The 48,920-nt window shown below is 39.0% G+C and carries 40 protein-coding genes; 11 read left to right on the plus strand and 29 right to left on the minus strand.

All coding sequences use genetic code 11. The annotated features are described in order from the left end of the window. Positions 1 to 8: 8 nt before the first annotated feature. The 6 genes from FY049_RS11640 to glnK form a co-directional block, all read right to left on the minus strand. Positions 9 to 668 carry a riboflavin synthase gene (locus FY049_RS11640; protein WP_004725291.1) on the minus strand — a complete coding sequence of 220 codons (660 nt, stop codon included), beginning with the start codon at positions 666 to 668 and terminating at the stop codon, positions 9 to 11. Between the two features lie 91 nt (positions 669 to 759). Next, positions 760 to 2,064: a DNA adenine methylase gene (locus tag FY049_RS11645; RefSeq protein WP_004725289.1), complete on the minus strand. Its 1,305-nt coding sequence runs from the start codon at positions 2,062 to 2,064 to the stop codon at positions 760 to 762. After that, positions 2,061 to 3,173 carry a bifunctional diaminohydroxyphosphoribosylaminopyrimidine deaminase/5-amino-6-(5-phosphoribosylamino)uracil reductase RibD gene (gene ribD, locus FY049_RS11650; protein ID WP_446083745.1) on the minus strand — a complete coding sequence of 371 codons (1,113 nt, stop codon included), beginning with the start codon at positions 3,171 to 3,173 and terminating at the stop codon, positions 2,061 to 2,063. The genes FY049_RS11645 and ribD overlap by 4 nt, the downstream gene beginning before the upstream one ends. A 33-nt stretch (positions 3,174 to 3,206) precedes the next feature. Then, positions 3,207 to 3,671, minus strand: coding sequence for a transcriptional regulator NrdR (nrdR, locus tag FY049_RS11655; protein ID WP_004725286.1), 465 nt, complete (start codon positions 3,669 to 3,671; stop codon positions 3,207 to 3,209). 144 nt (positions 3,672 to 3,815) lie between these two features. Further along, a complete protein-coding gene (locus FY049_RS11660) occupies positions 3,816 to 5,219 on the minus strand; it encodes an ammonium transporter (protein ID WP_446083746.1) in 1,404 nt (467 codons plus the stop codon). Positions 5,220 to 5,286: 67 nt separating this feature from the next. Next, positions 5,287 to 5,625, minus strand: coding sequence for a P-II family nitrogen regulator (gene glnK / locus FY049_RS11665; protein WP_004725283.1), 339 nt, complete (start codon positions 5,623 to 5,625; stop codon positions 5,287 to 5,289). A gap of 291 nt (positions 5,626 to 5,916) precedes the next feature. Between glnK and FY049_RS11670 the strand changes: the two genes are divergently transcribed. The 3 genes from FY049_RS11670 to FY049_RS11680 all read left to right on the plus strand — a co-directional run bounded on the left by FY049_RS11670 (position 5,917) and on the right by FY049_RS11680 (position 8,246). Continuing rightward, complete coding sequence (locus FY049_RS11670; protein WP_004725282.1) at positions 5,917 to 6,144, plus strand: accessory factor UbiK family protein; 228 nt, start codon at positions 5,917 to 5,919, stop codon at positions 6,142 to 6,144. A gap of 71 nt (positions 6,145 to 6,215) precedes the next feature. Next, on the plus strand, positions 6,216 to 7,703 hold the full coding sequence (locus tag FY049_RS11675) for a YifB family Mg chelatase-like AAA ATPase (protein WP_335955854.1): 1,488 nt from the start codon (positions 6,216 to 6,218) through the stop codon (positions 7,701 to 7,703). A 33-nt stretch (positions 7,704 to 7,736) separates the two neighbouring features. Beyond that, positions 7,737 to 8,246 (plus strand): GNAT family N-acetyltransferase, encoded by a 510-nt coding sequence (locus FY049_RS11680; RefSeq protein ID WP_446083747.1) that lies wholly within the window; start codon positions 7,737 to 7,739, stop codon positions 8,244 to 8,246. A 65-nt stretch (positions 8,247 to 8,311) separates the two neighbouring features. Here FY049_RS11680 and FY049_RS11685 read toward each other — a convergent pair whose 3' ends face one another. Together FY049_RS11685 and FY049_RS11690 are read right to left on the minus strand one after the other, a co-directional pair. Next, entirely contained in the window at positions 8,312 to 9,082 is a 771-nt protein-coding gene (locus FY049_RS11685) for a TorF family putative porin (protein ID WP_056517593.1), read from the minus strand. 518 nt (positions 9,083 to 9,600) lie between these two features. Further along, entirely contained in the window at positions 9,601 to 10,371 is a 771-nt protein-coding gene (locus FY049_RS11690; protein ID WP_446083748.1) for a TorF family putative porin, read from the minus strand. A gap of 309 nt (positions 10,372 to 10,680) precedes the next feature. Here FY049_RS11690 and FY049_RS11695 point away from each other — a divergent pair, with 309 nt between their 5' ends. Beyond that, positions 10,681 to 12,006 (plus strand): OprD family outer membrane porin, encoded by a 1,326-nt coding sequence (locus FY049_RS11695; protein WP_056517603.1) that lies wholly within the window; start codon positions 10,681 to 10,683, stop codon positions 12,004 to 12,006. 102 nt (positions 12,007 to 12,108) lie between these two features. Here FY049_RS11695 and ppa read toward each other — a convergent pair whose 3' ends face one another. Then, positions 12,109 to 12,633: an inorganic diphosphatase gene (gene ppa / locus FY049_RS11700; RefSeq protein WP_004725270.1), complete on the minus strand. Its 525-nt coding sequence runs from the start codon at positions 12,631 to 12,633 to the stop codon at positions 12,109 to 12,111. A gap of 121 nt (positions 12,634 to 12,754) precedes the next feature. Further along, a complete protein-coding gene (locus tag FY049_RS11705; RefSeq protein ID WP_004725268.1) occupies positions 12,755 to 13,153 on the minus strand; it encodes an MAPEG family protein in 399 nt (132 codons plus the stop codon). Between the two features lie 67 nt (positions 13,154 to 13,220). Here FY049_RS11705 and FY049_RS11710 point away from each other — a divergent pair, with 67 nt between their 5' ends. Beyond that, positions 13,221 to 13,646, plus strand: a complete 426-nt coding sequence (locus tag FY049_RS11710) for a hypothetical protein (RefSeq protein ID WP_446083749.1) — start codon at positions 13,221 to 13,223, stop codon at positions 13,644 to 13,646. A gap of 91 nt (positions 13,647 to 13,737) precedes the next feature. Here the strand turns inward: FY049_RS11710 and FY049_RS11715 are convergent, their stop codons facing one another. The 8 genes from FY049_RS11715 to FY049_RS11750 form a co-directional block, all read right to left on the minus strand. Continuing rightward, positions 13,738 to 15,411 (minus strand): long-chain-fatty-acid--CoA ligase, encoded by a 1,674-nt coding sequence (locus FY049_RS11715; protein WP_004725264.1) that lies wholly within the window; start codon positions 15,409 to 15,411, stop codon positions 13,738 to 13,740. A 149-nt stretch (positions 15,412 to 15,560) separates the two neighbouring features. Further along, positions 15,561 to 17,780: a DNA topoisomerase IV subunit A gene (gene parC, locus FY049_RS11720; RefSeq protein ID WP_105713793.1), complete on the minus strand. Its 2,220-nt coding sequence runs from the start codon at positions 17,778 to 17,780 to the stop codon at positions 15,561 to 15,563. Positions 17,781 to 18,090: 310 nt separating this feature from the next. Beyond that, positions 18,091 to 18,378 carry a hypothetical protein gene (locus FY049_RS11725; protein WP_224964405.1) on the minus strand — a complete coding sequence of 96 codons (288 nt, stop codon included), beginning with the start codon at positions 18,376 to 18,378 and terminating at the stop codon, positions 18,091 to 18,093. Positions 18,379 to 18,979: 601 nt separating this feature from the next. Further along, on the minus strand, positions 18,980 to 20,299 hold the full coding sequence (gene niaP / locus FY049_RS11730; RefSeq protein WP_056517608.1) for a niacin transporter NiaP: 1,320 nt from the start codon (positions 20,297 to 20,299) through the stop codon (positions 18,980 to 18,982). A gap of 54 nt (positions 20,300 to 20,353) precedes the next feature. After that, complete coding sequence (locus tag FY049_RS11735; RefSeq protein ID WP_353163733.1) at positions 20,354 to 20,857, minus strand: GNAT family N-acetyltransferase; 504 nt, start codon at positions 20,855 to 20,857, stop codon at positions 20,354 to 20,356. A gap of 61 nt (positions 20,858 to 20,918) precedes the next feature. After that, a complete protein-coding gene (locus FY049_RS11740) occupies positions 20,919 to 21,563 on the minus strand; it encodes a trimeric intracellular cation channel family protein (RefSeq protein WP_004725253.1) in 645 nt (214 codons plus the stop codon). A gap of 61 nt (positions 21,564 to 21,624) precedes the next feature. Then, complete coding sequence (locus FY049_RS11745) at positions 21,625 to 22,092, minus strand: YchJ family protein (protein ID WP_446083750.1); 468 nt, start codon at positions 22,090 to 22,092, stop codon at positions 21,625 to 21,627. A gap of 182 nt (positions 22,093 to 22,274) precedes the next feature. Continuing rightward, the gene (locus tag FY049_RS11750) at positions 22,275 to 23,858 is read right to left on the minus strand and encodes a TerC family protein (protein ID WP_004816521.1); all 1,584 of its coding nucleotides are present in this window, start codon (positions 23,856 to 23,858) and stop codon (positions 22,275 to 22,277) included. Positions 23,859 to 24,231: 373 nt separating this feature from the next. Between FY049_RS11750 and FY049_RS11755 the strand changes: the two genes are divergently transcribed. Beyond that, a complete protein-coding gene (locus tag FY049_RS11755; RefSeq protein WP_004816519.1) occupies positions 24,232 to 24,864 on the plus strand; it encodes an LOG family protein in 633 nt (210 codons plus the stop codon). 112 nt (positions 24,865 to 24,976) lie between these two features. Here FY049_RS11755 and FY049_RS11760 read toward each other — a convergent pair whose 3' ends face one another. Both FY049_RS11760 and FY049_RS11765 read right to left on the minus strand, forming a co-directional pair. After that, complete coding sequence (locus FY049_RS11760; RefSeq protein ID WP_105713789.1) at positions 24,977 to 25,330, minus strand: GlpM family protein; 354 nt, start codon at positions 25,328 to 25,330, stop codon at positions 24,977 to 24,979. 100 nt (positions 25,331 to 25,430) lie between these two features. Further along, entirely contained in the window at positions 25,431 to 26,195 is a 765-nt protein-coding gene (locus FY049_RS11765; protein WP_446083751.1) for a hypothetical protein, read from the minus strand. 480 nt (positions 26,196 to 26,675) lie between these two features. Between FY049_RS11765 and uvrA the strand changes: the two genes are divergently transcribed. Both uvrA and FY049_RS11775 read left to right on the plus strand, forming a co-directional pair. Then, positions 26,676 to 29,507, plus strand: a complete 2,832-nt coding sequence (uvrA, locus tag FY049_RS11770) for an excinuclease ABC subunit UvrA (protein WP_446083752.1) — start codon at positions 26,676 to 26,678, stop codon at positions 29,505 to 29,507. A 254-nt stretch (positions 29,508 to 29,761) separates the two neighbouring features. Further along, complete coding sequence (locus FY049_RS11775; RefSeq protein WP_154130735.1) at positions 29,762 to 30,331, plus strand: hypothetical protein; 570 nt, start codon at positions 29,762 to 29,764, stop codon at positions 30,329 to 30,331. A 79-nt stretch (positions 30,332 to 30,410) separates the two neighbouring features. On the opposite strand, the gene FY049_RS11780 is transcribed toward FY049_RS11775, so the two are convergent. Both FY049_RS11780 and blaOXA read right to left on the minus strand, forming a co-directional pair. Continuing rightward, positions 30,411 to 32,123 (minus strand): GGDEF domain-containing protein, encoded by a 1,713-nt coding sequence (locus FY049_RS11780; RefSeq protein ID WP_004725238.1) that lies wholly within the window; start codon positions 32,121 to 32,123, stop codon positions 30,411 to 30,413. Between the two features lie 285 nt (positions 32,124 to 32,408). After that, positions 32,409 to 33,248, minus strand: coding sequence for an OXA-274 family carbapenem-hydrolyzing class D beta-lactamase (blaOXA, locus tag FY049_RS11785; RefSeq protein ID WP_105713786.1), 840 nt, complete (start codon positions 33,246 to 33,248; stop codon positions 32,409 to 32,411). 879 nt (positions 33,249 to 34,127) lie between these two features. Between blaOXA and omp33-36 the strand changes: the two genes are divergently transcribed. Further along, positions 34,128 to 35,012, plus strand: coding sequence for a porin Omp33-36 (gene omp33-36, locus FY049_RS11790; RefSeq protein ID WP_004725233.1), 885 nt, complete (start codon positions 34,128 to 34,130; stop codon positions 35,010 to 35,012). A 75-nt stretch (positions 35,013 to 35,087) separates the two neighbouring features. Here the strand turns inward: omp33-36 and FY049_RS11795 are convergent, their stop codons facing one another. The 4 genes from FY049_RS11795 to FY049_RS11810 all read right to left on the minus strand — a co-directional run bounded on the left by FY049_RS11795 (position 35,088) and on the right by FY049_RS11810 (position 40,171). Next, entirely contained in the window at positions 35,088 to 37,055 is a 1,968-nt protein-coding gene (locus FY049_RS11795) for a BCCT family transporter (protein ID WP_056517627.1), read from the minus strand. Between the two features lie 167 nt (positions 37,056 to 37,222). After that, on the minus strand, positions 37,223 to 37,903 hold the full coding sequence (locus tag FY049_RS11800; protein WP_004725230.1) for an ion channel: 681 nt from the start codon (positions 37,901 to 37,903) through the stop codon (positions 37,223 to 37,225). Between the two features lie 218 nt (positions 37,904 to 38,121). After that, positions 38,122 to 39,837 carry a cation acetate symporter gene (locus FY049_RS11805; protein WP_004725228.1) on the minus strand — a complete coding sequence of 572 codons (1,716 nt, stop codon included), beginning with the start codon at positions 39,835 to 39,837 and terminating at the stop codon, positions 38,122 to 38,124. A 1-nt stretch (position 39,838) separates the two neighbouring features. Beyond that, positions 39,839 to 40,171 (minus strand): DUF485 domain-containing protein, encoded by a 333-nt coding sequence (locus tag FY049_RS11810; RefSeq protein ID WP_004725226.1) that lies wholly within the window; start codon positions 40,169 to 40,171, stop codon positions 39,839 to 39,841. 185 nt (positions 40,172 to 40,356) lie between these two features. Between FY049_RS11810 and FY049_RS11815 the strand changes: the two genes are divergently transcribed. Together FY049_RS11815 and FY049_RS11820 are read left to right on the plus strand one after the other, a co-directional pair. Further along, positions 40,357 to 43,848, plus strand: a complete 3,492-nt coding sequence (locus FY049_RS11815) for a PAS domain-containing hybrid sensor histidine kinase/response regulator (RefSeq protein WP_105713782.1) — start codon at positions 40,357 to 40,359, stop codon at positions 43,846 to 43,848. Positions 43,849 to 44,289: 441 nt separating this feature from the next. Continuing rightward, positions 44,290 to 45,057, plus strand: a complete 768-nt coding sequence (locus FY049_RS11820; RefSeq protein ID WP_004725221.1) for a hypothetical protein — start codon at positions 44,290 to 44,292, stop codon at positions 45,055 to 45,057. A gap of 278 nt (positions 45,058 to 45,335) precedes the next feature. On the opposite strand, the gene FY049_RS11825 is transcribed toward FY049_RS11820, so the two are convergent. From FY049_RS11825 to FY049_RS11835, 3 genes are all read right to left on the minus strand, one after another. Next, entirely contained in the window at positions 45,336 to 46,580 is a 1,245-nt protein-coding gene (locus FY049_RS11825; RefSeq protein WP_224964409.1) for an esterase-like activity of phytase family protein, read from the minus strand. A gap of 246 nt (positions 46,581 to 46,826) precedes the next feature. Next, positions 46,827 to 47,222 carry a tautomerase family protein gene (locus tag FY049_RS11830; protein WP_224964410.1) on the minus strand — a complete coding sequence of 132 codons (396 nt, stop codon included), beginning with the start codon at positions 47,220 to 47,222 and terminating at the stop codon, positions 46,827 to 46,829. A gap of 138 nt (positions 47,223 to 47,360) precedes the next feature. Continuing rightward, entirely contained in the window at positions 47,361 to 48,503 is a 1,143-nt protein-coding gene (locus FY049_RS11835; RefSeq protein ID WP_224964411.1) for a PQQ-dependent sugar dehydrogenase, read from the minus strand. Between the last annotated feature and the right edge of the window lie 417 nt (positions 48,504 to 48,920).

The raw sequence follows: 48,920 nt of genomic DNA on the forward strand, positions 1-48,920 counted from the left end.
GTTTTTATTTATTTTAAAAAACCATTGGCTGCCAGAAATTCCATACTGAGTTTAGACTCTGCTTTTGGCTCAGCAGCTTTATCACCAAGTAACAATCTTTCTATATAACGTGCCAATACATCGACTTCTAAATTCACTTGAGAGCCCACTTTCCACGTTCCAATATTGGTCCGTTCAGCAGTATGTGGAATTAAATTTAAACTTAAGATATTTCCACGTAAATGATTGATGGTGAGGCTAATTCCATCTACAGTTACAGAACCTTTTTCAGCCAAATATTTAGCAATTTCAACAGGTGCAGTGACTTCGAAATACAGTGAGCGAGCATCTGAACGCACTACGGTGATTTCACCCACAGCATCGACATGTCCACTAACGATATGTCCACCGAAGCGTGTTGTTGGCAACATTGCTTTTTCTACATTGACCGCCTGCCCCGCTTTCCAACTTGCTAAAGTCGAACGATTTAAGCTTTCACGGGACACATCAGCAGCATACCAGTTTTCACCCCAGTCGATCACAGTTAAACAAATCCCATTGGTTGCAATAGAGTCGCCCAAATGTACATCAGACATATCCAAGTCTGTCTGAATACGTAAGCGCACATCACCGCCTACATTTTGTAAACTTTCGACTTTACCCAAACTTTCAATGATACCTGTGAACATAATTCTACCTACTGCTGCAGTGAGAGGAACTGATGAAGTTCAATCGTGTTTATTTTGCATTTGCCCATATTTTAAAGGCAAAGGTGCATTCTTACCATAAGGCCAGTTGCGTACTTACACCTGAGGTATCCACACCACCCAATTCTGCAAAATGATAGAGTTGACCCAACAGCTGACGCAATGGTGGTCCAGACTTAGCATGGGTATCGGTGATTACAATAAACTCAAGCACACGTGCGCGTTCAGACTGACGCTGTTTACTGACACGATAACGAGGCACATCCTGAGTCAATAAGGTGACTTTGCCACGTTTCAGATTGGCCGCCAATAAGTCTTTGGCCTCAATATTTCCATCGGTTGAGTAACTGGTGAGAATATAACGCGCATTAATCGTTTCCAACAAATTCTCATAAGCTTCTTGTGCATGCTTAGAAGAATTATACGGACTTGGACGTTCTTTACGCCACGCACGGTCAATCCCACTTTTAAAACCTTTGGTATCTGGTGTCGGTAAATCAACTTGATCCCACAGTGTTAACGAGTTGAGTACATGATAATTACTACTATAAGCATGTTGGTTATACGGTGGATCTAGATAAGCCACATCAACTTCAAAACCACTCATTTGATTTGCCAAGTGCTGTGCATCTACACACCACACCTCTGCCATTGGGGTTTTCTGCTTATTCTGCCCGACTTCACTAAAGCGGCTCGGTGTAAGCCATAATAAAGACTCAATCCGTTCCAACGCAGTTTGGGTTTTACCGCCCCAACCATGATGGAAGCTTTTAAATACACCGCTGGTATTACTGACAAAACTTGCTGAATAGAGCAAAGGTGCCAATAAGGCACTCATTTCTACATCGTCAATTGCACCCTGTGCTTGCCAAGTGGCAATTTGCTGACGAATTGCATCTATACGCATCCCATTACGGCGTTTAAAAAATAAACGGTCTCGTGCTGGGTCATAAATTTCATCATTCCGCGGACAAAGGTTATGCGTAACCCATCCTTTCACTTCAGGTAAACGGTTTAAATAATCGATGGCTTTTTGATACCCACCCAATTCTTTAAATGCAGGTGCATCTGTGCATGCCAAAATGGCATGATTTAATGCATGGCTATACGGCTCCCAATCATTGGCAATCACCCGATAGCCATTTTGACGTGCTAAACGTGAAACCACCCCACTGCCTGCAAAAAAATCGGCAAAAATCGGGGCGCGTTTACCCTTAGGATTCAAAGTACCTGTGATTTCAAGCGCTTCAAGAATCAGATGCAACAAACGACGTTTGTTTCCCAGATAGGGAACCAACTGATGAAAAAGATATTCATCTGTTGTACGCGCAGCATGACGACGTTTATGGTAAACCGATGATGTTGACTCTGGATTCATACTGACTCTTGTGAAGGGATAAGTCTTAAGCGAATGTCATCACCAAACTGATGAACATCTTGTAACTTAAAACGTAATTGTTGTGCCATCGTTTCAAATTCGGCATTGAACATGGCACGTGCTGATTGTCCTAAAAAGGTTGGCGCAACATAACTGATTAATTCATCCACCAGTTTTTCCTGCAAAAATGCAGTAGATAATGTCGCACCTGCCTCAACCAACACATCGTAAATTTGGAAATCTTTTAAAGTCGCAAGCAAATCTTTTAAAGATTGAACTTCTAATTGTACCACGCCCAGCTTGGCAAGTTCTTGACGAAATGGTCCCATGACCATCACTGTTTCAGGCGCGCTAAGAATTTGAGCATTGAGTGGCAAACGCCCTTGTCGGTCTAAAATCACCCACTTAGGCTGGACAATCGTTGCAATATCAATATCACCCAATGAACGCACATTTAATTGAGGGTCATCTGCCAAAATGGTATCGATCCCGGTAATCACTGCACCTGAAATAGCCCGCCAATGCTGAACATCTTGACGTGATTCAGCCCCAGTGATCCATTTAGACTCACCAGACGCCATTGCTGTACGGCCATCTAAACTTGACGCAACCTTTAAACGCACATAAGGCACACCCGTTGCCATTGCTTTTAAAAAGCCTTGATTGAGTTGAGCCGCTTGTTGCTCACAAACCCCTGTTTCAACCTCAATCCCTGCCTGGCGTAAAATATCAACGCCTTTTCCCGCCACCAAAGGATTTGGATCAGCACATGCAATAACAACTTTGCTGACACCCGCTTCAACCAAGCCTTTAGCACAAGGTGGTGTACGGCCATAATGCGCACAAGGTTCCAAAGTGACATACGCGGTTGCGCCCTTGGCAGACTCGCCTGCTTGACGCATGGCAAAAACTTCGGCGTGTGGCTGACCAGCTCTAGGATGAAAACCCTCTCCCACCCATTGCCCATCTTTTACAATGACACAACCGACGTTCGGGTTTGGTCGTGTGGAATATTGTCCAAGCTTCGCGAGCTCAATTGCTTTCTGCATCCAAACCTGATCTATGTTTACATAATCTTCGGGTTTAGAATTTGAATCAAACTCAGACATAAAATTCCTAATCAATAACGTTCAAAAATAAAATTAGTGGTCTTGCCCACGATCTTGCATTTGTTCAATTTGATGACGAAACGCATCAATATCTTGGAAATCTTGATACACCGACGCAAAACGCACATAAGCCACATGATCCAATGCAAACAACGATTTCATGACAATTTCACCAATGGTGCGTGAACGTACATCACGTTCACCGAGGCGGCGAATTTGCAATTGAATATCACTAATGACGGTTTCAATCTGTTCTTGAGTCACGGGTCTTTTTTGTAAGGCGTGCATTAAAGAACGTCGTAATTTTGCTTCGTCAAACGGTTCATTTTTACCATCTGACTTGGTCACGCGTGGCATGACCACTTCATAACTCTCAAATGTCGTAAAACGTTCGCCACAACTGATACATTCACGACGTCGACGAATCTGGCTACCTTCAGCGGCCAAACGAGAGTCGATTACTTTACTATCTGCAGCGTTGCAAAATGGACAATGCATAGTGGTTTTATTGAACAAAATTCATGATTTCATCTAGTGTAGCAAAAAAACCTGATTTTGTTGAGCCTTTCGCAAGATATGGAAAAAAAACAGCCCTTACGGACTGTTTTATACTATATATAGTTATTATTCTAATTAGATTGATTATTCGATACGTTCGCCATGTTGGCTTAAATCAAGCCCCATACGCTCATCATCAGATTCAACACGGATCCCAATCACAACATCGATAATTTTAAGTAGGATAAAGGTCACAACTGCTGAGTATGCGATTGTTGCTAACACACCTTCAACTTGTACCCATAATTGATGCATAACATCTGTCGGTGCTTTGTCGCCCATAATGAATGAACTGGCAAATACAGCTGTTAAAATCGCACCAACAATACCGCCTACACCGTGTAAACCAAATGCATCCAATGAGTCATCTGCTTTAAGGATACGTTTAAGACCAGAGATTCCCCAGAAGCACACCACACCACCGATTAAGCCCATGATCAACGCACCACTTACCGTCACAAAACCTGCTGCTGGCGTAATCACAACCAGACCAGCAACTGCACCCGATGCTGCACCCAATACTGAACCTTTACCACGAACAATTTTTTCAACCACTAACCAAGCAATTGCTGCCGCTGCGGCTGCGATTTGAGTTGTGACCAAAGCATACGCTGCTGAACCATTTGCACCTAAAGCAGAACCACCATTGAAACCAAACCAACCGACCCATACCAAGCTTGCACCCAATATAGTTAAAGTTAAGTTATGTGGTGCCATAGATTCTTTGCCTAAGCCCATACGTTTACCCAGTAAATACGCAGCAACTAGACCAGCAACACCCGAGTTAATATGAACAACAGTACCACCAGCAAAATCAAGCGCGCCATCATTCATTAACCAGCCACCACCCCATACCCAGTGTGCAATCGGTGCATAAACAATAATGACCCAAATCGTAATAAATGTGATCCAAGCACTGAATTTCATACGATCAGCCACAGAACCACTGATAATGGCAACGGTAATAATCGCAAAAGTCATTTGGAAAATAACGAAAAGAATTTCTGGAATTGTGCCACTCAGCGCATCTGTTGTAATTCCAGATAACATGATTTTATCGAAACCACCAATAAAAGCGTTACCAGAACCAAATGCAAGTGAATAACCAATGACCACCCATACGATGCTGACTACTGCTGCGGCAGTAAAGCTTTGCGCCATGGTGGCAAGCACATTTTTCTTACGAACCATACCGCCGTAGAATAATGCTAAACCGGGAATTGTCATCAGTAATACAAGTGCTGTAGATACAAGAATCCACGCTGTATCACCTGTATTTAAAGTTGGTTTTTCTGCCTCTGCTGGAGCAGCTGCGGCAGTCACCGTTTCAGGTGCAACGGTTGCCGATGTATCGGCGACTGTTGCAGTCACATCACTTGCCGTTGCAACAGCTGTAGATGCAGGCTCAGCTACGTTTTCTTCTGCCCACGCAACTGATCCGCCAAGAAGTGCGCCAGACAGGCTGAGCGCTAATAGCATTTTTTTCATTCGTATCCCCCAACCTAATTTTGTGAGTTATGTATTGATATACATAACCAGCAATCTTCGTGCCAAATTAAACAGCGTCTGGACCTGTTTCACCTGTACGAATACGAATTACTTGCTCTAAATTAGTCACGAAAATTTTTCCATCACCAATTTTGCCAGTGCTAGCAACACGTGTAATAGATTCAATCACTGAATCTACCATGTCATCACTGATTGCGATTTCGATTTTCACTTTAGGCAGAAAATCAACAACATACTCAGCGCCACGATAAAGTTCAGTATGCCCCTTTTGACGACCAAAACCTTTAACTTCAGTTACGGTAATCCCTTGAACGCCTATATCAGACAGTGCTTCACGCACGTCATCTAATTTAAACGGTTTTACAATTGCAGTTACGAGCTTCATATTGTTTTCCTTCGGCTTATTTCACCAGTAAGGTTTTATGTTCAATTTTCATGCCAATCTTATTAATGGTTGGGGTGATTAATTCAATCAACATGCATTGCCTTTATAACCTATTGTATATACTTAGGTGAAGTTGCAACTTTAAAAAACACATAATATTGCGTGTTTTTTTAGATTTCATTGCTAAATTATAGGAGACATCATGCTTTAAACATCGGATAAAAAATTACTTAAATAAAATGAATACGCGATGTTACACTAGGCAAAGAACATTACTCATTTGGATTCCTCATGATTGAAACATTATTACAAGCAATTTTGGAACAGGTCGATCAGCCTAAAAAAGACATAGAACATAATTTACGCGCCTTACTTAATGAAGCCATTTCTAAAATGGATATCGTTTCAAAAGACGAAATTGAACGCCAAAAGACTGCACTAAATAATGCCAATTTACGATTGACCGATTTACAAGAACAGGTCAAAGCACTTGAGGTTCTAATTCAGGATAAAAAATAAACTAAATTTGCACATTATTGGTGCAAAAAATATAATAATGATTAAAAATAAAGCACAAGTGGAAAACAACAATGTCTTTAGCAAAAATTTATACCCGAGGCTTGCTCGGGCTACATGCACCTTTAATTGAAGTTGAGGTCCATGTTAGTGCAGGGCTTCCTTCTTTAACAATTGTTGGCTTAGCTGAAGCTGCAGTTCGTGAAAGTAAAGATCGCGTTCGATCTGCCATCATTAACAGTGGTTATCAATTCCCAAGCAAACGCTTAACCATCAATCTCGCACCTGCGGATCTGCCCAAAGATGGCTCTCGTTTAGATCTGCCCATTGCACTTGGTATCTTGATTGCCACAGGGCAACTTCCCGAAAATGTCACAGATCATTTTGAGTTTATTGGTGAGTTGGCACTGGATGGGCACTTAAGGCCCAGCACAGGAACCTTAACCATTGCGATGGCATGTCAAATGGCCAAGCATCAATTGATGTTGCCACAGGAAAATGCCGCAGAAGCAGCGCAATTGCCTGAGTTTCAGGTGTTTGCTGCACAGCACTTAAAACAAGTCTGTGAGCATTTCTTAAACCTACAAAAAATTGATGTAACTGTTCGGCAAAAAGTACAGCAAAACAATGCCTACAAATTTGATTTGGCAGATGTCAAAGGACAATTACGCCCGCGGCGCGCTTTAGAAATTTCAGCAGCAGGTGGACATTCCCTTTTATTTAAAGGCCCGCCGGGTACAGGTAAAACCCTGTTAGCTTCTCGCTTACCGAGTATTTTGCCAGCCTTAAATCCACAAGAAAATCTTGAAGTTGCCAGTATTTATTCAATTGCCAAGACTAAACACCATTTTGGACAGCGCCCATTTCGCGCCCCGCACCATACCGCATCTGCAATCGCTCTTGTCGGTGGCGGTTCAAATCCAAAACCTGGAGAGATTACGCTGGCGCACTTAGGTGTATTATTTTTAGATGAATTGCCTGAGTTTGACAAAAAAGTGCTCGAAGTTTTAAGGCAACCACTTGAATCTAAAGAAATCATTATTTCTAGAGCATCGCGCCAAATTACATTTCCTGCAAACTTTCAATTGATTGCAGCAATGAATCCCTGCCCTTGTGGTTATGCATTTAACCAAGACAGTCGCTGCCAATGTTCTGCCGAAGCAATTAAACGGTATCAAAATCGAATTTCAGGTCCATTATTGGATCGTATTGATCTCCATATCGATGTGCCACCATTAAAAGCCCAAGAATTACAGGATCAAACGCCTGTCGAAGATTCAGCAACTGTGCGGGAACGGGTGATTGATGCGTGCGATTTTCAAATCCAAAGACAAGGCTATTTAAATCACAACTTATCGCCAAAAGACTTAGAAAAATATGTGATTTTAGATGAAACATCCAAGCAAATGCTCGAAATGGCACAACAACGTTTGAATTTATCTGCGCGGGCATATCATCGAATTTTACGTGTTTCAAGGACCATTGCAGATTTGGCTCAAAGTGAGCAAATCCAAAGTGCCCATTTAACCGAAGCCTTGTCATATCGGGGAACTCAATCTTAGAATCCAAGCTATGACGTATAGAAGATAAATAACATGCTAAATCTAACCCTACGCAACGAACATACAGACGATATTGAAAACATTTTCAATCTCACTCAACTGGCTTTTCTAAATGCAGCGCATACCGACCACACAGAACACTTCATCGTCAATGCACTCAGGGATGCAAATCAATTAACTATTTCGGTTGTTGCTGAATTGGATCGACAGATTATTGGACATGTTGCAATTTCACCTGTTGAAATTTCTTCTGGCGCACAATATTGGTATGGTTTAGGTCCAATTTCAGTTGCACCAGAATATCAACACCAAGGTGTTGGCAAAGCTTTAATCCAACACGCATTACAGCAGTTACAACAATTCAATGCCGCAGGATGTGTTGTGCTTGGAGATCCTGCTTATTATTCCAAATTTGGCTTTCAGCCTCATGACCGTTTGATCCTTGAAGGTGTGCCTGCTGAATATTTTCAAGCCCTTAGCTTTGACCAAAGCATTCCACAAGGTACCGTAAAATATCATCCAGCATTTGAAGTGAAAGCCTAATTTGATTTCAAAATCGCAAAAAATAAAGGTGACTCAAGGTCACCTTTATAGATTTTAATTTGCGCTTAGAAAGCTTTAGTTAAAGTAAACACTGCACCTGTTTCAACAGCTCGTTTTGCTACATTAGTTAAACCGTCTGTATCCGTATTTGTACCAATCGCAGCAAGTTCTGCTGTCAGACTTGGAATTGATTTTGGTACATAAGTTACGCCTACTTTCCAGTCCACATAATTATCATCGCCATTGAAGTTATATTTATCGTCATCTGTAACAACGGTATAACCGACATTCGCAACACCACCAAAACCTGTAGAACCAAATGGTACTGAATAGCCTGCATTCACATTCCAGCTACTCGCATCCGCGCCAGCATAATCATTGGTATAGTTAATATTGGTAAGAATGCTATCACCTTCCGTAAATGCATTTTTAAAGGTTAATTTACCGTACAGTTCTAACCAATTTAAATCACTTGCACTTGGGTAGTTATAATACCAAAGACCGACATCTAGAACTGGCTTGCTCGCAAAACCTTCAAGTGCTGTAGAATAACCAATATAAGGGTCAAGCTCTAAATGTGGATCTGGACCGCCAAAATTCACATTTGAACCAAATACACCCGCATACAAACCAGAAGAATGTGTCAATGCAAAAGTGGCTTGCACAGCTGGATCATTTTGAGCTTGAGTAACACCACGAAAACGGTAGTCACTCGTTAAAGCAGCACTGCCTGAAAAACTTAAACCTAATTGTGAAAGCGTCGTATCCTCCGCCATTGCTATTGTTGCTGTAGACGATAGAACTGCCAATGTTAGTGCTTTAGTTGAGAATTTCATCTTGAGTGCTCCCCCATCATATGATGTTTATTTGTTATGCTAAAATTTGATGAACTCCCTAAGCAATTAGCAATTGCCATGCCAAGATGAAACTCAAGCTGTTTATAAAACTCAGAAATATGTTGCAATCTATTTATAATCAATATATTAGAAGTAAAAAATTGTGGATAAATTTTTTTATTCTTCAGTTGTTGAACATATGCTATTTCAAGCATCACTTGATGGAACTGATTCATACTGACCTACTTTAAGCATGGTTTTAATGCAAAGTAGTATGAAAAATCTAAGCGTAAATTTTCTATAACGTGCTTTATTGTTGTCATAAAAAGCGTATAAATATTGCTTTAAGCTTTTCATGTAAGATGATTTTAATGGTGCATATTATTTTTGCTCAAAAAAAGCACACATTTTAAAAAATGCCTAAAAAAAGTGCATGTCCTATCTTCGGTCATACACTTCGATAAAATAGGTAAGTAAAATAACTCACTCATATTCATCTTAAAAACTATAAGTTAATCTTAAAAACTATAAGTCAAACCAAATACCAAATTATCCTTATAATCTTCACCTAAACGGTCTTTACCACCAATTACATAGTCTAATGAAGCTGAAACACCTGTATTGGCAATGACTTTACTGAGCCCCAAGCGCATTTCACTTAACGCAAAATCCTGTTCTGTCTGCACAATACTGTCATCATGATGACTGTTATATAAAGATGCACCAATAGAAGTGTTGAAAATAAAATCTTTAACCAAAGCATGACGATACGCGATGCTTAGATAAACATCACCCGCATTGGCAGAGGATGCATCGGCTAACATCACTGAAGCACCTGCGGTTAAATTTTTATAACTCAGCTCAGCGGATAGATCTGTATAGGTGGTTTTACGATGATCTGCTTGATCAGCATAAACAGTACCGCCTTTATGATAAACATATGCAGTGGTTTTTAAGTTATAGCTCCAATTTTGCGCAATTTCTTGAGCATAAGCCAAATAAAAATTATTTTCAAAACCATGATCTTGCGTATCATCTGCAGGGTTGTAGCTCAGTGTAGAACCCCAATACCCCACCGTGATGCCACTTTTATGTGCATAACTTAAACCGCCTTGCACAGCGACATCATCATTTTCAATTCCACCTCGATAGATGTACTTGGATACCAGTCCCACATTTCCAGAGATCATGCCATTTTTAACCAAGACATTTGCTTCTTCAGCAAATGCTGGGCACGACGTGATACAGATAGGCATTGCCCATAACAGTTTAGAAATAAGTGAGTTCATGATGACAAACGGGTGGGCGTATAAATAAAGGCGAATTTTACTGTGTTTTTAAATTTTTGGTAAAAAACATGGACATAAATTCAGCATATTTTTCAATTTATTTCATATTTCACATAAAATCAGCATTTTAACAATTCTTTAGAACTTTTTTTCATAAGAAAAGAAATTAATATTGTGTAAAACATTACAGAAATGTAATATTTTTAAGCAAAAGAGATTCCCTTTTTATAGATTAAATATACAATTCATCCACAATCTGTTCTGAATTCGATCAGTCAGTGCAATCTATTCTCGTTCACGAGGCAATTCATGTTGAATGCTCCAAAACTTACTTTAGCTGTATTAATTAACGCGGTTCTAATATCCCCTACATTTGCTAGCGAACAAAGTGATGCAAAAGGGTTCGTTGAAGATGCCAAAGGTTCTGTATTGTTTCGTACAGGTTATATTCTTCGTGATAAAAAACATGGTATTGACGATCAAAGCTCATTTGCACAAACTGCAATTGTTGACTTAGATTCTGGCTTCACTCAAGGTATCGTCGGTTTCGGTGTTGGTGTAGTTGGTGATGGTTCTTTTAAAATCGGTCCAAACACCCATGCTGGCAATAATATGATTGCACTCAAAAATAATGGTGCAAGAGACGCAAATGGACGAGTTGATCCATATGATCATTGGGCACGTGGTGGCGCAAACGTAAAAGCTCGTTTCTCAAATACGACTGTACGTTATGGTACGCAAGTTCTCGACTTACCTGTACTTGCAAGTAATACAACGCGTCTTGTTCCTGAATATTTTACAGGTACGTTATTAACCAGCCATGAAATTAAAAACTTAGAACTTGTTGCGGGTAAATTCACCAAAGACCAAATGTCTGATCAGATCAAGACTGATGGTAATAAATTAGATGATGCGATTGTTTGGGGTGCTAAATACAAATTTGATGACCAGCTTAGCGCGTCTTATTATGGTTTAGATTCTAAAAATGCGTTAGAACGTCATTATATCAATGCAAATTATAAATACCCATTGGCAAATCAAAGTTCTTTAACTTTTGATTTCAGTGGTTATCACACCAAGTTTGATAAAAATGCCAATACCTATTCTGCAACAGGTCCTGTTGATGCGGATTATGCAAATACAGGTAAAGCAGGCGTAGAAAAAACCAATAATATCTGGGCATTGTCTTCTACTTATAATCAAGGTCCGCACACTGTGATGTTGGCTTACCAACAAAATACAGGTGATGTGGGTTATGACTATGGTCAAAATGCTGACGGTTTCCAAAGTATTTATCTACCAAACTCTTATATGTCTGATTTTATTGGTAACCATGAAAAATCAGCACAAGTTCAATATAACCTAGACTTTAGCAATTATGGTGTTGCTGGCTTAAATTGGACCACAGCATTTGTTTATGGTTGGGATATTAAAGTCCGCAATGTAACTGATGATGCACAAGAACGTGAATTCTTTAATCAGGTGAAATACACCATGCAAAGTGGTTTTGCAAAAGATGCGAGCTTACGTCTACGTCACTCTTACTACCGTGCAAGTGAAGCGTATAATCCTGTCTATATTGGTGATACCAATGAATGGCGTATTTTCTTAGACATTCCTGTGAAATTTTTCTAATTTAGAATAAATCCACAGAAACAAAAAAACCTGCACTGAATCATGCAGGTTTTTTTATGGGTTTGAACATTTTTCAATCTTCAAACCACGTTTTATTCTGGCTTATTTTGCAGCTTCGATTGCTTTTAAGACTTCAGCTTTTGCAACTTCTGAACTTTCCCAACCTGTCAATTTAACCCATTTACCAGGCTCTAAGTCTTTGTAATGTGCAAAGAAATGTTCAATTTGATTCAACAACAAAGCAGGAAGATCTGAATACTCTTTCACATCTTTATAAAGCGGAGTCAATTTATCATGTGGAACTGCGATCAGTTTCGCATCAATACCACCATCATCTTCCATGTTTAATTTACCAACAGGACGACAACGAATCACTGAACCATGTACCAATGGGTGTGGAGTTACAACCAATACGTCTAATGGGTCACCATCTTCAGACAATGTATTTGGTACATAACCATAGTTCGCTGGGTAGAACATCGCTGTACCCATGAAACGATCTACAAATAAAGCATCTGAATCTTTATCTACTTCATATTTAATCGGTGCAGCATTTGCTGGGATTTCGATAATTACGTAGATGTCATTTGGTGCATCTTTACCAGCAGGAATATTGCTATAGCTCATAGGATACTCTTTCAAGTGAGGTCTTATTTAAAATCTTGTCGATTATAACGCTAAATTGCGCAAACAGATGCGGATTATACATTTTGCATCATCAAAATGAATGAATTTCATCGAAAACTGTTTAGACGATTCGAATAACCAATAACAATAAAATAATTGGGCAAGCTAAGGACAAAGCCCAAATAATGGTACGTAGCGCTGAAATATTCGCCAGATAGCAAATTCCATAAATAATGCGTAACACAATATACGCGATGCCTAACATCATAATCAGATGTTGTGATACCACCATATACTCTGCCATTAAAATCGCAGCAATAAATAAAGGTAAGCTCTCAAAACTATTCTGTTGTACTGCATTGGCACGTGCAGCCAAACCTGTGGTTTTGGCTAAAAATTCACGCGGATTCTGATTATCAGCAGCTTTAAAACCACCAGACGCTTTTGCAATAATGGTAAAAACATAAGGAAGTAAACAGGCAATTAGAATTAAATATATGATGCCATCTATCCCAGACATGATTTTTTCTCATGAAGTGTTAATGCGAGTTATCATAGCATGGCATGAACAGAATATTTTTTGTTAAATGCTGAGTTTTGCAAAATTGTGTAGTGAGGACAATAACGTGCAACCAGATCAAAATGAATTGTTTGAGGTTTTAGAAAAGCAGCGCCATCAACAAGCGGAGATTGATCGTATTCTTAAAATTGTATTGCCAATTTTGGCTTTTCTCTTGTGCGTGATTTGTGCAAATTACAATTGGCAATCCACCTTGGGAACGCTCATTGTTTTGGTGGTGGCTTTTTTTGCCGTTGGTATAAAGCGTATGAATCTATACTTTTGGTTAGCTATTATTGTCGTATACTGTTTAATCGATATTTATTTTAGCTATGGCAGTATTCATCCTTCTGCACTAGGGCGTCAAATGGGCACTATGCTAACCTTTACAGCAATTGTTGGCTTAAGCCGCCCCTATATTGATGGTTGGTATATTCGTTCTCACAAAAAATAAATGTTGAAATCACCGCATAAATCGATTGATTATTTTACATCGAAGATAAAAAAGCGCCACTATTGGCGCTTTTTTATCTTTAATTTTTCAATTATTTACGTAAATCTTTACGTAGTATTTTACCTACATTTGATTTTGGTAAATCATCCATAAACTCAACATAACGCGGACGTTTATAACCCGTTAAGTTTTCTTTTGCATATTCAAGAACTTCTTCAGTGGTTAAAGATGGATCTTTTTTCACTACAAATAGTTTTGGCACTTCACCAGATTTTTCATCAGGCACACCAATTGCAGCCACTTCAAGCACTTTAGGATGTTGCGCAATCACTTCTTCAATTTCAGAAGGATAGACGTTGAAGCCAGATACTAAAATCATGTCTTTCTTACGATCGACAATTTTGAAATAACCACGGGTATCCATGATCCCAATATCACCTGTACGGAAATAACCGTCCGCTGTCATGACTTTTGCAGTTTCATCTGGACGATTCCAATAGCCTTTCATGACTTGAGGACCACGAATCGAGATTTCACCCTGCTCGCCTTGTGATAAATGATTGCCATCATCATCTAAGATCGCAACATCCGTCAGTGGTAAAGGAATACCAATTGTGCCACTAAACTCAGTCGTTGCAGGTGGGTTTGCAGTTGCGACTGGAGAAGTTTCAGATAAACCATAACCTTCAATAATGATGGTTCCTGTAACTTTTTTCCATTCTTCAGCAGTTGACGGTAACACGGCCATACCACCGCCCATCGCCATTTTTAACTTACTGAAGTCGAGCTGTCTAAATTCTTCATTATGCACCAGCGCATTAAACAAGGTATTTACCGCAGGGAAGAAACCTGGTTGGTATTTACGTAATTCTTTAATCACTGCAGGTAAATCACGTGGATTTGGAATCAGAATATTTGCCTGACCTTTATACATACCATACATCGCACAAACCATAAATGCGAAGATGTGATAAAGCGGTAAAGCACAGAAGATACGATCATCTTTAGCGCCATCACCTTGGCCAAATTTACTTTGGAAAATACCGTCACATTGCAACAAGTTTGCAACTAAGTTACGGTGGGTAAGTTCCGCTCCTTTTGAAACACCCGTAGTACCGCCTGTGTACTGAAGTACAGCAGTATCACTGAGGGTCATGGTTGGACGTTTATAATTACTTGGACTTACTTTTGCCAATGCAGCATTAAACTTAGTATGTCCTGGAATATTCCAATCTGGAATTTGTTTACGCACTTTACGTAAAACAAAATTAACCAAAGTACCTTTTAAGGTACCTAACATATCGCCAACCGAAGCAATGACAACATGTTTTACTGGTGTTTTACCAATAATCGCTTGATAAACAGTCGCAAAATTTTCAACAATGACCAACGCTTCAGCGCCTGAATCATTAAGTTGGTGTTCTAATTCACGTGCTGTATAAAGTGGATTCACATTCACAAGTACCAAACCTGCACGGAGTACACCTAAAGCGACAACTGGATACTGAAGGACGTTAGGCATCATCACTGCAACACGTGAACCTTTTGCCAAACCTAAACTTTGCAAATAAGTTGCAAATTTACGGCTTGCCAATTCAAGATCACTGAATGACATCACTTTATCCATGAAGATAAAGGCATCACGTGAACCAAATTTTTGGAAATTACGCTCAAAAATATCAATAAGAGAGCTATTTTCCTGTGGCAATTCTACTGTTTCTGGAATCCCAGTTTTTTGATATTCAGCGAACCAAACTTTTTCCATAATGCCATAATCTCCAATCAGTAATCCTTAGTTTTAAACTGTTTTTCTCAATATTGAACATAATTTTTTGGCTTCTTTGTGCTCAATATTGCATCCATTTTCACGAACACTTTGCATATATAACGTATTTCAATCCAAGGATGCTAGTTTTATCTTTGAATCAACAGTTTATTTGCTTTTTGATATCCGCGCGGCAACAGCTGACCTTTTGATGCGCGTTTACCGATATATTTCTGTAAATCTTCCCCTTTTAATTTTAATTGTTGCTGCCCTGCAAGCACTTGTATTACTTCATCTAAATTCAAAGTTAACATAAACTGAACAGACTCATTAGTTTCAAGTTGTATCAACTTATTTCCTTTACCTTTATTGAGCGTTGGCAAGTCAGATAATTCAATTAAAAGTAGGCGTCCTGCTGAGCTGAGTATAGCCAAATGAGTATGGTTTTCAACGACTTCGATTGGCATTGCTGTCGCATTTTCAGCAACAGTCAGGAATGTTTTACCTGCTTTGGCATTGGTATCCAATTGTTTAGCTTGCGATTTAAAGCCATAACCTTTTGAACTTACAGCAACTATTTCTTTTTCTTCATCTTCAATTAGGACTTGCATAAAGCCCACACCATTGGCTGGAGAAAGTTTTGAACTCAACGGTTCTCCTAAACCACGCGCCGATGGCAAACTATTGATGGCCAAAGCATAACTTCGTCCAGTTTCATCTAAAATATATACTTTCTGATTCGACTTACCTTGTGCTGAACTTAAGTACTGGTCACCGGCACGGAAATTTAATTTTTCAACATCAATATCATGACCTTTGGCTGCACGAACCCAACCCGCCTCAGAAAGGATCACCGTTACCGCTTCAGCAGGCATTAAATCTTGTTCACTAATGGCCTGTGATTCTTCACGTTGCACAATCGGTGAACGACGATCATCACCAAACTTCTTCGCATCATCTTTAAGTTCTTCGATAATCAAAGATTTTAATGACTCTGGATTTGCAAGTTGTTCACGAATCACCGCTGCTCTGGCCTCAAGTTCTTCTTGCTCACGGCGCATTTCCATTTCTTCAAGTTTTGCCAAATGGCGTAACTTAAGCTCTAAAATTGCTTCTGCCTGAACTTCATCAATATTGAAACGCATCATCAACACGGGTTTAGGTTGATCTTCTTCACGAATAATTTTGATCACTTCATCAATGTTCAAATACGCAATGATCAAACCACCAAGAATATGTAGGCGCTTTTCAATTTTATTCAGATGATATTGCAGACGACGTGTGACAGTACTCTTACGAATTTCAATCCATTCTAATAAAATGCGACGGATTGATTTGACTTGTGGACGACCATCAGCACCGATCATGTTCATATTGACACGATAGCTCGACTCTAAATCGGTTGTCGCAAACAAATGACTCATGACTGCATCGGCATCGATACGATTTGAACGTAATACAATCACCAAACGTGTTGGGTTTTTATGGTCTGATTCATCACGTAAGTCACTGACCAATGGCAATTTTTTGGCTTGCATTTGATCTGCAATTTGCGTGATGACTTTCGAGCCAGAAACTTGATATGGCAGCTCAGTGATGATAATTTCATTTTTTTCAATGGTATATACTGCACGGGTACGATAGCTACCACGTCCAGTCATTTGAATTTTTAATAATTCATCACGTGGTGTAATAATTTCTGCTTTAGTCGGTAAGTCGGGTGCAGGAATATATTCTGCAATTTTTTCATCTGTTAAGTTTGGATTACGGATTAAAGCAATCGTACCTTTAACCACTTCACGTAAATTGTGTGGCGGAATATCCGTTGCCATTCCCACTGCAATACCAGTAGTACCATTGAGTAAAATATTTGGTACACGCGCTGGTAAATTGACTGGCTCTTTCATTGAACCATCAAAGTTATCTTGCCAATCACAGGTCCCTTGACCTAATTCAGAAAGTAACAAATCACTATAAGGTGAGAGTTTGGCTTCGGTATAACGCATGGCTGCGAATGATTTAGGATCATCAGGCGAACCCCAGTTCCCTTGCCCTTCAATAAATGGGTAACGATAACTAAATGGCTGTGCCATCAACACCATGGCCTCATAACAGGCTGAGTCACCATGCGGATGGTATTTACCCAATACATCACCGACTGTACGTGCAGACTTTTTCGGCTTACCGCTTGGTTTTAATCCCAATTCGCTCATCGCATAAACGATACGGCGTTGTACAGGTTTTAAACCATCACTAATGTGTGGCAATGCACGATCCATAATCACGTACATGGCATAGTTGAGGTAAGCTTGTTCAGTAAATTCTGCTACGGAACGATTTTCTGTCGCATGATGCGCAAGGCTTGTCATAACAACCTTTTATCCTAAATAAGTGCGTTCTAAATAAATGTTTTGTATCTACGTTCTTATGCTAAGTCGCAGGGTCTGACTACACAAGTGCCAGTGTACCCTACAACGACAAATTGCGTCTTAAGATCTTTCTAATGACGTAAAATTATCCATTTTTTAAGAAATGAGCAACTTTTATTTCAAATCTAAAATATTAAAAGTCAAATACACAACAATTCTTATCAAAACAAAATGCTCTTATAGATAAAATAGAAAGACCTCGATTTGATAAGAATTGAGGTCTTGATTTATAAATATAAAAAACAAAGGATTATTTAATTTCCACACTCAATTTATCTGATAATTTTTTATAAAAATCAGCCCTGTTTCTTGGATTCTTTAATTCTTTGCAAGTTTCTTCTAATGCTGTAATTGCTTCTTGTTTAGTAAATTCACCATCCTCAATGAATGGTTGAAGCTTCTTATCGTAAATATATTTTAATTCATTATATTCCTCACATTGCGCACAAGAAACAAGGGAGTCATCCCCTTTTCCACCTGGATTTTCATCTTTATAACTATACTGTTTATTGATATCTTGAATGGTTTTAGCTGACATAACTATTTCCTTCTGATTTTATTGAATAATGTTAAAGTTCTCATACGAATCAAGGCATAAATTTCGATTCAAAAAATGTTCTAGATATATTAGTCTCAAAAGACTTTTTGATAAGAACATAACTATTTAATAATCTTTTTTCTAAAAATTACAAATTACATTTTCTCAAAAACAAGAAAATCAATCACTTGAAACTGTAGGCTTCTTGCATCATTAAAAAATGAGCCTTTAATACTCTATATGTGCAATAACAATTATATTCATTCGTCTGCTTTTTTATATTCATGAATTAGACATGGTTGTTCTATCGTGTGGCGACATGGATGTCGCTCCGTTGGGTGGGGGTACAGGACGTACCTCTCACCCAACAGAAGATTTTTGTCATCTTTTCATCTCTGAAAAGTGAGGCATCGCCTACGCAAAGGAATTTAAACTTTAAATGTAAAGGGTGGCATTGTAAGTTTTAGAATCATACAAATTCATTTCTATGGAATAATCAGCCATGATTGATCAGGGTTAATCTCGTTTAGAAATCATTTAAAAGCTTACTTTGATAAGAGATCTAATTAATATCTAAATTTATTCTGCACAACCTTCACAATCACAATCCAATCTCTTCTAAGGTCTTACCTTTGGTTTCTTCACCCAAGATCAAAACCACAGCGGCAACAGCGAAAAGTACAATCGTAAACATCATAAAGACTGAACTAAACCCATCACTTGCCACCATCATATGGGTCACCACCAACGGTGCGACAATCCCCCCCATACGACCGATTGCAGATGCCCAGCCTGAGCCAAAAGCACGAATATTGGTTGGATATTGTTCAGGCGTATAAGTATATAAAACCCCCCATGCACCCAAATTAAAGAACGACATTAAGCATCCCCACAACATAATCATATTGACTGAGGTTGCTTGACCAAAGAAGTAAGCAGAAAGCGCACACAGACCAATAAAACCAGCGAGGGTTGCTTTACGTCCAAGCTTTTCCACCAACCAAGCCGCAGCCACATAACCAGGTAATTGCGCCAAAATCATCCCGAGTACATATTCAAAAGACTGCACAATGGTATAGCCCTGTTTGACCAGCAGACTTGGTAACCAAGTAAAAATGCCATAATAAGAATAGACGATGCCAAACCAAATCAACCACAGCATCAGAGTACGACGGGCAAACGCTCCTGACCAAAGCTGTGAAAATGAAATCGTTTGTTTTGCTGAAACAGGTTTGACTTCAATGGTTTCAATCACTTCCACACCACACTGCCGTTCTAGTTTCTGTACCAGTGCATGGGCTTCTTCAATTCGTCCACGGTTAATCAAATAAGGAACCGATTCAGGCACTTTTTTGAGAATCATAAAAACATAAATTGCAGGTAAACCACCAATCAAAAATGCTATATGCCAACCATAATCAGGAATTACAAAATAAGAAATAAGTGCAGCAACAAGCCAGCCAAGTCCCCAGAAACTTTCTAACAGTACAATAAATCGACCACGTACTTGAGCGGGGATATATTCGCTGACCAAAGTCACCGCCACAGGAAGTTGCCCACCCAGCCCTAAGCCGACAATAAAACGGAACAGCAATAACCAAGTCAGATTCGGTGCAAAAGCACATAACGCGGTTGCAATGCTATAGGTCACCAAAGTAATCGCAAAGACTGTTCTACGACCAATTCGATCAGCCAAACCACCTGAAAATACAGCACCAATTGCCATACCCACAAAGCCAATGGAGACTACCCAGCCTTTTTCAGTAGGGGTCATTTGCCATTCTTCTGCCATTTTGGTGAGAATAAAGGAGATCAGTCCTGTATCCATGGCATCAAACATCCAGCCCAGTCCAATCACCCAGAGTAAGGTATAGTGAAATTTACCTATGGGTAAGCGTTGTACACGTGATACTAAATCCATAATGCACTCAACAAATATGTAAAAGCAGAAACAACTTTGGCTCGCTGTTTAATTTTAAAGACTGAACAGCAGAATTTCTCCTGCTAGACCGTCAAAATCTTTAAACTCTTTAGAATGGAAACCATTGTTTATCAATATTTTTCTTGAAGCTATATTTTCGGGATCAATGATAGCCATGAGATCCTTTAAATATGGTTGTTTTTTTGCATGATCAATTAAAAATGTAACAACTTGACTGGCAATGCCTTTCCCCCAATATTCGGGTAAAAGCATATAGCCCAACTCCGCAGTTGTTGCTGTTGGCTGATCCAACTCGAGTTTAGCTAAACCCATAAAGTCATTTGTTTGAGTATCAAGAATTTTATAATTTCCCAATGCTACATTATAGGCATTCTTAGATAAAATCTTGGCAAATTCCGTATGCGCTTCCTCAAGCGTTAATGCTCGCTCGGTAATCATTTGCATGACTTTAATATTTTTGACCAATTCAAAATACACAGCAAAATCTAGGTCAGTAAATTTTTCAAGTTTAATATTTTGATGAATCTGGTATGACATACCAAGCTCAAAGTTAAATGCAGAGATTCACAATCAATAGCTGCTGTTCAAGCATCCATCCTTAGGACTCATCTTTAGAAGATGCCGATTGTTCATCATCATCTTTATAGATAAATTTCGGCATTTCCAAACCAAAATAAATCGCCACACAACGTAATGCAAAACCAAAAACTAAAGTAGAAACCACGGTAATTTCAAGCGATAAACCAAAATCTATACAGAACCAATAGAAAATCACCGCAACAAAGGAAATCGATGCATACAGTTCACGACGGAATACCAACGGAACATCATTACACAGAATATCTCGTAGAATACCACCAGATACCCCTGTTAACACCCCAGCAACGGCGGAAACCACAAAACCATGTCCCATTTGCAAGGCAATTTGACAGCCAATAATGGTAAAACCAATTAAGCCTAAAGCATCCAACAATAAGAAAATTGAATGTAAGTGCTTCATCCATTTGGCAATAATAATGGTGACAAAGGCAGCACAGCATGTCAGAACAAGGTATTCAGGATGTTTCACCCAAGTCAGTGGATAATGTCCAAGTAAAACATCTCGCACAGAACCACCACCGAGTGCAGTGACACAGGCAATCAGTATCACCCCAAACCAGTCCATACTGCGTCGTCCTGCGGACAACGCTCCAGTCATGGCTTCTGCTGTAATGGCTATAATATAAATAATCGTCAGTAACATTGCCCTTCATCCACTGATGGGAAAAGATGCGCGCTATTTTAAGTCAAAAATGAACTAAAAGTTATAAAAATTGTGCGCAACATTGCTTAAATTTTTTGGCGGATCCACAAATACATGGCTGTTTCATGGTGATAGGCTGATCTGTGGTTGGATCTAAGAAATACCATACACCATCATGCTGGACAAAGTGTGAAACTTCATGGTGTATTTGAGCCTGCTGACCATCGTGGAAATGTGCTTTAAATTCAACTTGAGCATGATTTTTATCGAGCTTTTCTTGGGCTTGCACCACTTCAAGACTGAGCCATTGATTGGCTTTGCTCCAGTCTGAAATCGCTTTAACATCCAAAGCTTGCTGCTGTCCAAGCGCAGTGGTCTGAACAATATAATCAATCTCATGTTTGGCAAAAGCGCTATAACGCGAACGCATCAACTGTGCCGCTGTCTTGGCTTTGTTCTGACCCAAATGTAGCGGCTGACAACATTCAGCATAAAGCACTGAACCACATGGACAGGATAGATTGGACATGAAAATACTCAAGATCTGAATAGGTTCAATGATAATCCAACCCAGCAGGAAATCGAAACCTATTCTTTCAATATGAATGATGTCATCTGGACATCATTTTAACGATATGGTTTAAATCATTATTCGCAATGACCAGATAGCAAGAAGCCAGTCTTTCGACTGGCTTCATTACAACAAATCCATTAGGACTCAGCATCTTTAGATTTTGTTAATGCCATAATATGCACCTTCTCAATCTTATGCCCATCCATCGTTACCACTTCAAACTCATAACCATCGACTTGAAGCTTTTGACCATTTTCAGGCAAACGCCCGAGATGGAACAAGATATAACCCGAAAGGGTTGAGTATTGTTCTGACTCATCGACTAAATCACGACCTAACAGCAAAGAAACATGACGAATATCGGTTGAACCTTCAAGGATCAACGAACCATCTTCAAGACTTTCCGCAGCAGCTTCTAGTTCATCTTCATCAGGGAACTCGCCTGCGATTGCTTCAAGCACATCAATCGGCGTTGCAATCCCTTCAATTGACCCATATTCATTTAATACAATCGCCATTTGTAAGGGTGCCTGACGAAGTTGCTCCATCACCATCAATACTTGCGCATTTTCATGCACAATCACAGGTTCGCGTAAGTGTTTTTCAAAATTTAAAACACCCGTTTCGATATAATCATTTAAAACTTTATGGGTTAAAACAATACCCGCAATATTATCCAATTCACCATGGGCCAAAATTAAACGTGAATGTGACATTGCCATCAAATTTTCTTTAATGCTGGCTTCGTCTTCATCCAAATCTAACCATTCTAATTCAGGGCGCGGTGTCATGACCGATTTTACAGGACGTTCTGATAGTCCCAAGACCCCTTGAACCATAACACTATGGTAAGCGCCATTTTCATCATCAAAAATTTCATCTGCCAGTGCTTGTGTTGCGATCACATCATCCGCTTTACCATTTTGACTATCGGCACTTTTTCCACCTAACATTTTCAAGACTGCTGAAGCTGTACGGAAACGTAAGTCGGTCGTTGTCACCATTTTCTCTTGGTTTTTACGCATGGTTTGGTTCATAAACTCGATCAGTACCGAGAAACCAATCGCTGCATATAAGTAACCTTTTGGAATGTGATAACCAAAACCTTCGACGATCAATGAGAAACCAATCATCATCAAAAAGCCAAGACATAGAATCACTACTGTCGGGTGCTTATTGACAAAGTCCATCAAGGCTTTTGATGCCCACAGCATAATAGCTACAGCAATCACCACAGCGATCATCATCACTGAAAGTTCTTTCACCATTCCCACAGCAGTGATCACACTGTCTAGGGAAAATACGGCGTCTAAAACAACAATTTGAACAATGACCATCCAAAATACAGCATGAACAGGATTTTCTTCTTTAAGATCCTGACCACCTTCAAGGCGTTCATGTAGTTCCATTGTGCCTTTAAACAATAAGAACACACCACCAAACAGCAGGATCAGATCACGCCCAGAAAAAGCATGCTCAAAGAGATGGAATAATGGTTCGGTTAATGTCACCACCCATGCAATAGATGCCAGTAACACCATACGCATACAGAGGGCAAGTAAAAGCCCAATAATCCTTGCTTTATCACGTTGTTCAGGCGGAAGTTTTTCTGCCAAAATTGCAATAAATACAAGGTTATCAATACCCAAAACGATTTCTAAAACAACTAAAGTTGCAAGACCAACCCATGCAGAAGGATCAGACATCCACTCAAGTATCATTGATCTTGCTCCATTGAAAATGTGCAATAGCTATTTTCAGCATTTGAGAACTGTAAATTTCGGAATTGAGAAGAAAACTTTAGTGTATTTTGAACTATTATTTTGTCTAAAGATTGTGCATTTTCGGAGCGACTACAACCACTACCCATGATGATTCATTTGTTGATAAATAAGCGTTAATTATAGGCAATCCAGACAGGAATTTCATCTCATTTATCAGGATTTTTACTGATTTACCTAAAATTAAATACAAAATCAAAGCGATACAAATCATTGCAAAAGCACCGATAACACAACATGTTTTTGTCACATTTCTTACTTAAAGTAGTAGAAATGTATAAGAACATGATAAGTTAAGGTGAAAAAATAAATTATGAATAGTGTATTGCCTGTAATGATGAATAAACCTTTCGAATTAGATCAACAACAACATAAAGCCACACAATGTTTAATCGCTCTCTATTGTGGCTCCCGACCTGGAAATAACCCTACCTATCGAGAAAAAGCCATCCAACTTGCCCAAGGCATCGCAGAACAAGGTTTTGGAATCGTCTATGGCGGTGCAAGTATTGGCTTAATGGGCCAAGTTGCAGATACGGTCACGGAACATGGTGGTGATGTTGTTGGTGTTATTCCCGAATTTATGCTGGATTATGAAATTGCCCATAACCAATTAACAGAATTACATATTGTGCAAAACATGCATGAACGTAAAGCAATGATGGCTGAACGCGCAAGTGCTTTTGTCGCACTGCCAGGTGGCTTTGGTACCTTTGAGGAAATTCTAGAAGTCGCGACATGGGGACAATTGAATCAACATCAAAAACCGATGATGTTATATAACGTCAATGGTTTCTATGACCATTTGATTGCGCAATTAGACCATGCTGTTATTGAAGGTTTTTTACCGCCTCAACATCGGGCAAAACTGATTGTGTGTAATCATGCAGATCAAATTTACAATGCCATTAAGAACCTAGAAAGCCCAAAACAGTTTATTGTTTAAACAGCTGATTATTAAAATATATCCTTAAAAAATGAGCCTTGATCAAAGGCTCATTAACTTTACAATCAACTCAAAAGTATTCATTGCAACTCTTTTTTATTAATTCAATAAATCATAAAATCGATCCATTCTGAAACAATTGCCATGCATAAATCAAAACCGCAGCAGCTACAATCCAGCATAACGTTGCAATCCCTAAACAAGACCACATCGAAAGCTTAGTTGCCAGTAAATAGACCGTGAGCAAATAAATGAGATACGGAATCAATGACCACAGCCCGAATAATGCTGTTTGCTTTAAAGCTTCAGCACCTTTTTCCTGCGCTACAATCACATGTGCGATCAATGCAAATGTTGGAAAAAGTGGGACTAAACCTGCAATATAAAATGCCTTACTTTTTGAAAGAATTGAAATCAACAAAACCACTGCTGCACCCAGAATACATTTCAAAAATAAGGACAACATCTAAAATTACTCGAACACATGATCAGTGCAAGAGTTTACGCCAAGCGTGTAAATTTGAAATCTAAAATATTAGAAATTTAGTGACGTAGAAGTTACGCGTTTAAAAAGCGCGTTTTAATTTGCCACGGTTAATAAAAGCAACCAAGCCCATAACAATAGCCATCAGGATAAAAAAGATAAACTTTAGCTCATTTCTACTCAAGTGAGTCTCAGATTTATTCACTTCAGCTTGGGTAAAATCGGCTTGTACTGGCGGTAAAGGTGAGGCATAAGTGGGTTGAATATTTTTAAAATTTAATTCACTGAGTTCAGCAGGCTTTTCGCCTTTGCCCACCAAAACATAAGCCGCAACAATGTCAAAATCCAAAGGGTTTTGAATGCCAAATTTCACTTTGGTGGGTTCATAAGTGTTGTATTCAGGGATCCAATCATTCACTTGACTATAAATACGAATGCTATCTGTTTTTTCCAATATTGGATCTTTAATCAGCTGTTCTGACGTATCTTCAATGAATGTCTTTAAGCCTTTGAATTGCCTGAGAGAATATTGATTAGTTTGCGTCAAATTTTCTGCGATCAGTGCTTGGTATACAGCATGCTCACTTGGATTGGCTTTATTTAACAAACCTTGATTGTCCATGACAAAATCAACTTTTGCAGTAAGTCCCGGATAATTTTGTCGCCCAACCAAATAAACCGCGGTCCAAATCTGATCCCCCGCTTGTACATCTTCTAATTCTAATTCGTACATTTGATTAGGTTTTAAATTTAACACTTGATCAAATAAAACTTGTGAAGTCTCGCCAGCCAAGACATTGCAAGAAAATGCAAAACAAATAACTGATATAATTTTTCGTATATTCATTTTCAAGCCCTCCACAAGTGCGATAGATATCACATATTTTATAATAAAAACAATGGTTAATCACAGAAAACTTGTCTAACAATTCTCTTTTTTAGATAAGTGGTTATTGATTGCATCATAGGACCAATCTTGAAGCTGATCTGGTTTATTCGTTCTACCCTATGCAATATCGAAATAAGTATTCAGAAATCAGCACAGCATCAAAAAAACTGACTGCATATCTCATTTTTCTTCAATGACTTATTTTAAATAAATTATATCTTTGATTTTAAATTAGCTGAATGCGACCCTAAGAATTGTTTAAAACTATCATAAGCATATGAATCTTATTATTTTATTCAAAAACTCAAACTCCATCACAGTTTTAAATGGTCAGTTACATGACACAATTTGTCGTTTAAAAACTATTTTTTACAGCTTGAACAAAATTAAATCGCTATCATATACCCCTTTAATTCGCATAATTTCGAGAAAGCTTTTATGAGTCAAAGTCATATCCGTATTCGAGGCGCACGTACCCATAATTTAAAAAATGTGTCACTCGATATTCCACGTGACAAGTTTGTGGTCATCACAGGACTCTCAGGCTCAGGGAAATCATCTCTGGCTTTCGATACCTTATATGCTGAGGGTCAGCGCCGTTATGTCGAATCTTTATCTGCTTATGCACGTCAGTTCCTTTCACAAATGGAAAAGCCTGAAGTTGATTCAATTGAAGGTTTAAGCCCTGCGATTGCGATTGAACAGAAATCTACCAGCCATAACCCACGTTCAACCGTGGGAACCATTACTGAAATCTACGACTATTTACGTTTACTCTATGCACGCGTTGGTACACCTTATTGCCCAGAGCATGACTTGCCGATGGTTGCACAAACTGTTTCTGAAATGGTCGATGCAGTGAAAGGACTGGAAGAAGGTACAGCGTTGATGCTCCTTGCACCAGTTGTTCGTGAGCGTAAAGGTGAATACAGCAACCTGTTTGAGCAATTACAAAGCCAAGGTTTTGTCCGCGCGCGCGTGGATGGTGAAGTGATTGATATCGATACACCACCAGAACTCGATAAAAAGAAAAAGCACACCATTGAAGTTGTGGTTGACCGCTTTAAAGTCCGTGATGACTTAGGTAACCGAATTGCCGAAAGCTTTGAAACAGCCTTACGTTTAGGCAGTGATCTGGCGATTTTATCGTGGATGGGTGGTGAACATCCTGACCGTGTATTTTCAGCAAAACATTCATGCCCTGAATGCGACCGTGCTGTTGCTGAACTCGAACCACGTTTGTTCTCGTTCAATAATCCATTTGGTGCCTGTCCTGTCTGCGACGGTTTAGGTACCCGTAGTCATTTCAGTGCTGAAAAACTCATTCCAAGTCCAGATGTTTCTATTAGCCAAGGCGCAATCCGTGGCTGGGACAGACAACGTCCATACTATTACAGCATGATTCAGAAAGTTGCGGATCATTTTGGGTTTTCGTTAGACACCCCTTGGAATGAACTCGATGCTGATACGAAAAAGAAATTTCTCTACGGTACAGGCAAAGAAAAAGTTGATCTTAGTTATATCGATGAGCGTGGTCGTAAACACAATCGGGTACAACCTTTTGAAGGTATTTTGCCTCATTTAGAGCGTCGTTATCGTGAAACTGAATCTAATTATGTCCGTGATGATCTGGCGCAGTATTTATCCAATGCCGCTTGTGATGCTTGTGGCGGCTCACGTTTAAATGAAATTTCACGTCATGTCCGGGTTAAAGACAAAACCATCGCCCAAATTACCAAAATGTCGATTGGTGACGCTGAAAGCTACTATCAAGATTTAAATCTTGAAGGTGCCAAAGGTGAAATTGCCGATAAGATTTTTAAAGAAATTCGCGAGCGTTTGCACTTTCTGGTATCAGTCGGTTTAAATTATTTAAGCCTGTCTCGCTCTGCTGAAACACTTTCAGGTGGTGAAGCACAACGTATCCGCCTAGCCTCACAAATTGGTGCTGGTCTAATGGGGGTGATGTACGTTTTAGATGAGCCATCCATTGGTTTACACCAACGTGATAATGATCGTTTACTTGAAACACTGGTTCGTTTGCGTGATCTGGGTAATACAGTTTTAGTGGTTGAGCATGATGAAGATGCAATTCGTGCAGCTGACCATATTATTGATATCGGTCCGGGGGCTGGTGTGCATGGCGGTCATATCATTGCCGAAGGAACCTATGATGAACTCGCAGCCAACGAGAACTCACTAACAGGAAAATATCTATCTGGTAAGTTAAAAATTGCGGTGCCCAAAGAGCGGGTTAAACCATCTAAGCCTGAAGAACAAATTAAACTGATGGGCGCATCAGGGCATAACTTACAAAATGTTGATTTGACGATTCCTTTAGGTGTGATGACTTGTGTGACAGGTGTTTCGGGTTCAGGTAAATCAACCTTAATTAACCGCACACTGTTACCACTTGCAGCAACGCAATTAAATGGTGCAACCACCTTAACTGCTGAAAAGTTTGATTCGATTGATGGCTTACAGTTCCTTGATAAAGTGGTAGACATTGACCAAAGTCCTATTGGACGTACTCCACGTTCCAACCCAGCGACATATACCGGTTTGTTTACCCCGATTCGTGAATTGTTTGCACAAACCCCTGAAGCCAAAGCCCGTGGTTATGCTGCAGGTCGTTTCTCATTTAACGTCAAAGGCGGGCGCTGTGAGGTGTGCGAAGGGGATGGTATGATCAAAGTTGCCATGCACTTCTTACCCGATATGTACGTGCCTTGTGATAACTGCCATGGTCAGCGTTATAACCGTGAAACTTTGGAAGTTGGTTATAAAGGCAAAAATATTTCTGATGTATTGGAAATGACTGTCGAAGATGCGATGCATTTCTTTGATGCAATCCCTGTGATTCACCGTCGTTTGGAAACCTTAAACCAAGTCGGGTTAGGCTATATCCGCTTAGGTCAGTCTGCAACAACGCTATCTGGTGGTGAAGCGCAACGGGTCAAACTGGCACGTGAGCTAGCAAAGCGTGATACAGGTAAAACCTTGTATGTACTGGATGAACCAACCACTGGTTTGCATTTCCACGATATTGCCAAACTGCTCGATATTCTTCATGAACTACGCAATAAGGGCAATACCATTGTTGTGATTGAGCATAATCTCGATGTGATTAAGACGGCGGACTGGGTGATTGATTTAGGCCCTGAAGGTGGTGCAGGTGGTGGTCAGATTATTGCGGAAGGTACCCCAGAACAGGTGGTGAAATCTAAAGTTTCACATACAGCGAAATTCTTAAAGCCGTTGTTAAAGTAATTCACTGCATCTTCCCTTCCCTCCTTTAAATAAGGAGGGAGTTTCTCTCTTTATCCCACAGGACTTAGGAGGAGATTAATCAGCTAAGCTCGAAATTAAATAGCTCATATAATTTTTATAAAACTCAGATTCTCAGCCTTTTTTCATCCTATATTTCAATAATCATCTGCTTAATTTTGGGATTTTTTAAAGCAAATTTTGCATTTCTAATTTAAACAAGGCAAGATCAATGCATAGCACAGGATATTTTCCTTATGAAGCTTCTTTACTCATGCCTTTTAGTCCCAAGTATCTGTTTACTCAGCAGTTGTAGCATAAACATTGCGGGTGGTAATGGCAGACCCGACAATCCTTATTTTATAACCACCCAACCCTTACTGATTAAAAAAATACAGCTTCCTGCTGGCTCAACTTTGACCTATGAAAAACAGGGCTTTAAAACAGGCAGACAAAGTCAGTTAATGAATGAAAGTAAACTGAAAGGCATCTCATTGCCGAGTGGACAAACCATTATATGGGCCGGTGTGCCAATCAGTGCGATCAACAAATTCAGCAACTCAGAAATGCGCGGCTTTAGCCTTAACGCAGAATTTAAGCAGCTTGCTCCCAATCAAAAATCTGGCTTCTCCAAACAGTGGCAACGTTGTGGTGATGATCTAGGGATTAGTATTAAAAATACAGAGGATTGGTCATTTAATCCAAGTAATATTGTTGATGTGGAAAGCTGTAGTGTGCTTTATCAACGCTACTTTAAAGACAATGCCGAACAGCAACGATTTTTAAATCAATTGTATGCTGAGTTGCTTAAAGTCACTTCAAAATAATTCAGTATTTTTATCATTAAATGCTGACGATAAATCAACATTTTCAAACGGGTTAATCATCATCAAGATACCCTATCGATCATCCCACAACTTTATTTCGACCTTGTGCTTTGGCTTTAAATAGCGATGCATCTGCCCGATTAAACAAAGCTTCCCAACTTTCAGCCCCTGTTGCCACGCCAATACTGACAGAAACATTCAGCTGTTCGTTAGACATCGAACTATTAAAATTTAACCGTGATACATCAGCCAAAATACTTTCAGAAATTTGTAATGCCCAATCCCATTGGATGCGATCAATTAAAATCAAAAACTCATCACCACCAAAACGTACAATTAAATCGGATTGCGCAATATTTGCTTTTAAACATCGAGCAATTTCAACAATAACCGAATCACCTAAAATATGTCCAAAGCGATCATTCACATATTTAAAATTATCAATATCCACCATGATCAAGGTCAACTCTTGAAAGCGATCAGGTTGTGTTGCGATATTTTTTAAATAAACCTCTAAAGCGAGTCGATTTGAAACACCGGTTAAGCTGTCGGTGTTGGCACTATTTTGTAATTGAAATTCAAAAGCATCGCGTTGCTTGAGCATTTCTTTTAATTTATCCAATGCATCGGTTAGGGTATGCACCTCTTTGGTTTGTATCGAAGCTGCACCTATATAATCACGCTCTTGAACTTGTGATAACTCTAAGATCATATTTCTTGCATATATCAAGGGTTCAAATAACTTTTTACGTGTATATAACATCGTAAAAACTGCTACCGACAATGACAAAAGAGAAATAAATAAAGTGATAAAAAATTGACGTTGCTCCGATTCCATTCGATGACGCGCACTTAAGGCGTGGGTTTCAAGTAGATATTTTTGTAAATTTACCACCGTGGTAAACTTATCCACGATTGCATCTGTCAGTTGGTTTGCCGTTAAAAAATAAGGCTGCTGATTTCTGCTCTCTTGCACCAAACGATTTACAATGGGTAAACCTTGATCAATAAATTGAGTTTTCACTTGACCATATAAATAAAGATACTCAGGGGTTTTTAAGGATTCTATTTGCATGGTATCCATCAAACGCCATAAATATTTAACCTGTTCTTGCGTTTGTAATGAGCGTGCTTTGTTATATTCAGGCAATGGTTCGGAAAAGCTTAGGGGTGCCATGATATTGGACGCGACTCGTCCAGATTGATCACGTAAATCAGCCAATATCAGCACAATTGAAGCATAATCCGTCACATCGCTATTATTCTTTTTTGAATGGTTAATTAATTGCTGCAACATGGCTCTACAACTGTCCCATGCCCGAAACATTCCCTGAATCACTTGATCCATTTGCACTGAATTACGTTCTTTTAACGGCAAGGCTAAATAAGCATCGACTTGTTTACGGGCGATGTTCAAATCATGTCTTAATTGAACATCTACTTGATCCGCCAAACTGGTAAACCCCGCCTTGTTTAAGGTCTCTACGGTTAAATTAATCTGTTGATCTACGTCCTTACGATAGTCCTGCAATTCTTTTATTCTGTCTGGAAAATTTGCTGTCGAGCTCGACATTGCTTTATTTGTTGGCGCTCTTTCCCGTGAAATTTTATTGGATGTTTCAGCAAAAACTTGCAAGGCTTGAATATTGACTAAAGCTCGATTTGCTCGGCTATACTCTCGATAATTACTGATGATTTGTGGAACAGCAATTAACAAAACAGACAAAATGATGACTGACATGAGGATAAGCAAACGCGTGCTTATTTGTTCTGATCTGAGTTCATGCACCATCACCATGGTCCTGTGGGAAGTTATATCGTAATAAAGCTAAAAAATTTTGTTTATATTATAGAATATATACACATAAACTACTCCACATAATCAAGTTTAATCTACAGCGTTCAACTGCTTTATATTATCGTTTTTATAGATGAGTAATATTCAAAATTCACATTTTACATATAAATAGAATTTGCATAAAATTAGACTCAGATAGAAATTCTCATTATTTGAAAATATATCTTTTTTATTGCCCAGTTTCCCCCAATAAACTGGGCATTTTTTTACCTACTGCATTTATCTCAAATAAAAGAATAAGCCTAATTTATCTAAGATACTTAATGTCAGTTGCTTACGTTCGGCAGGATCATCTCCTGTCTGCATGTGCATATTTAAAGCAAAAGCGGTGATCTGACCATTCGGCTGTTCTATCCATCCTGTATACCAACCCACTTGTGGCTCAACATCCATTCCCCAGCCACTTTTGGCATAGAGCTTGGAATCACCACGTCTTTCGACATAAAGCATATCTTTGACTTGCTGTTGTACAGCATCATCAAAAGGCAATGTTTTCTTTGCCAATTGATAAGCAAATTTAGCTTCTTGCTCTGGGGTGATTTTCAATGGACCAACCAACCAGAAATTATCCACCTGTTGACCAATTTGTGTATTACCAAAACCAACACGTTTGACTTCTTGACTCATCAAATCCAAACCAATACGTCGTGCCAACTCCTGATATACAGGTACGGCGGAAGCCTGCATTGCTTGTGCCAAGGTCATATCTTTTTCCCATGCAGGAAAAGATCTTTTTTCACCATTCCACTTAAATACTTCTGTATTTGTCGTTTTCGCATGTTGCAAACCAATTAAGGCATTCAACATTTTAAAAGTAGAGGCTGGAATATACGCAGTCTTGGCTCTATTTAAATCATTCCCATAGCGTTTAAATTGAGTTCCGTCATAAGTCACAAAGACGGCTTGAGTTTGCGCATAATTAAACAACAACGGAATTTCACTTGTTCTTTGTGATGAAGCTGGATCATACAAATTAAGCTTCGAAACACAACCTGAAAAAGCCAAACTACTCAGGATGATCAATACACTGCTTTTTATTTTAAATATGTTATTACTCATAAACTTTACTTAGGCATCGACTCTATCTGAAATAGTGTAGATGAGCCCATGAATTATTTTTTAAATTGAATGTAAGAAAATATTTACATGTGCAATATATTGGTGCATAATGCACCCCATTAGGGCAATTTATTAATATTCCTCAGCAGAATTTATTGATTTGCTCCAGATTTTGGCGAAAAATCCCAGTTTTCTTTGAAAATTGGGATTTTTTTTGGCAAGAATCATGCCAACATAATTCATCTTTTGCTTATTTATGCTATATATTGGTGCAATATTTTTATGATCTATTTAATGCGATTTGCTTTGAATTTTTAAATAAAAAAAAGCCCAACCTTGGGGAAAGCTGGGCATATAAACTCAAAATCTCAAAAAAATTCATTTAAAATGAATGAACTTTATTGACTCATTATCCAAAATATCTTTTACTTTGTAAAACCTATTAAATTGATCGGATATAAATTAATTATCGTTTTTATAAATAATTGAGAATAAAACAACAATATTCACATGAAATGATTATACAATCACAAATTAATTCTAAAAATAAGCAGAATTTAATGACATTTTCTTGACATTGATCGCAAAACAACCATCGGTAATATCGATCAAAAAACACAAATAAACAATAAAATAAATGTATTAATTTAACAATTTGATATCTGTTTTATATGAAATAAAACTTTTGTCTGAATTTAGTCTGTTGTTCTAATTAAGTTTTTTTCCAGGTTGACGTAAAGCTGTTCAAATGTACGTTTTTTAAACAATGTAAATTTCATGTATCTACTTTGTAAACAGTGGCCTTAAACGTCATTGACTTAATATCTTGTTACAATACAATGCCGTCTGTTTCACCAATTTCTCCTATTGGAAAAGATTATGAAAAAACTCGGTTTAGCCACTGCTTTATTATTAGCCATGACCGGCGCTCAAGCATACCAATTTGAAATTCAAGGTCAATCAGAGTATATCGATACAACTGAAAATGACAAAGATTTCACTGGTGGTTTGCAAGGTACTTACTACTTCAAAAATGTTGACTCTTCAAAAGGTCCATTGGCTGAAGCAGCGTTCTTAAACCAAGCTTCGAATGTTTCTTTAGCATATAACTATGGCGAATTAGACGCTGATGTAATTGCACATAACTACGGCGCTAAAGCTGAACTTTATGTTCCTACTCCATATGTACCTGCATACGCAAGTGCTTCTTATAGCCACACGATCCTTGACGGTAAAAATGGCTTGTCAAATGATCAAGGCGATCGTTTTGCATTAGAAGTGGGTGCTCTTCCTACTCAAAACTTCTTGGTTGCTGTTGGTTATACTAACGTTGCTGACCAAGTTGCTTTAGATGCATTCAATGTTATGGGTAACGGCGTTGCTAAAGCGACTGCTGAAGCTGCAACAATTGGTGAAGACCAAGACGCAATCACTGCACGTGCTAAATACGTTGGCGGTATTGACGGTACAAATATGTCTTTAGCGTTTGAATCAGGCATTATCTATGGTGATGCGACTGCATACCAGTTCAAAACTGATTTCTATTTGAACCCACAATTAAGCGTTGGTGCTTCTTACGCAGCGTCTAGCTACGAAGGTACGCCTGATTCAGCTTGGGGTGCAAACGTAAACTACTTCATCACTCCTGCGATTGCAGTTGGTGCGAGCTACGTAAATGCAAACTACGAAGCGAATAAAGGTCAAGCAATTTCGTATGTTGGTGATACGCAAACTGTTGGCTTAAACGCTAAATTCCGTTTCTAAGTTGGCTTAGAAATTGAATCAAAAAAAGGACTCATACGAGTCCTTTTTTATTGCCTTTGTTTTTAAATAAACAACTTAGTTTCTCAGTACATTTAAAAAATGTAGATGACGTTCATATTGGTCAATGATGTCTTGAATCAAGTCTTCTTGCGTCCACTCCATCACATCATAATTTTGACCACCTTCTCTTAAAAATATTTCTGCTTGATAAAAATCATCGGTTTCTTGATGTTCTTCATTCATCATAAAGCTTGGCGCAACCATTTTGCGTGCAATGACTTTATAGATAAAATTGAACTCATCATGATGATCCACACTCAGTTGAACACCGTCTTCAGTTTCTTTAATCACCACATTTAAATCACGGCGTTTAAACTCAAAACGAATACTTTCAAAAGCCTTAATCACATCAACCTGAATATAATGTTGTACTTCGGCCAACGTATGCGGATAGTGCATGATTAAGCCTAAACGTTGCTGCCAACTACGTGGATTTTGCACAGCTCTCGGCGTGATTCTTGCCACTTGTAAAGCCTGCATTTTGGTAACATCTAAGCGCAATGCTTTGACTAAGCCCCAACACAACAGCAGCATAATAAAGGTGAATGGTAGTGCACTCATCATGGTGGCCGATTGTAGTGCGCCTAGCCCACCAACCATTAAAAGAATGATCGACAAGACCGCCATTAAAACAGTCCAGAACAAGCGTTGCCATATCGGCGAATTTTCTGTTTTCGCAGTGAGATAATCGGTCACCAATGCACCAGAATCCGCGGAGGTAACAAAGAACAACACCACCAGCAGTGTCGCAATAAGACTAAACACACCTGAAAAAGGCAGATGGGTTAAAAATTCAAACAATGCAACTGATGAATCTTTTTGTACCGCAGAAATTAGCCCCGTCTGCCCTTGTTCCATAATACTAAACAAGGCAGCATTGCCAATAAAACCCATCCAGATCAAGGTAAAGCCTGTCGGAATAAGCAGTACACCGACAATAAACTCTCGAATGGTTCGACCTTTTGAAACACGCGCAATAAACATACCAACAAATGGTGACCAAGAAATCCACCACGCCCAATACATAATGGTCCAACCCCCAATCCAGCCATTCGATTGATAAGCATATAAATTAAAGGTCATGCTAAACAAATTCGAAATATACTGCCCAGCGTTTTGAATGGTTGCTTGTAGGATATAAATACTGGAACTGGCGAGGAATACAAAGCCTAGCAATACCAAAGCTAAAATCAGATTCAGTTCAGAAAGTCGTTTGATTCCCTTATCTAATCCAAGGAAAACCGACAATGAAGCCAGCGTACTCACCACAATAATCAAAAAGATTTGGGTGCTAATATTACTTTCCCAGCCAAATAAATAATTTAAGCCAGAATTAATTTGCGTTACCCCAAATCCTAACGTGGTAGCCACACCAAATACCGTACCAATGGTGGCAAAAGTATCGACCGCATCTCCGATTGGACCATGAATTCGTTGACCAATAATCGGAAATAAACCCGAACGAACTTTGAGTGGCAAGTTATAGCGAAAAGCAAAATAAGCCAGCGTTAAGCCAACAACTGCATAGATAGCCCAAGCATGTAAGCCCCAATGGAAAAAGGTAATTCTCATTGCTTCTTGGGCAGATTCAATGGTTTGTGGATCACCAGCAGGTGGATTGACATAATGCATGACAGGTTCTGCAACACTGAAGAACATTAACCCGATGCCCATACCCGCAGTAAATAGCATGGCAAACCATGACCCATTACTATACTCAGGCTGGCTATGATCAGGTCCAAGCTTGATTTTACCCATGTCAGAAAAGGCAATAAAAATCAGCACAATTAAAAATATTGCGACAGATAAAACATAGAACCAACTAAATGAATCGGTGATCCAGCGGTTCATCCTTTGAGTAATCAGTTCAAAGGCATTTGGTGCAAAGACAACAACGGCTAAAAAAAGCGCAATAATTCCAACAGTGCTCAAGAAAACATTTGGATTGACATTGTCAAACCAAGTGATTTTTTTGGAAGGCATATTTCCCCCAGGTTTTTATACTCAATGGACAGACTTTTTAAAGTCAAAAAAAGGCATTCACAGGTGTGAAAAAAGACGAATCCTGTAGAACAGCGATTGGATTCAGGCCACATTATAATTTAAATTAACATTTTCAACAATTTACTAAATGTAACAAGATCATTAGCTCATGATTTTGGTTTATTTTCAATATATTGCAGGGCAATCATCCGTGAGACGATCAGGGCAAAATACATCACGCCACAGAACATTTGCAACATTGAAATCACCCGCGCAGCAGGTGCAACAGGAATCAAATCGGACAATCCTGTTGCCGATTGCAAACTAAAACTAATGAACAATAAATCCAGCCAAGATTGGTAGTCCGCAACATGATTTGGGTTTTGAAAACTCTGTGGAACCACCAATTGACAGATACTGTATAAGAAGGCAAATCCCCATGCGATCAGGGTAAATACTGCACCTGCAGCAAACAGCTCATCTTTGGTTAAATAACGATCTGCAAACATATAACGGATTAAACCATATGCTGCACAAAAATAAGCGGCTGCTTCAAATGAATGTGCAAAGATTTGCAAAGTAACAGAATGAAAACCGATCAACATTAGAAAGGACAGTACAAATGCCCCTGTGACAAAGGTTAAGCCCAACAGTGTAAATGTCGGTGTTTGTCGAATCACTTTGGCAATAATCAGTAACGCGGATACACCGAGTAACCAAGTTAAAATTTGATAACTTCTGCTGGCATTGGTATAGACAGATAAAACTAAAATAAGCAGTTGGACCAACAATAACCATGCTGATGGTAATTGTTTAAAACCTTTCCAAAATTCGATCATTGAACGCATATTTTCTGATTCTGATTGTTCTTTTAAACATTCAAATTAACATATTCATGGGGTTTCTTAAATCCTTTCAATTTTTCGTGATCATTCAACTGATCAATCTGCATAAAACAAGCTGTATATCGCTTAAAAGCTGAAACTGGGATGATGGAGTTCTAGCTTTGCATCACCCATAAAAAAACACCTTCGAGAAGGTGTTTTTTAAGCTGATCTCAAATCACTTAGTGATCTGAAGCACCAGAGATACCAATACCTGTTTGTGAACGTACAAACTGTGCATCAAATGCTTTGCGCTCTGCTTCTGCACGTGCAGATTTATCTGTCACAGAGAATAACCAGCAGCAGATGAATGCTAATGGCATGGCAAAGATTGCAGGACCATTGAATGAGTTGATTGGAGTATCAGAGATTTTTAATGTGTCTACCCAAACTGCTTTAGACAAGATAATTAAAGTCACTGCTGTCACTAGACCGACAACACCACCAACAACAGCACCACGTGTGGTTAAGCCTTTCCAGAACATTGAAAGAACCAATACTGGGAAGTTTGCACACGCCGCGACAGAGAATGCTAAACCAACCATGAAGGCAACGTTTTGTTTCTCGAACAAAATACCTAAGATCATCGCAAAGATCGCAAGACCAAGTGTTGCAATCTTCGACATACGTAATTCAGATTCAGGGGTTGTTTGACCTTTTTTCAATACGTTTGCGTACAAGTCATGTGAAATTGCTGAAGCACCTGACAGTGTCAAACCCGCAACTACCGCAAGAATCGTTGCGAATGCAACTGCTGAAATAAAGCCCATGAACAGATCGCCACCTACTGCATCTGCAAGGTGTACCGCTGCCATATTGTTACCGCCAACTAATTCTAGTTTGCCAGTCACAGCCATTTTTGCAACATCAATAAATTGTGGGTTGTTTGATACGAAAAGGATCGCACCGAAACCGATAATGAAGGTTAATAAATAGAAGTAACCAATGAAACCTGTTGCAACAACCACAGATTTACGTGCTTCTTTAGCATCTTTAACTGTAAAGAAACGCATAAGAATATGTGGTAAACCTGCTGTACCAAACATGAGTGCTAAACCAAGTGACAAAGCATCGAGTGGGTTTTTCGCCAAACTGCCTGGTCCCATAATTTTGGTTGCATCATCAAGACTAACATCATGTACTTTTGCAAATACATCAATAGATTGCTTGAACATTTCAGAGAAGCTATAACCGACAGAATGCATCACCATGAACGCCATGAATGTTGCACCTGAAAGTAACATCACTGCTTTAATGATCTGTACCCAAGTTGTTGCCAACATCCCACCGAAGATCACATAAGCCATCATCAGAAGGCCAACAATCACAACTGCGATGTTATAGTTCAAACCAAATAACAGTTTGATCAGCTGACCTGCACCCACCATTTGAGCAATCAAATAGAAAGCCACAACTACAAGTGAACTGATTGCTGCAAGTGTACGTACTGGTTTTTCTTCTAAACGGAAAGAAACTACGTCAGACAGGTTATATTTACCTAAGTTACGTAAACGCTCAGCAACCAAGAACAATACGATTGGCCAGCCAACCATGAAACCCAGTGAATAAAGCAAGCCATCAAAGCCTGAGCTAAACACCAATGCAGAAATACCCAAGAACGATGCAGCAGACATATAGTCACCTGCAATCGCTAAACCATTTTGGAAACCAGAGATACCACCACCAGCGGTGTAGAAATCCGCGGTATTGGTGGTTTGTTTTGCAGCCCATTTGGTAATAAATAAGGTTAAACCAACAAAAATTGCAAACATAATGATTGCATGCCAGTTAGTCGCTTGCTGCTGAGCTTCACCTAAATCTGGGCCTGCTTGTGCAACAGTAGAAAGCAGTGCAGTAGATGCAAGAGCTGCTTTAGTCTTTAAAGAGTTCCATTTCATCTTAGTGCAGTCCTTTTTCGTGGGCGATTGCTTCGACTTCTTTCATTGCATCTGCATTCAATTGATCCAATTTATTGTTGGCAATATATGAGTACACACCACACAATACGAAAGATAAAACAATAATTCCTAAACCTAAAGGAATCCCCCAAGTGGTGATGCCACCACTAAATGAACTCATTAAAAATTCTTTGTTATAGCCAACTAAAAGCATAAATCCAACATAAACGAACAACATAATTGCAGTTAATGTCCAGCTTAATTTACTTTTTTTAGCAACCATTTCCTTGAATTTTGGATTTTGTAGAATCGCCTCTACCTGTCTCTCATCCATAACCATGCTCCTTGATAAGCGACCAGAACGCTGGTTGCTTTTTTTAATATTTTTTTACATGGTCAAAATTAACAATATTGTGGGGTTCTCGTAACTTAGACTTTGGTCGTTAAATTTTGAGCAAAATAAACGAGACAGTTCATGTATGCGTTATTATAGGCGCAGCTTTTTATACTGTAGTCCTTATGAACAGTTGGTTAATTATAGGGGTTCTGGCCCTTTACATCCTCATTCTATTCGTTTGTGCTTTCTTTGGTGAGAAGCATGCGAGTCGATTAAGTACGCGCGGCAGGATGCTTCTCTTTAGTCTAACATTGGGGGTATATTGCTCATCTTGGACATTTTATGGAGCAACAGGTGCTGCAGTACGTGAGGGAATTATTTTCCTTCCGATTTATTTAGGACCTTTATTATTTGTCTGGTTGGGCTATGACATTTGGCGTCGTTTAGGTCGCGTTCGACAACATCATGCGATTTCTTCAATTGCCGACTTTGTGGCAGCACGTTATGGTAAAAGCGGAACATTAGCGTCCTTAGTGACCATCTTGGCTGTTATCGCCATCATTCCTTACTTAGCACTACAATTACGCGCCATTGCGCTTAGCGCTTCCGTCATGCTCGATCACAATACCCAAGTGGTCTCCACCACCACCAATGGTGTGCTTGGTCTTACCGCTGTATTGGCGATCTTGGCCATGATGTTTGGCACAAGACAAATTGCCAATACCGAACAACATGGCGGTTTAATGCTTGCCGTTGCTTTTGAATCATTTGTAAAACTATTTGCCCTGCTCTGCGTGGCCTTTTTCTTTATTTTTGATCATCCACAAAATATTGTACAGATCTCACAGGATGTGCAAAAAACTTTTCATGAAGTACAACTGTTTGGTGTGCCAGACACCTTTTGGGTTCAAACTTTATTAGCCTCATTGGCGATTATCTGTTTACCACGTCAGTTCCATGTGGCAGTGGTTGAATTACGCGATGAAAAACATATTCGTGGTGCAAGACGGTGGTTTGCGGCATATTTGATTCTGACCATTATTGCCATTATTCCAATCGCCAGTTGGGCTCTTCATGCAGCACCTAAATATCTGACCATTCCTGATGTTGCGGTACTCTCATTACCGATTAGTTATAACCAAGACTGGTTATCTTTACTGGCATTTTTAGGCGGTTTTTCAGCATCAACAGGTATGCTGTTAGTCTCGTCTGTGGCACTGTCCATCATGCTCAGTAATGACTTGATTATGCCTTCTCTATGGAAGTTTGGCATTCTTTCTCGTCATGACAAGCGCTTACCACAGGTACTTAAATTTACCCGTCGTGTGTGTATTTTAGCGGTAATGTTACTTGGATTTTTATTCTTCCACTTCTTTAATGATATTGACCAATTATCCACCTTTGGGTTATTGGCATTTAGTGCAGTTGCACAATTTTCGCCAGCTTTAATTGGTGGTTTATACTGGCGTGGTGGAAGTCGCCAAGGGGTTTATGCAGGGTTGGTCGTAGGCTTTATCCTTTGGTCATATACCTTATTATTACCAACGATTTTACGTAGCTTACCTGTTGAGTATAGCCAGTTTGCACATCAATTTTTGATGTTTGGACCTTTAAATATTGAATGGTTAAGACCAGAAGCCTTATTTGGCTTTGAATCTTTTGCCCCGCTTACCCATGGTGTAATCTGGGCACTTGGCTTAAATATTACTTTATATATTTGGGTCTCTCGTATTTATCGCCCAAGTATTGCTGAGCAAATTCAGGCAGAGAGCTTTTTCTATTATGAAACCAAGCCCTTACCTGCGCAAAACACCTCTACCGATATTAATTACTTACACCATGATGTCGCTAAACTTAAAGTCGGTGATCTGATTGCACTTGCCAAACGGATTACTGGTGAAGGCCCAGCAACCCATGCCTTTCAGCAATTTTGCACCATGAATAATGTGGTGCTCAATGAGAATAGCAGTGCCAATGGGATGTGGTGGCGGTTCACTGAACAATACCTCGCAGGCACAATCGGTGCAGCCTCAGCACGAACATTACTCACCACAGCCATGGTCAATAACGGCTTGGCTTTGGGCCAAGTGGCAAATATTCTCGACCAAGCGTCACAATGGCAACGCTTTAACCAAAATCTTATCATGACCATGATTGACCACATGACCCAAGGCGTGAGTGTGGTTGATGAAAACATGTGTTTGGTCGCTTGGAACAACCAATATTTAAAGCTGTTTGATTATCCAAAAGATTTAGTCTATGTCGGTTGCCCAATTGCCGATTTGATTCGTTATAACGCAGAGCGTGGCGAATGTGGTCCAGGCTCGGTAGAAGAACATGTACGTAAGCGAATTCATTGGATGAAAGTCGGAAGCGCACATGAATTTGAACGGATTCGTAAAGATGGCCGTGTGATTCAAATGCGTGGTAATCCCATTGAAGGTGGTGGTTTTGTTACGACCTTTGCAGATATTACTGCATTCCGTGAAAATGAAGCGGTACTTGAAGCACGTGTGTCGGACCGTACTCAACAGCTTGCAAATGCCTTATCTGAACAACAACTGGCACGTGAGCAAGCCGACAAAGCCAATATGTCAAAAAGCCGCTTTATTGCAGCAGCCAGTCACGATTTGCTTCAACCGATGCACGCAGCACGCTTATTCAGTACTGCTTTAGAACAAAGCGTACAATCGGATGAAGATCGTAAAACCTTACAACAGCTTGATCGTGCCTTACATGGTGCTGAGAGTATGTTGTCTGCCCTTTTGGATATTGCACGGCTGGAAGGTGGTTCAATCCAACCGAAACGTCAAGCTTATCCACTGCATGATTTATTAAGTGATTTAGAACTGCAATTTAAATCAATCGCCGCACAACGTAATATCCAATTGCGTGTCCATGATGCTCAATTCTGGATTGATACCGACCCACAATGGATCCGTCGTATCATCCAAAACTTTGTTAGTAATGCCTTACGTTATACTGCTCGTGGACGTGTGATTGTTGGTGTATTACGCGCGTCTAATCGCCCAAATCATATCCGTATCGGTGTCTGGGATACCGGCCCAGGGATTGCAGAAGAGCAACGCATTAAGCTGTTTCAAGAGTTTGAGCGTTGTGGACATACCTCGCCATGGGGTGAGCAAGGCCTAGGGCTTGGTCTGGCAATCGTCCAACGTATGACCAGTTTGCTTGATTATCCTGTGCATGTTTACTCTGAACTAGGTAAAGGCTCATGCTTTATGATTGATGTACCAATGGTAGCAGCACCTAAAGTGGTTTCATCACCTGTACAAGCGGTACCATTAAAAGCCAAAGCTTATAAAATCTTATGTTTGGACAATGATGATACGATTTTAGAGGGTATGGCAACGCTACTGACCAAATGGGGTTATCAAGTCTTTAAAGCCACTGAACCTGAACAAGCTTTGGAAATTATTCAAAAAGAAAATATTCAAGTCTGGCTGGTTGATCAGCATTTAAATCATGGCAAAATTGGCTTAGATTTTATTGTCGAAAACCGTCAGGAAAATGTTCCTTCAGCACTGATTACTGCAGATTCTGATCCTGAATTACCAGAGCGTGTTAAAGACCTCAACGTGGTGTTGTTGAAGAAACCATTGAAACCAGCTTCTCTTCGGGCATGGTTATCTGGCTTGAAGATTTCTAAATAATCTTCCACTACGTTCAACCCTTTTCAGTTTATTGATCACGTTCTTCTTTAATGTTTTGAAACATTTACAACCTCTAGATCGTTGCATTCTAGAGGTTTTGTAACGCAATTTTTTAAGTGGAATAGCAATTTTTTTTAAGCTTTGTGCAAAAGCATTCAAAAAATAGCAAAACTTGAACCCATTTATTGACTAAAAACCTCAAAGCCCTCTTTTCTATGGCAAATAACATCAAAATAGTAAATATACACTTGTATAGTTAGTTACAATTTTCTATTTATATGATTTTAAAAAATAAAAAAATACTTTTTACCCTATCTACAACTTTAGTCGTATTCCTATTGCATCTCAGATAAATCAAAAATTACTTCAAGACAAAATCACGCTCATGTTTAGGAAAACAAAAACAGCGCTTGAATTCAATTTTAAATAGGATTTTTAACCATGAATATTTCAGAAACTGTTCCACATGGGCTACACCAAGCTCAACAATTTCATCGTCAATATGGTGCAAATGCAATCTTGCCTGAAATTGATTGGCAAGATCTTTTTAAACACAGCAAACTCCACGACACACAAATCCAAGCACTCAACACGATTTATCAAGCAGCTGTGCCTTTAGCACTTCAAGTGTTTGAGGAATTAAAATTTGATGTATTTACCCCTGTTGCTTACCATCCTCAAGGCTTAGGTCTGTTTGATAAATTAGCGCAACAGGAAGAAAAACTGGTTCAACGTCTCGAAGATGAATGCGAATGTTTAAATGATGAAGTTCGTCATCAAGTGTGGAGCATGTTACTGCGTGGCGGTGCGGTACTGGTCTTTAAAGCATGGTTAGGTAAAGTAAAAACCGGTGAAAATACCTTAGATATGACCCAATTTGATGAATTATCAGATTTGCTTTTTATCAAAACCTCACCGACAACATTGGCAGCTCGTTTAAAAATCGATGCACATGCAGATTACGACCATGTTTTCCTGATGTATGGCAATGATGTGTTTCTAGACCGTTTTAATAGCTTAGAAGCGGCTGCTTTATTTGTAGATTTAGGTGTTTATGATGCAGCATTCTTAAGTCTACGTGATGACCGAGTTGCAGATTACCTAAAATCTAAAGGCTATGTCACCCATGAACAAATTGAAGATTTAAAATGTGCTTTAAATCCATTGGGCTGCCCTGATCAAGTTTCTAAACAAGACTGTTTAGCTTAATCCTTATGCTTGAATGATGTATAAAGAAAGCCAGTCAATTGACTGGCTTTCTGCTATTTAGCTTAAAGATTACTTCGCACTTTAAAATAATAATATCTGCTCAGCTAGTTTCAAGCATGTACTGATGCTTTACCCTCAATAAAAAGTCAGATATTTCACTTAATATTGATCAGTTTAAGTTTTAATTCTCCCCAGCCCTACTTTTAAAAAGGAGGAAGTTTTCCATCACTAAAATTAATTTAGTTTCAGGTCATGGAGGATAAGCATTTTATCGCGTATTAATACAATGCCTTAGGCAATTTAATCTGAATAATTTCATTATCATCCGCACGCTTTGCATTTCGTCCTGATGAACCAGGGAAGTTATTGTCATTTAAAACAGTTAAAGTATTTTTATTTTCAATAATCACATCTTCAATGGTTTCAAATGGAAAAGCAAAAGTTGTAGCTGTACCAATATCTCCATCTCGCGCTGTACCATATAAATTATTCGGGTTGGCGATATTCATAAGATCAACTAAGTCAGAACGTTTTACCGCTTTCCCTGAATCTCCTAGTTCAATTTGAATCAGCTTCTTATAACCATCTAACTTGTTTTGGCTCGCATCACGCTCAATAATAATGCCAGACTTATCATCAAACATTTGGAAGTCACCAATATTGGTCGCCTTGGCATTCAAGGTAAAATAATAATATCGGCCAGTATACGCTTTCTTCTTCACGTCAAATTGTGAGATAAGCAACTGTTGTGTAGTCTCACCTTTTAACGGTTTTTCTAACAAAGGATATAAATATTGACCATCCTTAGACAGTGCCATTCCTTCAAAGCCACCGCTTTGCTGAACCAAAGGGTCTACATAATTTATGTTGGCTTTATTGAATTGATTTTGCGGAGAACGCAATTCCACACCAGCTTTTAATGGATGAGGTAATGCAATCGGCGAATCAAGCAGTATTCCATCTTTATCAAAATGCAGTAAATATGGTCCAAATTCATCACCAATCCAATAGGTACCATCCGCAGTACGTTGAATCGATTCAGGATCAAAATCTGCCCCAGTGAGTAAACGATCTGTGCTGTTTTGATTGATGATTGAAAATGGTATTAATTTATTGGGATCACGAAGCTGAATAAAGCTCATCACTTGAACTTTTGCAGATCCTGCTGATTTCGTCCGAAAATCAGGTTTTACTTGATAAACACGGAGTAAAAAGTCAGATGAATTGTCTTGTGTACCAAAGCCATTGTCTGCCATGGCCATATAAGTGCCATCACCGTTCTTTACAGCACCAGAGAAGCCTTGAACTGGCTGACCTTTAAAAGGTGGAAATATTCCATTGGCGCCCTTTACAAAGGCACCTGAGTTTGGACCAGCTGCATAAGTTTCGACATCAAGTTTGGCAAATGAAATCAAGGTCGGTACAGTGACAGATGGTTCAAATGAGAAATCCTTGTCATCATCATTACATGCGGTTAAAGCCAATACGCCTAACGCTAAAACAGAGTAAGCAATTTTTTTCATAAAGGTCTTTTTTATTGATTTAAATGAGCTTTATTAGAAACCAATAGCATGACATTTTGAGGTCATTTCAATGACAATATTGCGTCAGTTTGATGATACGTAGACATGTTTCACTCAGCATATACTCCACCGTATAAACGCGCATCGGCTGAATTAACATATTGAATTTAATAATATTAACAACTGAGTAATCTTCCTCTATCTGCTTAAATTCATATTGAATTTGAGCTTGAGCTAGAGCTAGAGCTAGACTTGAATATCGAAACCCAAATCCACATCACAGGCAGCTTGACCACCACGGATTCCCCAATTTTCAGCGGGAATTTCTCTTAATAAAATTTTGATATGATCTTTGGGAATCCCTAATACAGATAGATTCTCTACAATACTGCGATACAAATTTCGCTTGGTATCCAGTGTACGCCCAGCAAAACAATCAATACGAATCAGGGTAAATTTTTCAGGATAAAGCTTATTCGGTGGACATTGAAAGCGATGTGGTTCATGTACCAATAAACGAATATCACGATCATATTCAGGAATTTTAAAAGCGCTCACCAATGCATGATGAACAGCATCGATTAAGCCCACTTCTTGTGCTACAGGATATTGATAGCGAACTTCAATTGTAGTTGCTGGCATTATTGTTCTCGATTTATATTATTTTAAATCGAAAGAATAGCATAATTTATAGACAACCCTAACAATTCAACTGATATCAATTCAGCTGCTTCCACATCTTTTCAATAATATAATAATCCATTGAATTAAATTAATTTTTTACTTAGGTAACAATCTTAATAGCCCCGCATTTTTCCCATCTTCCAAAACCCAAATCGAACCATTATGGGCGGGATGGATATCTCGAATGCGTTGCTGCATGTTTAAACGCTGTACCTCACGGACAGGCTTCGATTCAGTATCAACCACAATAATCGCTTCTGAAGATAACCCACCAATCAAGGCTTTATGATTCCATTTCGGGAATAATTCATCTTGATAAAAGACCAAACTGGAGGGTGATATTACTGGTGTCCAACTGATTTCTGGTGCCTTAAAGTCAGGACGTGTCGCATGATCGGGAATGGATTTTCCTGAATAATGATCACCATTGGAAACAATCGGATAACCATAATTTTCGCCCTTCTTAATCAGATTTAACTCATCTCCTCCTTTAGGCCCCATTTCAACCACCCACAATTGATCCTTCGCATCAAAAGCCATACCTAAGGGATTACGATGACCCAACGACCATACTTGTTTTGCAATCTCACCTTGTTGAGTAAATGGATGATCTGCAACAACAGTACCATCATCATTCAATCTTAAAACTTTGCCTAAATTTGAGTTCATATCTTGAGCAGGATCAAATTTCTGGCGTTCACCAGAACTAATCCAGAGCTTGCCATCCTTTGCAAAAATCATTCGATGTGCATAATGCCCTTGTCCTGAAACCTTAGGAACTTGTTCCCAAATTCTTTTAATATTGATTATTCGAGGATTTTTTTCTTGTAGATTTAATTCACCACGAATCACAACCGCACCATATCCCCCTTTTCCTGTTTCGGCATAACTTAAATAAATTTGATGATTGTTTGCAAAATCAGGATGTAAAACAATATCACCTAAGCCACCTTGTCCTCCATAAGCCACTTGGGGAAGCCCTGAAATTTCTATACTTTTCAATGTGGAAGGATCAAACAGTTTTAGCTTTCCTCTCCTTTCGGTAATCAGTAAACGACCATCAGCCAACTCAGCCATTGCCCAAGGTTCATCAAAGGTCGCGACTTTTTGGATCTGATAGGTCTGGTTGATCAGCGAATTTGCTGTAGTGGTTTGATTATTTTGAGCATTACATGCACTCAACAAGTTACAGCTGAGCAATAGGGGTAAATAGATTAAGCACTGTCGAAAAGCCTTCATTTTAGATTCCCTCAATATTGTTATGACTTATCGATTTATTTTAAACAAAAGTATCCATCTCACCATTTCATATTGGTAACTGAGCGAATTGGGTCTTAATTTTTAATTGGATCATCTTGTAAGCTTTAACCTACAACAATCGTAGTGATTAGCGAATATACTGATTTAGACATTGCGCTTATGATAGCAAATATAAAGAGACAGGAAGTCTCATTGAGAATAAGAAAACACACAGGACGTGAGATTCGACAGGAGTCAAATCTAACACACCAATACGAAGAAAACCCCATCAGGATGATGGGGTTTTCTTTTTGTATCTACAAAAATCTATTTATTTTCAGTTGCTTATGCACTTCAATTCTTCTACAGGTTTCTTTTCATTTCGCTAATAAACACCGCGCATAAAAAAACACCCCG

It is taken from the genome of Acinetobacter sp. 1125_18A, from assembly GCF_052824985.1.

Excerpts from the sequence above, each read along its gene's own strand:
- FY049_RS11675 (WP_335955854.1), top strand. The coding sequence starts at position 6,216 with ATGTCTTTAGCAAAAATTTATACCCGAGGCTTGCTCGGGCTACATGCA.
- blaOXA (WP_105713786.1), bottom strand. The coding sequence starts at position 33,248 with ATGAGTAATAACATATTTAAAATAAAAAGCAGTGTATTGATCATCCTG.
- FY049_RS11795 (WP_056517627.1), bottom strand. The coding sequence starts at position 37,055 with ATGCCTTCCAAAAAAATCACTTGGTTTGACAATGTCAATCCAAATGTT.
- uvrA (WP_446083752.1), top strand. The coding sequence starts at position 26,676 with ATGAGTCAAAGTCATATCCGTATTCGAGGCGCACGTACCCATAATTTA.
- FY049_RS11660 (WP_446083746.1), bottom strand. The coding sequence starts at position 5,219 with ATGAAAAAAATGCTATTAGCGCTCAGCCTGTCTGGCGCACTTCTTGGC.
- FY049_RS11745 (WP_446083750.1), bottom strand. The coding sequence starts at position 22,092 with ATGTCCAATCTATCCTGTCCATGTGGTTCAGTGCTTTATGCTGAATGT.
- FY049_RS11815 (WP_105713782.1), top strand. The coding sequence starts at position 40,357 with ATGAACAGTTGGTTAATTATAGGGGTTCTGGCCCTTTACATCCTCATT.
- FY049_RS11820 (WP_004725221.1), top strand. The coding sequence starts at position 44,290 with ATGAATATTTCAGAAACTGTTCCACATGGGCTACACCAAGCTCAACAA.
- FY049_RS11725 (WP_224964405.1), bottom strand. The coding sequence starts at position 18,378 with ATGTCAGCTAAAACCATTCAAGATATCAATAAACAGTATAGTTATAAA.
- FY049_RS11765 (WP_446083751.1), bottom strand. The coding sequence starts at position 26,195 with ATGAATATACGAAAAATTATATCAGTTATTTGTTTTGCATTTTCTTGC.
- FY049_RS11750 (WP_004816521.1), bottom strand. The coding sequence starts at position 23,858 with ATGATACTTGAGTGGATGTCTGATCCTTCTGCATGGGTTGGTCTTGCA.
- ppa (WP_004725270.1), bottom strand. The coding sequence starts at position 12,633 with ATGAGCTATAGCAATATTCCTGCTGGTAAAGATGCACCAAATGACATC.
- FY049_RS11755 (WP_004816519.1), top strand. The coding sequence starts at position 24,232 with ATGAATAGTGTATTGCCTGTAATGATGAATAAACCTTTCGAATTAGAT.
- FY049_RS11715 (WP_004725264.1), bottom strand. The coding sequence starts at position 15,411 with ATGGAAAAAGTTTGGTTCGCTGAATATCAAAAAACTGGGATTCCAGAA.
- nrdR (WP_004725286.1), bottom strand. The coding sequence starts at position 3,671 with ATGCATTGTCCATTTTGCAACGCTGCAGATAGTAAAGTAATCGACTCT.
- FY049_RS11705 (WP_004725268.1), bottom strand. The coding sequence starts at position 13,153 with ATGTCTGGGATAGATGGCATCATATATTTAATTCTAATTGCCTGTTTA.
- glnK (WP_004725283.1), bottom strand. The coding sequence starts at position 5,625 with ATGAAGCTCGTAACTGCAATTGTAAAACCGTTTAAATTAGATGACGTG.
- FY049_RS11690 (WP_446083748.1), bottom strand. The coding sequence starts at position 10,371 with ATGAACTCACTTATTTCTAAACTGTTATGGGCAATGCCTATCTGTATC.
- omp33-36 (WP_004725233.1), top strand. The coding sequence starts at position 34,128 with ATGAAAAAACTCGGTTTAGCCACTGCTTTATTATTAGCCATGACCGGC.
- FY049_RS11760 (WP_105713789.1), bottom strand. The coding sequence starts at position 25,330 with ATGTTGTCCTTATTTTTGAAATGTATTCTGGGTGCAGCAGTGGTTTTG.
- FY049_RS11710 (WP_446083749.1), top strand. The coding sequence starts at position 13,221 with ATGCTGAGTTTTGCAAAATTGTGTAGTGAGGACAATAACGTGCAACCA.
- FY049_RS11685 (WP_056517593.1), bottom strand. The coding sequence starts at position 9,082 with ATGAAATTCTCAACTAAAGCACTAACATTGGCAGTTCTATCGTCTACA.
- FY049_RS11645 (WP_004725289.1), bottom strand. The coding sequence starts at position 2,064 with ATGAATCCAGAGTCAACATCATCGGTTTACCATAAACGTCGTCATGCT.
- FY049_RS11835 (WP_224964411.1), bottom strand. The coding sequence starts at position 48,503 with ATGAAGGCTTTTCGACAGTGCTTAATCTATTTACCCCTATTGCTCAGC.
- FY049_RS11825 (WP_224964409.1), bottom strand. The coding sequence starts at position 46,580 with ATGAAAAAAATTGCTTACTCTGTTTTAGCGTTAGGCGTATTGGCTTTA.
- FY049_RS11810 (WP_004725226.1), bottom strand. The coding sequence starts at position 40,171 with ATGGATGAGAGACAGGTAGAGGCGATTCTACAAAATCCAAAATTCAAG.
- ribD (WP_446083745.1), bottom strand. The coding sequence starts at position 3,173 with ATGTCTGAGTTTGATTCAAATTCTAAACCCGAAGATTATGTAAACATA.
- FY049_RS11830 (WP_224964410.1), bottom strand. The coding sequence starts at position 47,222 with ATGCCAGCAACTACAATTGAAGTTCGCTATCAATATCCTGTAGCACAA.
- FY049_RS11805 (WP_004725228.1), bottom strand. The coding sequence starts at position 39,837 with ATGAAATGGAACTCTTTAAAGACTAAAGCAGCTCTTGCATCTACTGCA.
- FY049_RS11680 (WP_446083747.1), top strand. The coding sequence starts at position 7,737 with ATGCTAAATCTAACCCTACGCAACGAACATACAGACGATATTGAAAAC.
- FY049_RS11775 (WP_154130735.1), top strand. The coding sequence starts at position 29,762 with ATGAAGCTTCTTTACTCATGCCTTTTAGTCCCAAGTATCTGTTTACTC.
- FY049_RS11695 (WP_056517603.1), top strand. The coding sequence starts at position 10,681 with ATGTTGAATGCTCCAAAACTTACTTTAGCTGTATTAATTAACGCGGTT.
- niaP (WP_056517608.1), bottom strand. The coding sequence starts at position 20,299 with ATGGATTTAGTATCACGTGTACAACGCTTACCCATAGGTAAATTTCAC.
- FY049_RS11670 (WP_004725282.1), top strand. The coding sequence starts at position 5,917 with ATGATTGAAACATTATTACAAGCAATTTTGGAACAGGTCGATCAGCCT.
- parC (WP_105713793.1), bottom strand. The coding sequence starts at position 17,780 with ATGACAAGCCTTGCGCATCATGCGACAGAAAATCGTTCCGTAGCAGAA.
- FY049_RS11740 (WP_004725253.1), bottom strand. The coding sequence starts at position 21,563 with ATGTTACTGACGATTATTTATATTATAGCCATTACAGCAGAAGCCATG.
- FY049_RS11780 (WP_004725238.1), bottom strand. The coding sequence starts at position 32,123 with ATGGTGCATGAACTCAGATCAGAACAAATAAGCACGCGTTTGCTTATC.
- FY049_RS11640 (WP_004725291.1), bottom strand. The coding sequence starts at position 668 with ATGTTCACAGGTATCATTGAAAGTTTGGGTAAAGTCGAAAGTTTACAA.
- FY049_RS11735 (WP_353163733.1), bottom strand. The coding sequence starts at position 20,857 with ATGTCATACCAGATTCATCAAAATATTAAACTTGAAAAATTTACTGAC.
- FY049_RS11800 (WP_004725230.1), bottom strand. The coding sequence starts at position 37,903 with ATGCGTTCAATGATCGAATTTTGGAAAGGTTTTAAACAATTACCATCA.